The following is a 57,671-nucleotide window of genomic DNA, read 5'->3' as shown; positions in this document are numbered from 1 at the left end:
TTTATACTAATTTACTAAAATTCAAATTCAATACGATCATTACCTAGCAAGGTTTTAAGCTCTACAATCAAAGCATCCTCAGGAATAACTCGCCAAGTTGTACCGAATTGTATTCTAACGATCGAGTCATCCCTATGATAGTAAAGATTTACAGGTACACTACCATGTCGATAGGATTCAAATAATTGTTGTAGACGCTGCAACATTGCTCTATCAGCTTCACTGTCAGTTAATGTCACCGCCAAACCTTTAACATACTTCGCTCGGGCATCCTTCAAGTCAACCATATCGCGTACCGTCATTTTGAATCCACCATTAAAATCATCATGACTGACTTGACCGGTGACTATCAAAATTTTATCTTTAACCAATAAATGCTCAAATTTTTCCAGTGCATCAGTAAAAAGCATACCGTCAATACGACCTGAGCGATCATCCAACGTAAATAAACCGATTTTGTTTCCTTTTTTAGTAATGCGAACTCTAGCATCAACAACAATACCAGCAAAAGTGGCCATTTTTCCCCAACCCGTTGGAGAAGCTTCACTTATCCGTAAACCTCCAGAATAACGATTTAGCTCCTTCAGGTATTGTGTAACCGGATGCCCCGTTAAATAAAGCCCTAAAGTATCACGTTCACCATCAAGCAAAACTTGTTCTGGCAATTCTGGAACAGCTGCATAAGCATGTTCAACTTGTTCTGGTTCTTCAGCTAATACACCAAACATATCTTCTTGACCAATATCTTGTGCTTTAGCATATTGATCCGCCGCTTGCATAGCGTCGTTAATACTATTTAAAATCGCTGCTCGATGTGGACCTAATTTATCAAAAGCGCCAGCCATGGTGAGTTTTTCTAAAACACGACGGTTAATTTTTTTCATATCTGTTCGTGCACATAATTCAAAAATATTTTTGAAATATCCACCACTATTGCGCGCTTCAACTATCGCCTCAATCGGACCTTCGCCCACACCTTTTATTGCACCAATACCGTAAACAATTTCACCTTTTTCATTCACATGAAAATGATACAACCCACTGTTAATATCGGGCGGATTAATTTTGAGTCCCATACGTAGGCATTCATCGACCAGACCAACGATTTTATCGGTATTGTCCATATCAGCTGTCATAACTGCCGCCATAAACTCTGCAGGATAGTGTGTTTTTAGCCAGAGAGTTTGATAAGAAACAAGTGCATAAGCAGCCGAATGCGATTTGTTAAAACCATAACCTGCGAATTTTTCAACTAAATCAAAAATCCGCATAGCCAGTTCTCCATCTACGCCTTGCTTTTCAGCGCCTTCTTTAAATACAGAACGTTGCTTAGCCATTTCTTCTGGCTTTTTCTTACCCATAGCTCGACGTAATAAATCCGCACCACCTAAGGTATAACCAGATAACGTTTGTGCTATTTGCATGACCTGTTCTTGATAGAGAATAATGCCATAAGTTGGTTCTAATATAGGCTTCAAGGATTCGTGCTGATGATTAATATCGGGATAAGACACCTCTTCACGACCATGTTTACGATCGATAAAATTATCCACCATTCCTGATTGTAGAGGTCCTGGTCGAAATAATGCGACTAATGCAATCATATCTTCAAAGCAGTCGGGCTTTAAACGTCTTATGAGATCTTTCATACCACGCGATTCAAGCTGGAAAACAGCAGTCGTTTCTGCATTTAACAGTAAATCAAACGATTTCTGATCATCAAGCGGAATGCGTGTAATATCAACCGCTTCCAGACCTTCTCTTGCCTGACGTTCATTAATCATTTTGATTGCCCAATCAATAATGGTTAATGTACGTAATCCTAAAAAGTCGAATTTGACCAGTCCTGCATATTCAACATCATTTTTATCAAATTGTGTAACGGGATGATGACCTTCAGAATCACAATAGATAGGCGAAAAATCTGTAATTTTAGTTGGTGAAATCACGACCCCTCCGGCGTGTTTACCGGCGTTTCGAGTCACCCCTTCTAATTGTCTGGCAATATCAATTAATGATTTTACATCTTCATTATTGTCATAAATTTCTTGCAATTGAGGCTCGAGTTCAAACGCTTTTGCAAGGGTCATTCCGGGGTCAAGAGGTATGAGCTTTGCGATGCGATCAACAAATCCATAAGGGTGTCCCAGCACTCGTCCCACATCGCGTATAACGGCTTTAGCAGCCATTGTACCAAATGTAATAATTTGTGAAACTGCATCTCGACCGTACATGTCAGCAACATGATCAATCACTAAATCACGTTTTTCCATACAGAAATCAACATCAAAATCTGGCATTGATACCCGTTCAGGATTTAAAAAACGTTCAAAAAGTAAATCAAAGGCTAACGGATCTAAATCCGTTATTTTCAGAGCATAAGCAACAAGAGAACCAGCCCCTGAACCACGACCCGGACCGACAGGAATATCATTATCTTTAGACCATTGAATAAATTCCATAACGATCAGGAAATAGCCAGGAAACCCCATTTGGTTGATTACGTTTAATTCGGTTTCTAAACGTTCATCATATTCTGGTCGTTTTTGTTGTCTAACGTTAGGATCAGGAAATAAAAGTTCTAATCTTTCTTCCAAACCTTCACGTGATTTGTGAACTAAAAAATCTTCTGTAGACATATTCCCTGTTGGGAACTTAGGTAAAAAATACTCCCCTAATCGAATCGACACATTACAACGTTTGGCTATTTCAACACTATTTTCTAATGCTTCTGGAATGTCAGAAAACAGTTCGCACATTTCTTGTTCTGAACGTAAATATTGTTCAGCTGAGTAGTGTTTGGGTCTATTAGGATCTTCAAGGGTATTACCATCGTGAATAGCAACCCGAATTTCGTGAGCTTCAAAATCAGAAGGAACCAAAAATCTTACATCATTAGTTGCCACAACAGGTAATGCATATTGTTCTGCAAGTTTAACCGCACTATGAATAAATAGTTCTTCATTAACACGTTTGGTACGTACTAATTCAAAGTAAAAATGATCTGGAAAGTTTTCACAATAAAATTGAATAGCATTATCAATAATTGATTGATTATTGCGAATGATTCCGATACCAATATCACTTTCACGACCTGCTAAAACAATTAATCCAGATCGATACTCTGTTAACCATTCTTGATCAACAACCGGAATATCACCGATGTAACCTCTTTCATAAGCTTTGGAAATCAGTAAGGTAAGATTTTTATATCCATCATTATTGGTTGCAAGTAAAGTTAACCGAAAAATATCATCTGGCATTTGTGGATTTTTTATAGCAAGATCAGCACCAATAATAGGTTTGATGCCTTTTGACATTGCTGTGCCATAAAATTTTACAAGACCACATAAATTAGTAAAATCGGTAATCGCAAAGGCTGGCATCTGTAACTTGCTCACCTCATTTACTAATGTGCCTACTTTCGCAATTCCGTCAACCATAGAAAAATCGCTATGCAAATGGAGATGAATAAATTGAGGTTCTGCCATAATTTCCAGTAATGATAATGCTTTAAAATTTATATCAGATTATAACACAAGCTATATAAATATTCTTATTCTCTTTGTCGATAAGATTTAACACATCTAAAATAATTTTCAGGAAGGCTTTCGTCGATAATAAAAATTACCGACGAATAATTTAGAATAAGAAATTAGATTTTTTTGAATAACACTGAACCATTCGTTCCACCGAAACCAAACGAGTTACACAGTGCATACTCTAAATTCTTAACTTGACGAGCTGTATGAGGAACATAATCGAGATCACATCCTTCATCAGGATTATCTAAATTAATTGTTGGCGGTACAGCTTGATCACGTAATGCAAGTACAGTAAAGATTGATTCAACAGCACCAGCTGCACCGAGTAAATGACCAATCATTGATTTTGTTGAACTGACCATAACTTTGCTTGAATTTTCTTTAAAAATACTTTTTACTGCTTGAGTTTCAGCTTTATCACCTGCAGGAGTCGATGTCCCATGCGCATTGATATAACCAACTTGATTAGGTGTAATACCTGCATCACGAATTGCACATTTCATCGCTAAAGCTGCACCACTACCATCTTCTGGAGGTGAAGTCATATGGTAAGCATCGCCGCTCATTCCAAAACCGACAACTTCAGCATAAATTTTAGCACCACGTTTTTTAGCATGCTCATACTCTTCTAAAAACATGATTCCTGCACCGTCGCCAAGTACAAAACCATCACGGTCTTTATCCCAAGGTCGACTCGCCGCTTTAGGATTGTCATTATTGGTTGATAATGCACGTGCTGCACCAAAACCACCAATACCAAGCGGTGTACTCGCTTTTTCGCCACCACCGGCAAGCATGCCGTCTGCATCACCATAAGCAATCATTCTTGCTGCATGTCCGATATTATGAACGCCAGAAGAACAAGCGGTAGCTATAGTAATACTCGGTCCTTTTAATCCATAAATAATAGATAAATGACCAGCAATCATATTAACGATGGTTGATGGAACAAAAAATGGGCTAATTTTACGTGGTCCGCCATTAATTAGCGCACTGTGATTTTCCTCAATTAATCCAAGTCCACCAATACCTGAACCAATAGCGCAGCCAATACGTTCTGAATTTTCTTCCGTAATTTCGATGCCAGCATCTTGCATTGCTTGAATACCAGCGGCTATGCCATATTGGATAAAATAATCCATTTTACGTGCATCTTTACGTGAAATATTATAATCTTCGCCATTAAAGTTTTTAACCATCGCTGCGAAGCGCGTTGCAAAAGGGGCTGTATCAAAATGTTCGATGAGTTCAACACCACTTTGACCTGCTAATAAAGCTTGCCATGTGGATTCAACTGTATTACCAACTGGAGATATCATGCCCATTCCAGTAACAACAACTCTGCGTTTAGACACATTGTCCTCCAGAAAAGGATTGAGATGAAATTTGAATCAATGAAATTTTTACTTTGAGTTTTCTAATAATAAACATCAAGTTGATATACTTTAACAAGTTAAAGACATAAATATAAACTAGGCGATCAGTTGACCGCCTATTATGAAAACTCAGCTAAAATTATTGATTTGCAGTAATATAATCAATTGCTGATTGAACAGTTGTGATTTTTTCAGCTTCTTCGTCAGGAATTTCTGTATCGAATTCTTCTTCTAAAGCCATAACTAGTTCAACAGTATCAAGAGAGTCAGCGCCAAGATCTTCTACAAAAGAAGATTCATTTTTTACTTCGTCTTCTTTCACACCAAGTTGCTCAACAATAATACTTTTAACTCGCTCTTCAATAGTGCTCATACTCTTTTTTTTCCTATAAAAATCGCCGAAAGTGGCGGTGAATGTAAGTTTATAAAATGTTGAAAAAGATGCAAATCATTTTTCAACCCAATTGCTTAATTTTTGTTCGAATCGTCAAAATATTAACTTATTTTACACTATTCCAATCAATTACACCATATACATGCCACCATTGACATGCAAAGTTTCACCCGTGATGTAAGAAGCTTCATCAGATGCCAAAAATGCCACAGCACTTGCAATTTCAGCGGGTTCACCTAAACGCCCTGTAGGGACTTGTGCTAATGTTAACGCTTTCTGATCATCAGTAAGTGCTTCTGTCATATCTGTTGCGATAAAGCCTGGCGCAACAACATTGACTGTAATTCCTCGTGATGCGACTTCACGAGCTAATGATTTACTAAAACCAATTAAACCTGCTTTTGCTGCCGCATAATTCGCTTGACCGGCGTTACCCATCGTTCCCACAACTGAACCGATAGTAATAATTCTGCCATAACGCTTTTTCATCATAGTTCGCATTAAGGCTTTTGAGAGACGAAACACAGAAGTTAAATTGGTATTCAAAATATCTTGCCATTCATCTTCTTTCATTCTCATTAATAAATTATCACGGGTAATACCTGCATTATTAACCAAAATATCAATATCACCAAATTCCGTTTTAATTGCACCAATAACCGATTCAATTGATGCTTCATCTGTCACATTCAAAGCATAACCTTTACCGTGTGAGCCTAAATATTGGCTTATTGCTTCAGCACCTTTTTCCGTTGTTGCTGTACCAATAACTGTTGCACCACATGCAACTAATTTTTCTGCAATCGCTTTACCTATTCCGCGGCTGGCACCTGTAACTAAAGCAATTTTTCCTGATAGGTTCATAACTACCTCTTTTAAATTTTTATTTAGTATTTTCTAACGCAACATCTAATGAAGCTTTATCATTGACTGCACAAGCAGACAATGAATCAACAATTCGTTTAGTCAATCCTGTTAATACTTTACCTGGTCCCATTTCAACTAAAAGGGTTATACCTTGTTTTGCCATTTCTTCAACTGTTTCAGTCCATCGAACAGGACTATAAAGCTGAGCAATAAGCGCTGCTTTAATTTGATCTGCAGATGATTCAACTTTAACATCGACATTATTAATTACTGCAAATTTTGGCCTATTAAAAGTAATGTTTTCTAATGCTATTGCTAATTTATCTGCTGCCGGTTTCATCAATGCACAATGTGAAGGAACACTCACGGCAAGAGGTAATGCGCGTTTAGCACCTGCTTCTTTACATAAAGCACCAGCACGTTCAACCGCTTCTTTATTACCAGCAATAACAACTTGACCCGGTGAGTTGAAATTAACAGGTGCAACAATTTGACCTTGAGCGGCTTGTTCACATGCTTTACGAATTGATTCATTATCAAGTCCAATGATTGCATACATTGCGCCTGTACCTGTTGGTACGGCTTCTTGCATAAGTTGTCCGCGTAGTTCGACTAATTTGATAGCATCTTTAAAATCAATAACACCTGCACAAACTAATGCTGAATATTCACCTAAACTATGGCCTGCCATAAAATCTGGTTGTGCACCATTTACACTCTGCCATACCCGATAAATTGCTACAGATGCAGCAAGTAACGCAGGTTGTGTTTGCCAAGTTTTATTTAATTCTTCTACTGGACCATCTTGTACAAGTGTCCATAAGTCATAGCCTAATACCTGTGAAGCTTCATCAAAAGTTGATTTCACAATTGGATAAATATCAGCAAGATCTTTTAGCATACCTACCGCTTGTGAACCTTGTCCTGGAAATACCATTGCAAATTTGGTCATTTTAAAATCCTTGATCACATAAAAATAATTGATTAGTTAAAATCTAATGAGCGCAGAGCCCCATACAAAACCGCCACCAAATGCCTCTAATAGAATTAATTGGCCACGTTGAATGCGTCCATCTCGGACACCTGCATCTAATGCACAAGGTACCGATGCAGCTGAAGTATTTCCTTGTTTATCCAACGTTACAATGACTTTACTCATATCCATATCTAATCGTTTAGCTGTCGCTGAAATAATTCTTAAATTTGCTTGGTGAGGCACCAACCAATCTAAATCGGTTTTATTAAAAGCATTTTCAGTTAAAAGCTCATCAACTAAATTTGAGAGTTCTTTAACTGCTATTTTAAACACTTCATTACCATGCATCGTCATATAAACAGGATCATTCATATCACGGCGATCAACATAAGGATATTTTAATAGATCCCCGTAACGTCCATCGGCATGTAAATGTGAAGCAATAATACCAGGCTCTTCAGATGCGCCTACAACAACAGCACCTGCTCCATCACCAAAAATAATAATAGTGCCACGATCATCCGGATCAACACCACGTGTTAACATGTCAGACCCCACTACTAAAGCATATTTGATCGCACCACTTTTTACATATTTATCCGCAATATCTAACGCATAAACAAATCCTGAACATGCAGCCGAAACATCAAAGGCAATCACATCAGCTATTTCAAGTTTAGCTTGTAGTTCAGTTGCAGAACTTGGAAAAGCATTCACTGAAGTTGCTGTTGCAACAATGATCAAACCAATATCATTTTTATCGATACCTGCCATGTCAATAGCATTAATTGCCGCTTCATAGGCCATTGTTGTTACAGTTTCATCTGGAGCGGCAATACGCCTTTCTTTGATGCCAGTGCGTGTCGTAATCCATTCATCACTAGTATCAACCATTTTTTCAAGATCTGCGTTGGTTCGTATCTGTTTTGGAAGATAACTTCCTGTTCCTAATATCTTTGTATACATCTAATTATTCGCTCTTAGGTAGTGCGGAAGAAAGACTGGTTGCAATCTTCTCTGGTATATTTGTTTGTATAGCCAAAATAGCTTGTTCTATTGCTGCAAAAAAAGATTTTTGATTGGCACTACCGTGACTTTTAATCACAATACTTTGAAGTCCAAGTAAACAGGCTCCATTATATCGCCCAGGATCCAAATAACAAAAATTTTTTGCAATCTTTCTTTGTATCCATTTGCTCAGTAATTTCATTAAAAATGAATTATGATTTAAGGATAATTTGAGCGAAGACATAAAAATTTTGATTAAGCCTTCTACCGTTTTTAATGTTACATTACCCACAAATCCATCACAGACTAATACATCGGTTTTACCAGTTAAAAGATCATTGCCTTCTAAATAACCGATATAATTAATTTGTTCATTCGATTTTAAAACTGCCGCTGCTGCACGAATTTTATCTAATCCTTTAATATCCTCTTCACCAATGTTAAGTAATGCAACTCGTGGAGTTTCGATCTTAAGTACGGTTTTGGCAAGAATCTCACCCATTATCGCAAATTGTACTAACATATCACTATCACATTCAGCATTAGCGCCAAGATCCAAAACGACTGTATCATGATTATTTAATGCTGGTATAGTCGCAACCAGAGCGGGACGGTCAATACCAGTTAGAGAATGTAATAATAGTTTAGACAACCCCATCAAAGCGCCCGTATTACCCGCACTAACACATGCCTGAGCAGAGTTATCTTTGACAAGTTCCAATGCAATTCTCATTGAAGAGCCTTGACTATGACGAATTGCGTAAGAGGGTTTCATGTCATTCGTAATCACAGTGGTTGATTCTATCAATACCAATCGACTATCGTTTTGATACTGTGCAATAAGTTTGGTGTTTTCTTTAGACAAAAAGGAGCTTATTTCTGTTAGATTACCTACCAGAAAAATAGAAAGATTTGGATAACGATTTAATGCTTGTATTGCAGCAGGAACAACAATACGAGGACCGAAGTCCCCGCTCATAGCATCTAACGCGATGGTTAGATTATCCAAAATGTCACCTGAGGATTTCTAAATTCGCAGTAATTATTTAGAAATCACTTTACGACCACGATAATAACCATCAGCGGTTACGTGATGACGTAAATGTGTTTTACCTGATTCATCAACTGAGATATTAGCAACAGTTAATGCATCATGTGAACGACGCATACCACGTTTTGCACGAGTTTTACGATTCTGTTGAACAGCCATGGATTTACCCCTTATTCTTTAAACTAACTAAAATTGCAAATGGATTTGGCTTTTCATTCTCTTTTGGAATATCACCAAATACCATATCTGCCTCTGACACTTCGCAGTGTTTACTATCATGTACCGGCGCAATTGGTAACGAGAGAATAATTTCGTCCTCAAGTAACGCTAATATATCCACTTCACCGAACTCGTTCATCAGAACAGGTTCATAATGTTCCGGTAGTGTCTCTGCTTGAGCATCGCTCTTTACAGGACTAAATTTATTCATCACATGAATTTCAGTGATAAAAGGTTTAAAACAACGTTGGCAAATCAGTTCCAACGTTATCTTCGCATCAATGTTGATAACACAGAGTTTTTGCTCATCATAATCAAAAGATAAGCGGCACTCGATATCACTTTTTGGACTTTCAACCCTTGTTGCACTTTTTGCTGGATAATATCCAACATAATCAAGTCGTTTCTGTGCGGCTTTAATAGGGTCGATCGTTAATGGCAATTTATTTTGCATAAAATATGCACATCTACCTTAAAAAATTATTCAGTGTAGCTAAAAACTACACGATGCCGTAAGGCGCGCATATTACCTTTAAATCAAGGTTTCGTCAATGGGATCGTAGAAGATAATTTGTTTTAGTCGTTGATTATTGGCTTGATATTTTTATTACTCCATTATTTCAATAATATAAAAAACATCAAATTTGAGATTTTTATTTGATAATTATAAGCCAATTTTAACAAACAAATTAAAACGATTTCTAATCAATTTACCAGCTACCAGAAGCGCCACCACCACCACTACGACCACCTCCGCCACCGCTAAATCCTCCTGAGCCGCCTCCAAACCCACCACCGCCAAAACCTCCTCCACGGAATCCGCCACCACCTGAACCACTGCTACCATTTATTCGTAAAAATCCACTCGCAATCGTACTCATGACAAACGCCAAGAATAGTAAGATAAAAGCAATGGATATAGAATGACCATTCCATAAGGTAAACCCACCTACTGATAATCCATTAAGTAGCCCAGTACCCAAATTTCGACTGGCAGAGCGTTTTGACGATCCTAGCGGAATAATACTATTGATAACAAAGCAAATGAAAAAAGAGACCAAACCATAATTAAATAATTTAGCACCAAATTCACCAGCAAGAAGCGTACCAATATCGGATTCATTGCTATTTTCATTACCTAGGGGTTCTGAGTTATCTATTTTTTGTTTCAAGACGGATATAGCATTTTTGATACCTTGATAATAGTTATTTTGTTTGAATTCCGGTGTTAATTGTTCACGTATAATATGGCTAGCAATTAAATCGGTTATGGTTCCCTCTAACCCATAACCAACTTCAATATGCATACGTCTATCGTCTTTAGCGATTAATAATAAAATACCATTATCTTGTCCTTTTTTTCCTATTCCCCATTGAGCAAAAACTCGAGTTGCAAATTGTTCAATGGTTTCATCTTCAAGCTTTGCAATCATTAATATGATAATTTGTGCACCGTCAGTTCTTGGTTTTTCAAATTTAATTAGGCTTGATTCTAAATCATCAATTTGTGAAGGCGTCAGTGTATTTGTCGTATCAATCACCCGCTGGGTAAATTGTGGAATTTCAGTCAGCCCAAAACAAAACCAACTGAATATTAACAATAAGCTAACTGGAAAGTATCTCTTCATTATATTCACTACCCAAAATTAACTGCAGGTGCATTAGAAATCTGTTTTTCATTTTCAACATTGAACTGTTGTTTTGGTTTCACTCCTAAAACATCTGCTACCCATTTTGTGGGTAATTTACGGATATAAATATTGAAATTTTGCACTGCTTCAATGTAGCGTCCTCGAGCAACAGCAATACGGTTCTCAGTACCTTCAAGTTGGCTCATTAAATCTTGATATAGTGTATTAGCTTTAAGCTCTGGATAATTTTCACTAACTGCTATCAAACGACTTAATGCAGAACTCAATTCAGATTGTGCTTGTTGAAATTTAGAAAATAAAGTAGGATCGGTAAGTTGATCTGCGTTTAATTGTATTGAACCAACTTTGGCTCGGGCGTCAGTGACTTGTGTAAACACCTCTTTCTCGTGTGTCGCATACCCTTTAACAGTATTAACCAAATTAGGGACTAAATCTGCTCGACGTTTATACTGGTTAATAACTTCTGACCATGAAGCTGCCACTTTTTCATCTTGGGTTTGGATACTATTGTAGTTTTTAAAAAAAATGAATCCAGCAACAATAAGTAACGCAATAATGAGTAACACAATTTTTGATTTCATCGTAAACCCCTTATAAAATTGTCTAATTAATAGGTAATGTAGAAAACACAACTAATTGAAACCATTAACAATTAAACTAAGGACATCAAAATATAGATCAATATATGAAATGAGCACTGAATATCATTAATACATAAACATGATTTGAATCAGAACTAAAAAGAACACTATAAGTAATAAAGAAAAGATAGTCAGGAAAAAAGTAATTCAATGTGGATTAGCTTAATTTTTCGTTGGTTTTGTATTTTTTAGAATAAATAACGCTAATCACACCAATATTTTTATAATAGTTAGATTGTATTATAGCCATTTTTATAAACTTTGCGAAGTATAATCATAACTTATTATTTAATTCCTTATGTCACTATTAGATTATTGCTCACATAACCTTAATGAATTAATGATGAATCGGAATATTAGATTTTTGTTTGTTTCATCAAATTTATTATTTTAGTAAAACATCAAAACATTCTAATTGTGCCGGTTCAAAATAGATATCACTATTATTCGGTCGATTATTCGTATTACGATGAGTGTGTTTGAAGTGATCTGAGTTTACCCAAGCTTCAAAATCAGCCTTAGATTCCCACTCGGCAAATGAAGAAAATAAAGTATAATCCTGCTCAGTTTTTCCTTGTAGAAAGTAAAAGCGATTAAATCCTTTCATCTCTTTCAAATGACTATCACGATTACGCCATATGTCAATAAAAGTCTCTTCACTACCTCGTTTTATTTTAAAACGGTTCATAACAATATACATATAAAACTCCTTTCATTTCATTTGAGATAAAAAAATAGCACGTGCAATCACGTGCTATTTTAATAACTCGTCCTACTGACTATTGGTTTTCTTCTGCAGAATTAAGTAACTCAGCTAAGTTAGCTGTTGCTTCTTCAGCAGAAATTGTTGTTTGAATATCATCACTTGATGGCATTGCACGTTTACGTAAACGCTCTTTATGGTAAGCATAACCAGTACCAGCCGGAATCAATCGACCAACAATGACGTTTTCTTTTAAGCCACGTAATTCGTCGTTTTTACCAGCAACTGCTGCTTCGGTTAATACGCGAGTCGTTTCTTGGAACGATGCCGCAGAAATAAACGATTCAGTTGTTAATGATGCTTTAGTAATACCAAGTAGATCATGTAAATAAACAATTGGTTCTTTACCTTGTGCTTCAAGTTCACGATTAATAATCTTCAAGCGTGAAACTTCAAGTTGTTCACCGTCAAGTAGACGAGAACCACCTGGATGAATAACCGTTGCTTTACGCAGCATCTGACGAACGATAACTTCAATGTGCTTATCATTGATTTTTACACCTTGCAGGCGATAAACTTCTTGAACTTCGTTAACAATGTAACGTGTTACCGCATTTACACCACGTAGACGTAAGATATCATGTGCTGATTCAGGACCATCCGAAATCACATCACCACGTCCAACTTGTTCGCCTTCAAATACGTTAAGTTGACGCCATTTAGGAATCATCTCTTCATATGGTTCACTGCCATCTAATGGCGTGATGATCAAGCGACGTTTACCTTTGGTCTCTTTACCAAACGAAATAATACCATCAATTTCAGCAAGAATAGCTGATTCTTTCGGTTTACGAGCTTCAAATAGGTCAGCTACGCGTGGTAAACCACCGGTAATATCTTTAGTCCCTACAGAGGCTTGTGGAATACGTGCAAGCGTATCACCCACATTGATTTCTGCACCATCTTCTAATTGAACTAATGCTTTACCTGGTAAGAAGTATTGTGCAAGCATTTCAGTACCTGCAACATAGATATCTTTACCTTTAGCATCAACAATTTTGATTGCAGGACGTAAATCTTTACCTACACCTGTTCGCTCCGCGACATCTAAAATAACAATCGATGATAAACCTGTTAATTCGTCGGTTTGACGGGTAATAGTTTGACCATCAACCATATCAACAAATTTAACAAAGCCTTTCGCTTCAGAGATAACTGGCATTGTATGCGGATCCCAGTTAGCAACTGTTTCACCAGCATCGACTGCTGCACCATTACCTTTTGTTAAAATCGAACCATAAGGAACTTTGTAAGTCTCTTTCATTCGACCTAAATCATCGATAATCGTTAACTCAGCATTACGTGATGTAATAACCAATTTCTTGTCTGGGTTAGTCACAAATTTAGCATTAGTTAATTTAATACTACCTTTGTTTTTAACTTGAACACTTGATTCTGCTGCCGCTCTTGATGCCGCACCACCGATATGGAACGTACGCATGGTTAACTGTGTACCCGGCTCACCGATTGATTGAGCTGCGATAACACCGATTGCTTCACCTTTATTCACCAAGTGACCACGTGCTAAGTCACGACCATAACATTTCGCACAAACACCAAAATCAGTATCACACGAAACGACAGAACGGACTTTAACACTATCAACCGATTCAGCTTCTAGTAAATCACAATAGCTTTCATCAAGTAATGTGTTACGTGGAATCAAGATATCGGCACTGCCTGGTTTTAACACATCTTCAGCCGTTACACGACCTAATACACGTTCACGAAGTGGCTCTTTAACATCTCCACCTTCGATAACCGGTGTCATCACTACGCCTTCTAATGTGCCACAATCGTCTTCAATAACAACTAAATCTTGTGCAACATCAACTAAACGACGAGTCAAATAACCAGAGTTCGCCGTTTTTAACGCTGTATCAGCAAGACCTTTACGAGCACCATGGGTAGAAATAAAGTACTGAAGTACGTTTAATCCTTCACGGAAGTTTGCTGTAATTGGTGTTTCGATAATAGAGCCGTCCGGTTTTGCCATCAAACCACGCATCCCTGCTAACTGACGAATCTGTGCTGCAGAACCCCGCGCACCTGAGTCGGCCATCATATAAATGCTGTTGAAAGAAGATTGTACTTCTTCTTTACCTTCACGATTAATCACTTTTTCAGTTGATAAGTTATCCATCATGGCTTTTGCAACACGTTCATTGGCTGCTGCCCAGATATCGATAACTTTATTATAACGTTCACCTGCTGTGACTAAACCTGATTGGAATTGCTCTTGAATTTCAGCAACTTCAATTTCAGCTTCGTTGATGATTTGTAATTTCTTAGCCGGAATTTCCATATCATCAATACCAACTGAAACACCAGAACGTGCAGCATAAGCAAAACCGGTATACATCACTTGGTCAGCCAAAATAACGGTTTCTTTCATACCTAGTTGACGATAGCAAATATTCAAAATACGTGAAATTGCTTTTTTGCCAAGTGGTTGGTTAATCACTGAGTAACTCATCCCTTTTGGCATAATCAACCATAAAATAGCACGCCCAACAGTAGTATCAATAACTGAAGTTGTTTCTTCCCACTCACCAACACTATTACGTTGGCTTTCAGTGATACGCACTTTAACTTTAGCATGTAGCTCAACAAGACCTAAACGATACAGTTTTTCTGCTTCTTTAGGACCGGTTAAAATCATGCCTTCACCTTTCGCATTGACTTTATCACGAGTCATATAGTAAAGACCTAATACCACGTCCTGTGAAGGAACAATAATAGGCTCACCACTCGCAGGCGAAAGAATGTTGTTGGTTGACATCATTAACGCACGCGCTTCTAATTGCGCTTCTAACGTTAATGGTACGTGAACCGCCATTTGGTCACCATCGAAGTCAGCATTGAATGCCGCACAAACTAATGGATGTAACTGAATCGCTTTACCTTCAATTAAGATAGGTTCAAATGCTTGAATACCCAATCTGTGAAGTGTTGGTGCACGGTTTAGTAATACGGGATGTTCACGGATAACTTCATCTAAGATATCCCAAACAATCGCATCTTCACGTTCAACCATTTTCTTCGCAGCTTTGATGGTTGTTGCATAGCCACGACGCTCTAATTTACCGTAGATAAATGGTTTGAAAAGCTCAAGTGCCATTTTTTTCGGTAAACCACATTGATGTAAACGCAAGTATGGTCCCACTGTAATTACAGAACGACCTGAGTAGTCAACACGTTTACCTAATAGGTTTTGACGGAAACGACCTTGCTTACCTTTAATCATATCGGCAAGTGATTTTAATGGACGTTTGTTTGAACCGGTAATAGCACGACCACGGCGACCATTATCTAATAATGCGTCGACAGATTCTTGTAACATACGTTTTTCATTACGTACAATAATATCTGGCGCAGCTAAGTCTAATAAACGTTTTAAACGGTTATTACGGTTGATCACTCGACGATAAAGATCATTCAAATCTGATGTTGCAAAACGTCCACCATCAAGTGGTACTAATGGACGTAAATCTGGTGGCAACACAGGCAATACATTTAAGATCATCCATTCAGGTTTATTTTCTGATTGAATGAATGCTTCAATAATCTTAATGCGTTTAGTGATTTTCTTCCGTTTTGTTTCAGAGTTTGTTGTTGAAAGTTCGTCACGTAGTGCTTCACATTCCGCTTGTACATCAATATTACGCAACAACTCTTGGATAGCTTCGGCACCCATGCGAGCATCGAATTCATCACCAAACTCTTCTAACGCATCTAAATATTGCTCTTCTGTTAAGATTTGACCACGCTCTAAGTTGGTCATACCACCATCAAGAACCATAAATGATTCAAAATAAAGAACACGTTCGATATCACGAAGTGGCATATCTAACAATAAACCAATACGAGATGGTAATGATTTTAAAAACCAGATGTGTGCAGTTGGCGATGCAAGTTCAATATGCCCCATACGTTCACGACGTACTTTCGCTTGTGTTACTTCAACGCCACATTTTTCACAGATCACACCACGGTGTTTTAAACGTTTATATTTTCCACATAAACATTCATAGTCTTTAACTGGTCCAAAAATACGCGCACAAAACAATCCATCACGCTCTGGTTTGAACGTTCGATAGTTGATTGTTTCAGGTTTTTTAACTTCACCAAAAGACCATGAGCGAATCATATCAGGAGAGGCAAGACCTATCTTGATAGCATCAAAATCTTCTGTTTTTGTCTGTGCTTTTAGAAACTTTAGTAAGTCTTTCACAATTGGCTCCTATGGAGTTAAACCAATTAGATAACTTATTATTGCTAATAAGTTATCCCTATAAATAGAAATCATTTTTAATTAGTGAAGATTACTCTTCATCTAACTCGATATTAATACCTAGCGAACGAATCTCTTTTAACAATACATTAAATGATTCTGGAATCGCAGGTTCCATACGATGATCACCATCTACAATATTTTTATACATCTTAGTACGGCCGTTTACGTCATCTGATTTAACCGTTAGCATTTCTTGTAGTGTGTAAGCAGCACCATAAGCTTCAAGTGCCCATACTTCCATCTCACCGAAACGCTGACCACCAAATTGAGCTTTACCACCCAATGGCTGTTGAGTAACCAGACTATATGAACCTGTAGAACGTGCATGCATCTTATCATCAACTAAGTGATTTAATTTCAGCATGTACATATAACCTACCGTCACCGGACGTTCAAACTGTTCACCTGTACGACCATCATACAATGTAATTTGGCCTGAAGTCGGCAAATCACCCAATTCTAGTAATGACTTGATTTCTTGCTCTTTTGCACCATCAAACACTGGTGTAGCAAGTGGCATACCATTACGTAAATTTTGTGCCAATGTCATGACTTCTTGATCGGTAAATTCTGCAACATTTACTTTTTGTGCAGCACCTAAACCAAGATCGTATGCTTTTTGGATAAACTCACGTAATTTAGCAAGTTCTTGCTGTTCTTTAAGCATTGTATCAATTTTTTGACCAATACCTTTAGCCGCCATACCTAAGTGGGTTTCTAGGATCTGTCCAATGTTCATACGAGACGGAACCCCTAGTGGGTTTAACACGATATCGACTGGACGACCTTTGTCATCATATGGCATATCTTCAATTGGATTTATCTTAGAGATAACCCCTTTGTTACCATGACGACCCGCCATTTTATCACCAGGCTGAATTTGACGTTTAACCGCTAAGTAAACTTTAACAATTTTGAGCACACCAGGTTGTAAATCATCACCTTGTGTAATCTTCATGCGTTTAGCTTCAAGCTTTTTGTTAAACTCAAGTTTAATTTCTTCGTGCTGTTCAGCAAGTTGCTCTAACTGTGCTTGTTTGCTTTCGTTTGAAATACCGATTGTTAACCATTTTTCTCGTGGTAATGCATCTAATTTATCAGCTTTAATACCACCTGAAATCAACACATCACGAATACGCGCAAATAAAGCTGCTTCTAAGATTTTAAGCTCTTCAGTTAAATCTTTTCTTGCTTGTTTAAGTTGCATCTCTTCAATTTCAAGTGCACGTTTATCTTTTTGTACACCATCACGAGTGAAGACTTGGACATCAATAACCGTACCAGAAACACCATTTGGTACACGTAAAGACGTATCTTTAACATCAGATGCTTTTTCACCAAAAATTGCACGTAATAATTTTTCTTCTGGTGTTAATTGTGTTTCACCTTTAGGCGTCACTTTACCAACAAGAATATCACCACCTTTAACTTCAGCACCAATATAAACAATACCTGATTCATCTAATTTAGAAAGCGCAGCTTCACCCACATTTGGAATATCAGCTGTGATTTCTTCAGCACCTAATTTAGTATCACGAGATACACAAGATAACTCTTGAATATGGATCGAAGTGAAACGATCATCTTGCACCACTTTTTCAGAAACTAAAATAGAATCCTCAAAGTTATAACCATTCCATGGCATAAATGCCACGCGCATGTTTTGACCTAATGCAAGTTCACCTAAATCAGTTGATGGACCATCTGCAAGTACATCACCACGTTCAACTTTTTCGCCTAATTCCACACATGGAATTTGATTGATACAGGTATTTTGGTTAGAACGGGTATATTTAGTTAAGTTATAAATATCAATCCCTGTTTCACCCGCATACATTTCATCGGCATTGACATTGACTACGATACGTGACGCATCAACATATTGAACAGTACCACCACGACGAGCAACGGCTGTTACACCTGAGTCAACAGCTACCGCACGTTCCATACCGGTACCAACAAATGGTTTTTCCGCTTTTAATGTCGGAACTGCTTGACGTTGCATGTTTGCACCCATCAAAGCACGGTTCGCATCGTCATGTTCCAAGAATGGAATTAATGACGCACCAACCGACACGATTTGTTGTGTTGAAACGTCCATATAATGAACTTGTTCAGGACTATATAAGCCCGACTCACCATTTAAACGACAAGTCACTAAATCTTCTTTAAAGCGACCTTCTTCATCAAGGTTTGAGTTTGCCTGTGCAATAACAAATTCACTTTCGTCAATCGCTGATAAATAATTAATTTCATCAGTCACAACACCGTCAATCACTCGACGATATGGTGTTTCTAAGAAACCATACTCATTAGTACGAGAATAGACCGCTAACGAGTTAATCAAACCGATGTTTGGACCTTCAGGCGTTTCAATCGGACATACACGACCATAATGAGTTGGATGTACGTCACGGACTTCAAAGCCTGCTCGCTCACGAGTTAAACCACCTGGACCTAATGCAGAAATACGACGTTTATGCGTAATTTCAGATAATGGATTGTTTTGATCCATAAACTGAGATAACTGGCTAGAACCAAAGAACTCACGGATTGCCGCTGAAATTGGTTTAGCATTAATCATATCTTGTGGCATTAATGAATCAAGATCACCTAAAGATAAACGCTCTTTTACGGCTCTTTCAACACGTACTAAACCAATACGGAATTGGTTTTCTGCCATTTCACCAACGCTACGAATACGACGATTACCTAAGTGGTCGATATCATCAACATCGCCATGACCATTACGAATACTGATTAATTTCTTCATAACGTCAACGATATCATCTTTAGTTAAGACGCTTTGACCTTCAATATCATCACGACCTAAAGAACGATTAAATTTCATTCGACCAACCGCTGATAAATCATAACGTTCATCAGAGAAAAATAAGTTGTCAAATAACGCTTCTGCAGCTTCTTTTGTTGGTGGCTCACCTGGTCGCATCATGCGATAAATTTCAACTAATGCACCTAAACGATCGCGTGTTGAATCAACATTTAATGTTTCAGAGATAAACGCCCCATGATCAAGATCATTGGTGAATAATGTTTCAATTTTTTTGTAGCCTGCATTCGTTAATTCTAATAACAATTCTAATGAAATTGGTGTATTAGCAAATGCAATGACTTCACCTGTCGCGTCATTGACATAGTTTTTAGCAAGCACTTTATTAACGATGTATTCAACAGGTACATCAATTTTGCTTACTTTATCTTTTTCTAATTCACGAATATGACGTGCAGTAATACGGCGACCTTTTTCAGCGTACACTTTACCTTTTGATTCAATATCAAATAAGGCTGTTTCACCACGTAAACGCTCTGGGACTAAATCCATTTTTAATTTAGATTTGCCAACTTCAAAAATGGTCTTCTCAAAGAAGATATTTAAAATTTCTTCTGTTTCATAACCTAATGCGCGCAAAATAATTGTTGCTGGAAGTTTACGACGACGGTCAATACGAGCAAAAAGATTGTCTTTTGGATCAAATTCGAAATCAAGCCAAGAGCCACGATAAGGAATAATCCGAGCATTATATAAAACTTTACCAGAAGAGTGTGTTTTACCTTTATCACTATCAAAGAACACACCTGGACTACGATGTAATTGTGAAACGATTACCCGTTCGGTACCATTGATTACAAATGTTCCATTGTCCGTCATTAAAGGAATTTCGCCCATGTAGACGTCTTGCTCTTTAATATCTTTTACAGTTCCTTCTGGTGCATCTTTATCATAAATAACTAAACGTAATTTTACGCGCAACGGTGCTGAGTAAGTGATCCCTCTAATTTGACATTCTTTTACATCAAACACAGGTTCGCCCATCTTAAAGCTCACGTATTGTAACTCAGCATTACCACTATAACTTTTTATCGGAAATATTGAACGAAAAGCGGCTTCTAAACCATACTGACCTTCTGGATCTTGCTCAATAAATTTCTGGAACGAATCAAGTTGAATAGAAAGAAGATACGGTATATCCAAGACTTGTGGACGCTTACCAAAATTCTTACGAATTCGTTTTTTCTCGGTATAAGAGTAAACCATTAGTTCCTCAACTTGCTTATCTGCTATTTTAGCATGATTAAATATTCATCAGGAGCACTTCAATCGAATAATAACGCCTGACACCTCATCGAAAATATCTATAAATATCAATTGATTAGGCTTAATAAATATACTATTTCTTTATTGCTTTTTATTGATAGTCTTCAAATAAAATTCTTCGACTTTTTACAGCGCAAAAAGGCTGGAGGTAAAACCCCCAGCCATTTAGCTTGCTATCGATTAACTTATTTAAGTTCGACAGCTGCACCAGATTCTTCAAGTGCCTTTTTAAGTTCTTCAGCATCAGCTTTGCTAACACCTTCTTTAACTGTTGCAGGAGCTGATTCAACAAGATCTTTAGCTTCTTTTAAGCCTAAACCAGTTGCACCACGAACTGCTTTGATAACAGCTACTTTATTTGCACCAACATCTTTTAAGATTACATCAAATTCAGTTTTCTCTTCAGCTGCTTCAGCTGGACCTGCTGCTGCAACTGCAACTGCTGCTGCTGCAGAAACACCGAATTTTTCTTCCATCATAGATACTAGTTCAACAACGTCCATTACAGACATTTCAGCAACTGCATCTAAAATTTGTTCTTTAGTGATAGACATAATATAGTTTCCCAAATTTACAATTTTTAATTAATAAAATTCGTCATCATACTGCTAATTAAGCAGCTTCTTTTTGATCACGAACAGCTGCAAGAGTACGAACCAATTTGCCTGCTGCGGCTTCTTTCATGGTTGACATCAAGCGAGCTAATGCTTCTTCATAAGTAGGTAATGTTGCTAAGCGATCAATGTTCGCTGCAGTAATTAACTCACCTTCAAAGGCTGCGGCTTTAATCTCAAATTTATCGTTTTCTTTTGCAAACGCTTTAAAAATACGCGCAGCAGCACCTGGGTGCTCGTTTGAAAACGCAATTAGAGTAGGACCAACAAACGTATCTTTTAAACACTCATATTGAGTGCCCTCTACAACACGGCGTAATAGCGTATTACGAACAACACGCATATAAACACCCGCTTCACGAGCAGATTTACGTAATGCAGTCATTTTTTCTACAGTTACGCCACGAGAATCGGCAACAACTGCAGATAGCGCACCTTTGGCGATTTCATTAACTTCAGCAACAATTTCTTGTTTATTTTGAAGATTTAGTGCCATTGGTTTTGCTCCTGGATTAAAACTAGGCAAAGCCTAGACTTATTTAAACTAACTATAACAATATAGTTAGCACAACCACGATGAGCAGAATTCCTGTATTATATCTTATCAGGTTCTGTCACCGTCTACGTAGGAAAATTAAGTAATTAAACGTCAATTACACCTACGGTCTTGGACGGGGTCTGGTTAAGGCCAGACACCAACCGATTTTTTTGTTTAATTAATAATGATTAATTAAACAGATGCATTCAATGTTGTTTGATCGATAGCAACACCAGCGCCCATAGTAGTAGAAAGACTTACTTTCTTCACAAAGACACCTTTAGAAGATGCTGGTTTTGCACGTTTTAACGCAACAAGTAATGCTTCTAAATTTTCTTTAAGTTTAGCTGCATCAAAATCAGCTTTACCGATAGTAGTATGGATAATACCATTTTTATCGTTACGGTAACGGATTTGACCTGCTTTCGCATTTTTTACTGCTTCAGCAACGTTAGGCGTTACGGTACCTACTTTAGGGTTTGGCATTAAACCACGTGGTCCTAAAATTTGACCTAATTGACCAACTACACGCATAGCGTCTGGCGATGCGATAACAACATCAAAATTCATTTCGCCTTTTTTGATTTGATCCGCAAGATCGTCCATACCAACTAATTCAGCACCCGCTTCTTTAGCTGCTTCTGCATTTGCACCTTGTGTAAACACAGCTACACGAACGCTACGACCAGTACCATGTGGCAATACAATTGCACCACGAACATTTTGGTCTGATTTACGTGAATCAATACCTAAATTTACAGCAACATCAACGCTTTCAGTAAATTTAGCAGTCGCAAGCTCTTTTAATAAAGCAATTGCTTCGTTGATTTCATATTGTTTAGTTGCATTCACTTTTTCGCGGATAAGTTTAGCTTTCTTAGATAATTTAGCCATCGATTAACCCTCCACTTCCAAGCCCATTGAACGAGCGGTTCCTTCAATAGAACGCATCATTGATTCAATGGTAGCACCATTCATATCTGCAGCTTTTAATTCAGCGATTTCGCGAATTTGAGCACTCGTTACTTTACCTACTTTTTTCTTGTTAGGCTCACCTGAACCAGACTTGATTTTAGCAGCTTTCTTCAATAATACTGCCGCAGGAGGAGTCTTAGTAACAAAGGTGAATGAACGGTCTGAATAGACTGAAATAACAACTGGAATAGGTAGACCTTTTTCCATGCTTTCTGTTTTCGCATTAAATGCTTTACAGAATTCCATGATATTAACACCATGTTGACCAAGTGCTGGACCAACTGGTGGACTAGGATTTGCTGCACCAGCTGCAACTTGCAACTTGATGTAAGCCTGTACTTTTTTTGCCATTTTTTGGTTTCCTTCTCTCGGGTGCAAACGCTTCTATTATATAAATAGACAGCTCCCCTAAGTTAAATGAGGGCAGAATTATCCTACAATTGATATACAAATGCAAGATTTATTTTATGAACAATTAATACAAAGTAGGAGATTCCCCACTTTGTATTAAAAATGAAAACGTTAATTAAAGTACGTTAACAGCGTTAAGTTCTTTAAATGCAAGTTCTAAACGAGCAACTAAAGAATCTTGACCTTTACGTAACCAAACACGTGGATCATAGTATTTTTTGTTTGGCGCATCAGGTCCTTCAGGATTACCTAATTGACCTTGTAAATAAGCTTCATTAGCTTTGTAGTAATCTAAAATACCCGCCCAGTTAGCCCATTGAGTATCGGTATCGATATTCATTTTGATAACACCATAACTAACTGCTTCTGCAATTTCTTCAGGTGTTGAGCCTGAACCACCATGGAATACAAAATTCAGTGATTTTTCAGGTAAGTTAAATTTTTCTGATACGTATTTCTGTGAGTTATCTAAAATTTTTGGTGTTAATTTAACATTACCTGGTTTGTAAACACCATGCACGTTACCAAATGATGCAGCGATAGTGAAACGAGGACTAATTTCGCTTAAACGCTCATAAGCATAAGCTACATCTTCAGGTTGAGTATAAAGTGCTGAACTATCCATATGGCTGTTATCCACACCATCTTCTTCACCACCAGTACAACCTAATTCTAACTCTAATGTCATTTTCATTGCAGACATACGAGCAAGATACTGACAACAAATATCAATGTTATCTTTTAATGTTTCTTCTGACAGGTCGATCATATGTGAAGAAAATAGTGGTTTACCAGTTTTAGCAAAGTGAGTTTCACCAGCATCAAGTAAGCCATCAACCCATGGAAGTAATTTTCTTGCACAGTGGTCAGTGTGAACAATCACTGGTACACCATATTTTTCAGCCATTAAATGAACATGTTTTGCACCAGAAATAGCACCTAGTACTGCACATTCTTGTCCTTCTAATTTAAGACCTTTACCAGCGATGAACTGTGCACCACCATTTGAGAATTGAACAATAACAGGAGAACCTACTTTTGCCGCTGTTTCAATTACCGCATTAATTGTGTTGGTATCAACACAGTTAACTGCTGGTAAAGCAAAGTTATTTTCACGAGCGATTTGAAATACTTTTTGAACATCATCACCAGTTACAACACCGGGTTTAACGACATCAGAAATCTTTGTAGCCATTTTATTACCTATGATTTAATTATTATAAAAAATAAAGGATGAGTAATCATCTCATCCTTTTTACTGAATCTATATTATGCTTTTGCTCTCGCTTCTAACATTGCAACAGCAGGAAGTTTTTTACCTTCAACAAACTCAAGGAAGGCACCTCCACCAGTTGAGATGTAAGAAATTTTATCTTCAATTCCAAATAAGTCAATTGCAGCTAACGTATCACCACCACCGGCAATTGAAAAACCTTCACTATCAGCAATTGCTTTAGCAACAATTTCAGTTCCACGACGGAAATTAGGGAATTCAAATACACCAACTGGACCATTCCATAATATGGTTTTCGCTTTTTTAATAATATCAGCTAATGCTTCAGCTGATTTATCACCTAAATCAAGAATTTGTTCATTTTCTTTAACATCAGAAACTGATTTTTCTGTAGCCGTTGCTGTTTCACTAAATTCAGTCGCAACACGTACATCAGTTGGAACAGGAATATGGCAGTTAGCCATCAATTTTTTCGCTTCCGGGATTAAATCCGCTTCATATAGCGATTTACCTACATTATAACCTTCAGCCGCAATGAAGGTATTAGCAATACCACCACCGACAATAATTTGATCAGCGATTTTTGAAAGCGAATCAAGTACAGTAAGTTTAGTTGATACTTTAGAACCTGCAACAATCGCAACCATTGGACGAGCCGGATTATCAAGTGCTTTACCTAACGCATCAAGTTCCGCAGCTAATAAAGGACCAGCACATGCGATAGGTGCAAATTTACCCACACCATGCGTTGAAGCTTGAGCACGGTGAGCTGTTCCAAATGCATCCATTACATAGATATCACAAAGTGCGGCATACTTTTTAGATAACGTTTCATCATCTTTACCTTCACCCACATTGAAACGTACATTTTCAAGAACAACTAACTCGCCTTCTTTAACATCTACGCCATCAAGGTAATCTTTAACAAGACGGACAGGAAATGAAACATGTTCTTTTAAGTAATCAACGACTGGTTGCAATGAGAATTCAGGGTTATATTCTCCCTCTGTTGGACGACCAATGTGAGAAGTCACCATCACTTTAGCGCCTTTTTTGATTGCTTCTTCAATTGTCGGTAATGATGCCTTGATACGTGCATCAGAAGTGACTTTACCATTTTTGACTGGTACATTAAGATCTGAACGAATAAATAAACGTTTCCCTTTTAGATCAAGATCTTGCATTCTAATAACAGACATGAGACTTCCTCTTAATAAAAAAATATAAATAAAAATAAACTTCATGTATTCTAACATAAAAATTCTTTTTAGGTTATAGCGATTATTGTTCAAATAGTAAACGTTTGTCATCAATGTGTAATTTATAAATTGCAAATTTTTTATGTAACGGCATTGACAACTGGCAGAAAATCAGGCATATTTTGCCGCCTTATTAATATGTAATTTTATTTAAACTTGGGAGTTGACTTTGGCTAATATCAAATCAGCTAAAAAACGTGCGGTTCAATCCGAAAAACGCCGTAAACATAATGCTAGTAACCGTTCAATGATGCGTACTTATATCAAGAAAGTTTACGCAGCTGTTGCAGCTGGTGATAAACAAACAGCTGAAGTAGCATTCAAAGACATGCAAGCAGTTGTTGACCGTCAAGCGGCTCGTGGCTTAATCCACAAAAATAAAGCTGCACGTCATAAAGCAAATTTAATTAAACAGATTAAAGCATTGGCTTAATGCCCGAATCTGTTAACTATTGTAGTTAAAGAAAATGCTAAAAAGTGGTGTAAGCCACTTTTTTTATTTGTATAATAATCAGTTATTCCATATCAATAAAAAAAGAATAAGAGAGTATATTGTGGTTCAGCGTGATTATGTGAGAAGAAAAAGTCGACCGAAAAAAAACAAATCAAGCTTTATGCCAAAATTTATGATATTTATGGCAATTGTTCTTATTGTCTTATTTTCCACCATTCTCTATTTAATTACCAATAATAAACCTAACAAACCCGTTGAACAACCAAAAGTCAAAACGCCTCCACCTGCCGTTACCTTACCAGAGCAACCTCAGGAACGTTGGACATACCTTAAAGCGCTAGAAACACCCAATGCCAGTTCAAACGCAACATCGAATTCAGTTGCAAGCGAACGGCAACAAATTTTAGATAGTTTTGCGAATAACACCAATACACGATCGAATACCAATCAAACCTCATCGACAACAACGAAATGGACATTACAATGTGGTGCTTTTAAGGAAAAAGCCAATGCGGACACCCTAAAAGCTCAACTTGCTATGACAGGTATAAATGGTAATATTTCTTCTGGTCAGTTATATCGCGTTACAGCTGGGCCCTATACTAGCAAAAGCGAAGCTGATAAGGCGTTGAACTCATTAAAAAATAGTGGGATCAATAATTGTATTCTTTCTAACAAATAGAAAAAACCATGAAAACATTTCAGCAGATAACGTTGTTCTTAAAAATGTTGTGGGCTAAAATCAATCAGGATCAGTTGACCACATCCTCTGCCAGCCTTGCCTATACCACAATACTGGCACTTGTTCCGCTTATCACTGTTATTTTTTCATTATTATCCGCTTTTCCAATGTTTGATGAAATTAGCCTATCGCTAAAACAGCTCATTTACAGTAATCTCGTGCCTACAGCAAGTGATACCATTCAAAATTACTTAGAACAATTTATCACCAATACTAAAAAGATGACGGTAGTGGGTATAGTTGGATTAATCGTTACCTCATTATTGCTTATTAACTCAATTAATAGTGCGCTTAATCATATTTGGAGAACGAAACGCAAACGCTCATTTATGTATAATCTAACTATGTACTGGACAATATTGACTTTGGGGCCTATTTTAGCGGGCTCAAGTGTAGCGGTCAGTTCGTATATATTTTCGTTAAACTGGTTATCAACTGGAGCAACGGGGAATATTATGCTGAGTAGTTTACCGTTTATTATTTCTGTCGTTGGATTTTGGTTACTTTACAGTATTATCCCTACTGAATCCGTTCCTTTTAAAGAGTCATTCATTGGTGCGATTGTTGCAGCAATATTATTTGAAATAGGTAAACGTGCCTTTGCGTTTTATGTAAGTTCATTTCCAACTTATCAGTTAATCTATGGCGTAGTATCTTCTATTCCAATCATGCTTGTTTGGATTTACTGTTCTTGGTGTATTGTCTTATTTGGCGCTGAATTTGCAGCAACCTTAACCGAATTTAACCGTCCTAAAAAACGAATATCGGATAACCAAACTCAACCGGAGTAATATTTTTATGATCGCCTTAATCCAACGTGTTAAACAAGCTTCTGTCACTGTTGAAGATCAGATTATTGGAAAAATTAATCATGGGTTGTTGATATTACTCGGCGTCGAGCAAGATGATGATGAACAAAAAGCAATTCGATTATGTGAAAAAGTCCTTGGCTACCGTATTTTTAGTGACAGTGACGGCAAGATGAACCTTAATGTTAATCAAGCTCAAGGGGAAGTTCTTGTTGTATCCCAATTTACTTTAGTTGCAGATACCCAAAAAGGAATGCGTCCAAGCTTTACCAAAGGGGCTAAACCAGAAGATGCCAATAAACTGTATCAATTCTTTGTTGAGCAATGCCAAAAGAATATTAAGACGCAAACTGGTCAGTTTGCAGCAGATATGCAAGTATCATTAATTAATGATGGTCCGGTAACCTTCTGGCTTCAGGTTTAGTCATTTGACGGATCATAGGCTTATGCAGAAATAGTTTCTACTTTACCTAATTCAGTAAAACAGTCATTTACCATATGCTCAATCTAGAATCATTTTAATTTTTTAAGCATATCGATATCGGATTGATTTTCATTTAAGCCTAATTGATTTAATTTATTGGTATAATACTGTTTAACATCCTGCCAACGATAATAAGGATATTGTTGGGTACTAATTGGCAGATGGACTTCTTGTTCATTTAATAAGATTTTAACCAGTATCGGATGATGTGGTTGTTCACTTTTATAAAAAATCCATTGTATATTGGCGCCCATAGGAATAATTTTTTCTGCATGCCAGACAGTCGGATAATCAAATAGCGTCTTGGCAACTTTTGTTGTACCCTCAATTTCCATTAGCGTTGCAAACGGAGAAAGCGTCTCTGCATGGGCAAAACGCAAATTAGCATCAACATTATTATTGGTAATTGCGTTATCGGCTGTCATTAGCATATTCCTTAATAAAGGTGCAGCAATTTTAATTTGAATACCATTGGCATCAAATGCCGGACCAATTTGTAAATAATTTTTGGCAGTGACAACCGTATTAAACCACGCATTTGCTTCCTCTGAAAAATAATCATCAAAATTAAGTTGATGATTAACTAATACCTCTGTGGGTAATGCCTGTAACTCTTGATAGAGTTGATAAACGGCCAGACTAAAATCTTCGGTTTTAATCGAATTATATTCACCAATATCCATTCCAACATTTAATTTTTCAATAAAATCAAGGGTAAAAAATTTCATAGCAACTGTTTGACTCAGTGCGATAGTTTTAGGTGAAAATTTAATTTCTTTTAAAGCATTTTTAACCGCTTTACTCTGTTTATATTTATCATAAGCAGGCGAATAGTTAAAAAAGCGTAACAACGTTTGTTCATTTTCGGGCTGGGTCGTGACTTGAACATGAGGATACTTTTCTTTAAACGGTTGAACAAAAATTTCAGCCGTCTCTTTAGCTCTAGGCGACGTAGATGAAATCACCGCAATGTTATGTCCTTTAAAGACAGTTGGATTGTTTTTTAACATCCGTTGACTGATGAGACCAATATCTTGACGCCCTAAATCGGTTAGCTCTCCATAGTGATTATTATTCAACTGTTTAATATACAAAACTTGCTTGAGTAGCAATTTTCCACTATCAGTAAGTTGATTATCTTTGTCGGCTAATAATAATGTGTGATAAGCAATCTCTTCATATTTTGATTTACTAATATAGCGAGAACCATGGCGACCGATGTGATTAATATAAAATGCTTGATAGCCTTTTGGAACAGGGGTAATGGTTTGTTTAGTATCATAATGATAGGCCGTCTTTGAGCCTGCTAGTTGTGGTAATGCAAAACAAAATGAAGAGAAAGCAAGTAACATAATTGCACCTATTCCCCTAGAAGAATGAAAAAACACGTTTTGATTAATTACTACCATACATTGCTCCTGCTAATCATACCATATCAAGAAAAGCGAATGGGTCTACGACATTATTTTTAAACGATACTGGTATCAAATCAATAGAAAAAAGCATCTTAGAAACAATTTACAAAATCATTCCTAATAAACTTATTTATACCTCAATTGAAAAAGCCTAACGCAATTAAATGACAATATAAATTATTTTAATAACACTCTTTTAATTTTTGTAAAAAAGATTATCTTAGTAAGCATTTCAAAAAACTTCTATTAGTCGAATAAAAATAATGAAATTATATGGCATAACTGGCACCAAAATTTGTTGCGCTTTTATCGCAGCGTGCATAAAAGATCGTTACACATCTACCCGTTTTTTTAAGGATTTAATTGCTGGTATTACGGTTGGTATTATTGCTATACCATTAGCCATGGCTTTAGCAATAGCGAGTGGTGTTCCACCACAACATGGGCTTTACACCGCAATAATTGCAGGTGTTGTCATTGCATTAACCGGAGGTTCACGCTTCAGCGTATCGGGCCCAACAGCGGCATTTGTCGTGATTTTATATCCCGTTTCATTACAATTTGGTTTGTCTGGATTACTTGTTGCGACCTTATTATCCGGTGTCTTTCTAATAATCATGGGAGTAATTCGACTTGGTCGATTAATTGAATATATTCCTTTACCTGTTGTTTTAGGCTTTACCTCTGGCATTGCGATAACTATCGCCACCATGCAAATCAAAGATTTTTTTGGTTTAACACTTGAACACATGCCGGAAAGTTATATCAGCAAAGTAACCGCTTTAGTTAAAACCTTTCCAACTATTAATTTTGCCGATACTTTAGTGGGGATTGTAACACTGATAGTACTGATTGTATGGCCGAAACTTCGAATAAAAATATCTGGGCATTTACCTGCATTAATAACGGGTATTTTGGTCATGTTTATTTTGAATCAATTTGGCTATGAAATTGAAACTATCGGTTCTCGATTTACCTATATTTTACCTGATAATAGCATCGGTCATGGTATCCCGTCCGTTTTACCCGAATTTATCTTACCTTGGCAGCACGCTGATTTTGAATGGGATTGGTCAATGTTATCCGCTCTGCTTCCAATTTCGCTTACAATGGCAATGCTATGCGCGATTGAATCATTATTATGTGCCGTCGTATTAGATGAAATGACCCATACAAAACATCACTCAAATAGTGAACTTATCGGACAAGGATTAGGCAATATTATTGCGCCGTTTTTTGGAGGGATTTCAGCAACAGCCGCTATAGCCCGTTCCGCTGCTAATGTCAAAGCAGGCGCAACATCACCTATTGCTGCCGTGCTGCATTCGATTGTAGTATTGCTTGCCCTCATTTGTTTTGCACCATTATTATCCTATATACCTTTATCAGCAATGGCTGCCTTGTTATTAATTGTGGCATGGAATATGAGCGCTGTGCAACGAGTGATATATATAATTAAATGCGCACCTAAAGATGATATTTTAATCATGCTTATTTGCATGTCTTTAACCGTATTATTTGATATGGTTATTGCTATAACACTTGGCATAGTGTTAGCTTCAATCCTATTTATGCGTCGTATTGCACACATGACACGATTGGTTGAACTCAATCGAAGCAGTGAAAAAACATTAGTACTTCGCATTAATGGACCACTATTTTTTGCCGCCGCTGAACGTACCTTTTCCGAAATCTATCAGAAGATAAATGGCTATGAGCACATCGTATTACAGTGGGATGCGGTGCCTATTCTTGATGCGGGTGGGCTTAATGCATTACGCCATTTTGTTGATGAATTGCCAGCACAAGTAGATTTATCTATTTGTGAATTACAATTCCAACCATTGAAAACATTAGCCAGAGCCAAGTTTATACCGATTTCGAATAAATTAATGTTTTATTCAACATTAGATGAAGCACTGAAAGATAAAAATTAAAAGGACAATTAGTTTTATTATATTGATTAATTATTATACGTAAAGAAAATAGTACGCATTTTCTTTGCATATTTAGCATTACCTCCGTCATGCTTTCTTTTCGCTCGCTAAAAACGTCTGGCAAGTTTGAATTGAAAGGCTATGTTGATTACAACCGAAAGTTAACCATATAAAATAGGAATTTAATATGATATCTACTGAAAATAACACTCAAGATCTTAAACAAAAAACAGGCTGGTTTATTTTTATCGGTGTGATTTTAATTATTTTGGGATGCTTAGCATTAGGCTACCAGTTTATTGCAACTGTCTTTTCTGTTTACTTTATCGGTTCATTACTTTTAATTGCAGGTATTGCACAAATAATACATGCCTTTAATATTAAAGGATTTGGTCAAACAGCCTTATGGGCGGTAATGGGCATTTTGTATATCTTTATCGGATTAATGGCGTATTTCCAACCTATTGCCGTTTCTTCTGCATTTACATTACTGATTTCACTCTTACTGGTTATCAGTGGGTTTACACAAATATTTGCTTCATTAAATAACCGAGAAATACCACGTTGGGGATGGATTTTAGCATCGGGGATTATTACGCTAATTTTAGGTTTAATGATTATTGCCGGCTGGCCATACGATAGTCTTTGGGTATTGGGCATGTTTTTAGGAATTGACCTTATTTTCCAAGGTTGGGCGTATGTTGCTATCGGTTTTGCACTTAAAAAGCGCCAATAGTTAAAATAGCTAATCTGATTGCTCATAATCATGTGTTTTGAGATTATGAGCAATGTTTTCTAACTCATTCAAGCTCACTGTCATTTTCTGAACGTATTGAAAAGCAGGCTATTTATAGCTTTTATTTGTTTTAGCCTTCACATCCTTCATGGATAGTAAAATACGATGATAATTATCAAGCCTCGATGGTGCTATTTTTCCTTCTTGTACCGCTTTTTGTAACAAACATCCTGGTGTATTTGAGTGATTACAATCACGGAATTGACACCCGCCTAAATAATCATCAAACTCTATAAAGCCATGAATAACTTGTTCAGGTTCAAGATGCCACAATCCAAATTCACGAATCCCCGGCGAATCAATAATATCGCCACCATTGGGTAGATGATAAAGCCGTGTAGAGGTTGTAGTATGTTGACCAAGACCCGATAATTCAGAGATATCGCCTGTTAAAGCTGATTGTGCCTGTTCAGGCAATAACAGATTAATAATGCTTGATTTACCTACGCCAGACTGACCAACCAAAATAGACACTTTTCCTTGCAACGCATCTTGCAAAGGGGCTAACCCTTGCTGATTTTGACAAGAGACAAACAATAACGGATAACCAATATCCCGATAAATTGATAACTGCTTTTCAATCTCCGTACGCTGTTCAGGGGTAAGTAAATCAATTTTATTTAACACAATTATGGGCTGAATATTGGTTGCTTCACAAGCCACTAAATAACGATCAATAATGTTCAAGGATAATTCCGGTAAAACTGCCGATATAATGACAATCTGATCGACATTGGCTGCGACAGGTTTTACACCGTCATAAAAATCCGGACGCACCAATTCTGAGTGTCGAGGATGTACTGCCTCAATAATACCATTAGTATTGGGTTCCAAACTCTCTCGCCATATTACTTTATCACCGGTAACCAACGACGGTAAGGTACGGCGAATACTGCAACGATAAATTAGTCCAGTATCATCTTCGACGTCAGCGGATTTACCATAACGACTCACAACGACACCTTCACGCGGCAACGAAAAACTCGACAAGTTGTCATCTTGTCTTGTCTCTAATCGTTGCTGATGTTTAGCAGCTACACGCCTTTTTTGATTTTTTGATAATTGATTTTTTGCCACAGTTACGAATTTTTTACTAAACAGTTTGACAGATATGCTACACTACTCGGCATTAAAAAGAAAATTTCCACAGCAAATTATGATCAAACACTCTCAAATTAATAGTAGTAATCTAATTTGGATTGATCTTGAAATGACGGGACTTGATCCAAAAACTGATCGTATTATTGAAATTGCCACTATTGTAACTGATTCTGACCTTAATATTCTTGCAGAAGGTCCGGTTATTGCTGTTCATCAATCAGATGAACAATTAGCGCTCATGGATGAATGGAATCAAAACACTCATGGCAATTCGGGATTAATCGACCGTGTACGCAATAGTACTATTTCAGAACAGCAAGCCGAACAACAAACCATCGCATTTTTACAACAATGGGTACCAGAAAACTGCTCACCAATATGTGGTAATACGATTGGTCAAGATCGACGTTTTTTATTTAACTATATGCCGAAGTTAGAAAAATATTTTCATTATCGTTATTTAGATGTCAGTACTATTAAAGAATTAGCAAAACGTTGGAAACCCGAAATTTTGAAAGGCATTACAAAACAAGGTACCCATCAAGCACTTGACGATATTCGTGATTCCATTTCAGAACTTGTCTATTATCGTCAGCATTTTTTTAATCTAGATCATTAACGTGCATGCAAATTATCTATACCCTTTTATTATATCTAATTCAGCCATTTGTTTGGCTAAAACTATTATGGCGCAGTCGTAAAGCGCCAGCCTACCGTCAGCGCTGGTTAGAACGATATGGTTTTTGCAAAAATAAAGTCAAACCAAATGGTATTTTAGTGCATGCCGTATCCGTAGGTGAAACAATAGCGGCGATTCCGCTAATTAAAGCATTGCAACAAAAATATCCACAGTTACCAATCACTGTTACCACCATGACGCCGACAGGTTCTGAGCGAGTAAAATCGTTATTAAAAGACAGTGTCAGTCATGTTTATCTACCCTATGATCTGCCCGGAGCCATAAAACGATTCTTAAAAACCACAAAGCCTAAAATTGTTATAATTATGGAAACTGAACTTTGGCCTAATTTAATTAGCCAATGTTATAAACAAAAAATTCCTTTAATTATTGCAAATGCCAGATTATCAGAACGATCTGCTGCTCGCTATGGCAAATTAGGCAAAGCAGTCAAACAATTATTTTCGAAAATCAGTATGGTGGCAGCTCAAAATCAGCAAGATGGTGAACGATTTGTTTCACTTGGTTTACCTGCTGATCATTTAGCAATAACAGGCAGCATAAAGTTTGATATTAACTTATCCAATGAGCAGCGCCAAAACATAAACCAGTTAAAACAACAATGGCAATTAAAAAGGCCAGTGTTAATTGCAGCAAGTACCCATAGTGGCGAAGATGAAATTATTTTAACTGCATTTAAAAAATTACTGCTTAAACATGCCAATTTATTGTTAATTCTGGTTCCACGTCATCCTGAACGTTTTAAAACGGTTGAAAAACTCATTAGTGATAATGGTTTTAATTATTTAAAGCGTAGTACAAATCAAATACCTACAGAACAAACTCAAATAGTTTTGGGCGATACAATGGGCGAACTAGTAGAGCTTTACGCAATGGCAGATATCGCTTTTGTGGGTGGTAGCCTAGTAAAACAGGGTGGACATAATCCTTTAGAGCCTGCACTGCACCATATTGCTATTATTACCGGTGAATATTTTTTTAATTTCCAAGTGATTTGTGAACAGTTGATTGAAGCGCAAGGAATGATTGTTTGCACAAACTCAGCGGATGATTTATATTCAACAATAGATCGCCTATTAAATGATAATAGTCGCCGAGTACAACTGGGCGAAAATGCCTATCTCGTTTTGAAGCAAAATCAAGGAGCACTCAGTAGACTTTTAGCAGTTATTAACCATTATCTTAATATCAAATGAGGCTAAGCTGTGGATAAAAAAAACGGTTTATTATTGGTTAATTTAGGTACACCTAGCGCGACAACGCCAGATGCTATAAAACAGTATTTAACAGAATTTTTGCTTGATCGACATGTTGTTGATCTGCCCAGCTTTATTTGGTATCCAATTTTAAAATATATTATATTACCTAAACGTATCCCCTACATTCTCAAGCATTACCAAAAAATCTGGATAAAGGGTAGTTCACCTTTGTTACATTACAGTAAATTGTTACACGAAAAATTGCAGCAACACTTACCCAATATAAAATGTGAACTTGCCATGACGTATGGTGAGCCGAGTCTTCAAGCTGCCTTAAATAACTTAAAATCCTGTAAAAAAATTACGTTGTTACCCCTATTCCCGCAATATTCTACAACCACAACACTTGCCGTTCTGGATAAAATCAAACAATTAAATGATACCAATATTATAAGAAGTAATATTCACTATATTCGAGACTATGCTGATCACCCAAGTTACATTAATGCACTCTATTTACAGATAAAACAGGCTTTTTTAGAACAAGGGCAACCCGATGTTTTACTCCTTTCTTATCATGGTATGCCTGAGCGCTATATTATTAAACGCCATGATGATTATATCGAGCGATGTGAACTCACCACCTTATTATTAATTGAAAAGTGTTTAGCGAACGGCATCACGCTGCCAATACAAATGGCCTATCAATCAAAATTTGGAAAAGGAAAATGGGTTGAACCAAACACGAGTGACATACTTAGAAATTTAGCTTTAAATGGCGTGACTCGTGTTCATGTGATGTGCCCAGGATTTTCTGCGGATTGTATTGAAACTTGTTATGAAATAGATCATGAAAATCGAGAAATATTCCTTAATTCAGGAGGAAAACACTTTCATTACATCCCTGCATTAAATGATTCACAACAACATATTAATACTATCATCGATCTCATACATCAGACGGAATCTTAAAAACCGATCCGACTTTTTTTTCGATTAATTTGATTTAAAATAAGATTAAAACTATATTTGCAAGTGAAATGTTAAATTTAACACATCATTGTACATTTATTACAATTAAAATGGACAATTATGAATACTTATCGATATGCTTTGTTACTTTACCTTGATCAATGAGCAGATAAGTGTTCAAAATAGGCGCACAAAGGAGAATAATAGATGAAAATAATCATTATTGGAGCTCAAGCAGCTGGGGCGAGTGCTGCAGCTAAAGCCAAAAGAATAAACCCTAATGCAACAATTCGTATCTATGAAAAATCGGATATTGTTTCATTCGGTGCGTGTGGCTTACCTTATTATATTGGCAATCATTTTACTGATGCTAATGAAATGATATCCCGAACACCTGAACAATTTCAAAAAGATGGTATTGAAATAAAAACACGACATGAAGTGATATCTGTTGATGTTAAACAAAAAAAATTACTTATTAAAGATTTAAATAACGGTGAAAACATTGAAGATAGCTTTGACAAATTGCTATTTGCTGTAGGTGCAAGTCCAATTATTCCAACACTGGCGAATGATCAGCTGGACAATATTTTTACGTTACGCAATCTTTATGATGGATTAGCAATCAAAGAAGCGCTGTCAAAACCGGAATGCAAAAATATTATTATTGTTGGAGCTGGTTATATTGGATTGGAGATAGCCGAATCATTGGTTGCATTAAAAAAGAAAGTAAAATTAATTCAATTAGATAATCGAGTATTAGTCGAAGCATTCGATGAGCAACTTACTGACATTATTCAGGAAAATATTGAGCAACATTGTGACTTACATTTACAAGAAAGTGTCCAAGGTTTTGTTGGTCAAGATAAAGTGACGCAGGTTATAACAAATAAAGGACAATATCCTGCTGATCTGGTTATTATCGCTACCGGTGTTAGACCAAATAGTCAAATCTACAAAAACATTGGCATTAATACCCTAAATAATGGTGCCATTATTACCGATGATTTAGGTAGAACAAATATCACTGATATTTATGCCGCTGGAGATTGTGCCACGCTGTTCCATAAAGTCAGCCAAACTAAAGTCTATATTCCATTAGCAACTGGCGCAAACAAATTAGGGAAAATTGTAGGTGAAAACATTGCAGGTGGCAATTGTCAATTTCCTGGTACGTTAGGCACATCAGCGCTCCGAGTATTTAATATTGAAGCAGGACGAACAGGAATAACTGAAAATGAAGCCATCAAATTAGGTATCCCCTATAAAACGGTTTTAGTAAACGATAAAAACCACAGTAATTATGTCGAAGGTCAATCACCCGTTACGGCTAAACTTATTTATCATGCTGAAACACGCAAGATTTTGGGGGGACAATTAGTCGGCGGCACTGGTTCTGCATTGAGAATAAATGTATTAGCAACAGCAATATGGTCACAAATGAAGATTGACGAACTTACAATGTTAGATTTTCTGTATGCACCACCTTTTTCACGGCCTTGGGATATTTTAAATATAGCAGGTTCCATTGCCAAATAGAGATGATGAAAAGAGTGTTTACTAATCACTCAAAAATAGTCAATAAAAAATTAAATTTGTTAATCAATTGCTTCAGTATTAAAACAAACCTTTAAAGCACTTAACAAATTGATTAATAAATAAAATTAAAGAATTATTGATAATTATTTAATTATATACCCCCTAAAAGGGCGAGGATCGATTATGTCAGATGCCATTTTTCACGGGATTTTTTTTGAAAAATTCCTATCCATTACTCATTACCAAACATTAATTGGTCTTGGGCTATTACTTATTTGTTTTTTTGTCATAATGAAACCATTACAAGACAAAAAAATTAATTTTTCAGTTCGCATGTTAGTTGGCTTGATACTTGGGGCAGTTCTTGGTCTGGGAATCCAATGGTCGGCAGGTTTTCCTAAAAGTTCAACAGTTTGGATGCAAGAGATTGCAACATGGTATGGTCTTTTTGGGCGTGCCTTTATTGCCTTTATACGTATGCTAGTGATTCCACTGGTATTTGTCTCAATTGTTAAAGTTATTATTGATTTTTCGGGAAAAAAGAATTTACCCCAAATAGCATTCCGTGGCATTTTTTGGTTACTTTTCACCACGGCAATCGCTTGTATAGTCGGCATTGTTTTAGCTAACGTTTTTGAACTCGGTGAAATAAGCTCAACATCAGTACATCATGCTCAAGCTAAACATTATACCAATATTATTGATACCTTCGTTAATCTGATCCCTAGCAATATTATCGGAGCCATGGCAAAAGAAAATATTGTAGGATTAGTTATCTTTTCAGCATTAATGGGGCTTGCCGCCAATAGAATGGAAAAGAAAAACCCTCAACCGATTGCCTTGTTTAAAACATTTATTGAAGCGCTATACAAAATTGTTATGTCAATTGCAATGACCATTATTAAATATATGCCGTATGCTGTCATTGCGTTACTCGCCCGTACAATCATATCTAATGGTATTCCTGCAATTGTTGAAGTATCAAGTTTTGTTGCAGCGGTTTATATTGCAACTCTCGTTATGCTTATCGTACATGTATTAATTGTCTTAATTCATGGTATTTCACCAGTAATGTTTATCAAAAAAGCATTAGGAACATGGCTATTAGCATTCACTAGCCGCTCGTCAGTAGGCACCTTACCAATGACTATTTCAACATTAACCGTCAGAATGGGGGTCAACACCGGTACAGCAAACTTAGTTGGCTCACTTGGCAGCACCATGGGTATGAATGGTTGTGCTGGATTTTTTCCTGCATTATTAGCGGTAATGGTCGCCCATATGGTTGGGATAGATACCAATATTCAATTTTACATTATGCTTGTAATAGTCGTTGTCATTGGATCAATAGGAATTGCAGGCATTCCAGGAACAGCAACCGTTGCAGCAACAGTGGTTTTATCTGGGATGGGAATGGTCGAATACTTCCCGTTAATTGGTATGGTACTCGCTGTCGATCCAATTATTGATATGGCTCGAACTTTAGCTAACGTATCGGGTGCAATGACCGCAGCGGTTGCCACAGATCGTGAAGTAGGATTAATGAATATGAATGTCTTTAACGATCCGAATGTCACTCTGGATAATGACAACGCCGAAGCTTAAGTAACAACAATATATATTCAATGATAAAAAGGACGCGATTAAGCGTCCTTTTTTAGGTTAATAAAACCATTCAAACCAATTAAAGTGATTTCAACCAATCAGAAACATCTTTACCTAATGTTTTGTGACGCATGGCATATTGAACAAACGTTTGTATATAACCAAGTTTATTACCACAATCATGACTTTGTCCTTTAATACAGTACGCATCGACAGGCTCTTCTTCAAGTAACATTGCAATGCCATCTGTTAATTGAATTTCACCGCCAGCACCTAATGGCGTTTTAGCAAGTAATGGCCAAATTTTCTCAGATAATACATAACGCCCAACCACAGACTGATTTGATGGCGCATCCTCAACCGACGGTTTTTCAACCACACTATACATCTGTGCCACATTCCCTGCGGCAAGTTCTTCACCACGACAATCGACAATACCATATGAAGACACTAATTCCTTAGGCACAGGTTCAACCATGATTTGACTATGTTTAGTTTCGTGATAATTATGAATCATGGCAGCTAAATTGTCACAAGTGAGATCGCTTTCATATTCATCAATAATCACATCCGGTAATACTACTGCAAAAGGTTCATCGCCCACTAAAGGATAGGCACATAAAACAGCGTGACCAAGCCCTTTAGCTAAACCTTGACGTACACTTGTTATCGTTACATGTTTAGGAAGTATACTTTGCACTTCTTGCAACAACTGACGCTTCACCCGTGCTTCTAACATGGCTTCTAATTCAAAACTGGTGTCGAAATGGTTTTCTATTGAATTTTTGGATGAATGCGTAACAAAAATGATTTCGGTAATACCGGCTGCAATACATTCATTAACCACATATTGAATAAGTGGTTTATCCACAACAGGTAACATTTCTTTAGGAATTGCTTTAGTTGCGGGTAACATGCGTGTTCCTAGACCAGCAACAGGGATAACCGCTTTTTTTACTTTACCCTTTAGGGAATTTTCAAAATTAAATGACATAATCATTCCTCAAAAAAATTAACGGCTAATACTATCATAATTTGCTTCCGTTGGACGACCATTTATAAATGGTATTTTTAACGCTCACAGACTTTAACATAAAAGGTATCAAAATAAGTGTATGAATAAATGCTCTCTACATCTTTTTTCGATCAAACTGGTCTAAAAAATTGAACCAATAGATTTTGGTATAGACCATGATCGCCTACGATAAAAATAGTATTGATAATCTGTAAAAAAACGAATACGTTAGCAAATTTATATTGTTTTAGAAAATAAGTAAGTTAAATAGATGTTTATAACAATTATCAGCGAATTCCCAATTAGTTCAAATAAAAACAACTTATCAATATATGGAATAAAATGATGTGAATTACTATAAACAAATTCTTCCTAAAAACAGTGAAAACATCATATGTAATCAATCATAAAGTTAATAACCAATAAAAAATAAGTTAAAAAATACCAATGTCGACTACAATGAATTAACCCTCTAATCCTTACAATTTTTTTGTATTAGTATTAGCTTGTCTCAATTTAATAAATTATCAAAAATCATTTTATGTAAATATTCATTTCAAAAAAAAAATAAGATCTGACGCAATATGAATTAATATATATTATTAAATATCTAACAGTTACTTGATTAAAAGCACAGTTCGTCAACTTGACGAACTGTGCTTTTATGAGAAAAATAGATTTATTATAGAAGTAAATGTGAATGATAAATTATGTATATTTCGACTCACTGCTCCATTTATAATCTATCGCTCACTTCATCAGCCGTATGGGTAATTGCTTTACCACCAGATTGAACATCTTTACCGACACCACTTACCGTATTACAACCCACGACAAACGTTGCCATAACTAACCCTAGCATTAACATTAACATTTTTCGGAACATATTAAATACTCCTCTAATTAATTACATGGTTATTTTAATGTAGCAAACGCTTCTGCTACTCGATGAATATTATGGTGATTTAAACCCGCCACACACATCCGTCCACTGCCCACCAAATAAACAGCAAAGTTATTTTTTAAATATGTGACTTGTTCTTCAGAAAATCCAGTATAACTAAACATACCTCGCTGTTTGATCAGATAATCAAAATTGTTTTCGGGTACTAACTTATTTAGTAATTCAACAAGCTTTATTCGCATTGAGATAATACGTTCACGCATTGCAGTAACTTCATTAATCCATTGGGTTTTCAGTTCGACATTATTCAAAATATAACTAACAAGATGAGCACCATAGGCCGCAGGACTTGAATAATTTCGACGTACGGTTGCTTGAAGTTGACCAAGTACACGATTAGCGACTTCGCTGTTATCACATAAAACGGATAAACCACCCACTCTTTCACCATATAACGAAAATGTTTTTGAAAAAGAGTTACACACAAAACCACATATCCCTAACTCTGCCACTCGTCTAATTGCATATGCATCATCTTCGATACTCTTACCAAATCCTTGATAGGCAATATCCATAAAGGGAATAAGATCGCGTGTTTTTAATATATCAATAACCTGATCCCACTGTGCATGTGTTAAATCGGCACCGGTTGGATTATGACAACAAGGGTGTAGCAAAACAACGCTTTTAGCCGTTAATTGATGTAAAGTTTCAAGCATTGCATCAAAATTAACGCCACAAGTTTGTGAATCAAAATACGGATATTTATTTACCTTAAATCCAGCACCATGAAAAATGTCTATATGATTTTCCCATGTTGGATCACTGACCCAAACTTCTGATTTCGGAAAATAGCGAAACAAAAAATCAGCACCTATTTTTAATGCCCCTGAACCACCTAAAGTTTGAATGGTTGCAATGCGTTTATCTTTAAGAGCGCTGTGTGCTTCACCAAATAGCAAACATTGAATAGCTCGACAATAATCAGGTAATCCACTCATCGGTAAATAAAGTGATGCAGTTTTATCGTTTTGATAGATAAAATCCCGTGCAGCTTTTACACATGCTAATTGAGGTACAACACTGTTTTCATCATAATAATAACCGATACTTAAATTTGTTTTATTCATTCGGTTATCCTGATTAAACTCAGCAACTAATGATAAAATAGGATCCCCTGCGTACGACTCAACTTTTTCAAACATATTTGCAACCTAATTACACGGCAACTAATGATAAATAATTGTAGATTATTGCATCAACTCAATCGGCAATCAATCATTAAATAGAAGTTTACACGTTCTGGGTATGATTAATCATTCACTTGAATGATTAATGTAAAAAAAGATAAATATGGCAAGGCTTAAACGATAAAATTTCTTTAGATATTGCTAATCATAAAAGATGTTTGTCACCCTAAACGAGTATACTGACTACCTTATAGGATTATCTAAAAAAAGCGGAAATGAAGGGCGAAAATTCATGCAATTAAAAAGTAGTCACCAAGTGACTACACCAATTCGATTTGGGCACTAGGTATAAGTCCAAAATTTTTCAGAGTAAAGGATGTATTGCGTTTATTTTACAGCAATGACTTCAATTTCAACCTTAGCATCTTTGGGTATTCTGGCGACTTGTACGCAAGAACGAGCAGGAAACGCAGCATGATGTTCTGTAAAAAAGGCTTCATAAATTGCATTAACGGCCGCAAAATCATTCATATCAGCTAAAAAAATGGTGGTTTTAACGATATCACTAACTTGATAACCCGCTGCCGTAATAATAGCTTTTACATTTGCTAAACTTTGTTTAGCTTGTTCTTTGACACAATCTGACATTTTACCGGTAACTGGATCTAACGGTATTTGTCCTGATGCAAATAACATATTGCCCAAATCAACGCCTTGTACATAAGGTCCTATTGCTGCGGGTGCGTTATCTGTATTAATGATTTTTTTCATATCAATATCTCCTGTAATCATCTGCCCTTGCTAAAAAAATAAAGGGGAATATTATGCTAAGTTAATTTTCAACATTTGAACAGGAACACTATTTAGTGTCAAGTAAGAACAAAATTATGATCATGGGACTTCTTAAGATTTTCTGTTATGATAATCACAATTTTTTTGTTTATTGAGAGTTAACATGTTTGAGAATTTAACCGACCGTTTATCGCAGACATTCCGTAATATCAGTGGTCGAGGACGACTGTCTGAAGATAATATAAAAGAAGCACTACGTGATGTACGTATGGCATTACTTGAAGCCGACGTAGCACTTCCTGTTGTACGTGAATTTATTAATCAAGTAAAAGAAAAAGCCGTTGGTCTGGACGTTTCTAAAAGCTTAACACCAGGTCAAGAATTTATCAAAATAGTGCAAGCTGAACTCACATCGGCTATGGGTGAAGTTAATAGCACCCTCAATTTGGCAACACAGCCCCCCGCTGTTATTTTGATGGCTGGTTTGCAAGGGGCAGGTAAAACCACCAGCGTCGCTAAATTAGCTAAATTTTTAAAAGAAAAGCAAAAAAAGAAAGTGCTGGTTGTGTCTGCTGACGTCTATCGTCCGGCTGCAATTAAACAATTAGAAACGCTTGCAAAAGCCATTGATGTGGAATTTTTCCCATCGGATATTCACGAAAAACCAGTGAATATTGTTAATAAAGCCATTTCTCACGCTAAACTTCAGTTCTTCGATGTGTTAATTGTCGATACAGCGGGACGCTTACATATTGATAGCAACATGATGGATGAAATCAAAGAACTGCATCAGGCTATCAACCCAATCGAAACGTTATTTGTTGTTGATGCAATGACAGGGCAAGATGCCGCCAATACCGCAAAAGCCTTCAATGATGCTTTGCCACTTACCGGTGTGATTTTAACCAAAGTTGATGGTGATGCCCGTGGTGGTGCGGCGTTATCGATTCGTCATATTACGGACAAACCGATTAAATTCTTAGGAATGGGAGAAAAAACAGATGCTTTAGAGCCATTCTTCCCAGATCGTATTGCTTCACGAATTTTAGGTATGGGAGATGTCATCTCCTTAATCGAAGAGTTGCAACAGAATGTTGATCGTGAAAAAGCAGAAAAAATTGCCAAGAAGTTAAAAAAAGGCGACAAGTTCGATTTTAACGATTTCCAAGATCAACTTAAACAGATGCGAAATATGGGTGGAATGGGAGCTATGTTGGCAAAACTTCCCGGTGCGGGGCAACTACCTGAACACATTAAAGCGCAAATGGACGATAAAATTACCATTAAAATGGAGGCGATTATTAGTTCAATGACGTTAAAAGAAAGAGCCAATCCTGAAATCATCAAAGGATCTCGAAAACGTCGAATTGCTAATGGATCAGGTACTCAAGTACAAGACGTCAACAAACTACTTAAACAGTTTGAAGATATGCAAAAAATGATGAAAAAAATGAAAGGCGGCGGCATGATGAAAATGATGCGCCAAATGAAAGGACTTATGGGTGGCGGAATGGGCTTCCCCCACCGCTAATAAGCTGATATCAACTCGCTTGTTATGCTTTAAACAAAGTATAACAAGCGATATTTACACGAGCATTGCGTATTAATCTGCGTAATGCTGGTAAAAACATTATGGATTAACCGATTTAATTTTAGTTGGTCGGCTCATTGTCAATACCGTCCCGATTGATGAAACAATAATAAATGTAATGGCTAACCATTGATAGCGCGTTAATTGCTCTTGCAAAACAATGAAGCCTGACAAAGCAGCAAAAACTGGCGACAAACTCATTAATGTACTAAATGTTTGAGCGGGTAATCTTGGCAACGCTATCATATCTAATCCATAAGGAATGGCCGACGCCAATAATGAAACCACAAACACTAAAGGAAGAAGTTCCAAAGAAAACATAGCACTCCCACTATCCCACACACCAATAGGAAATACAAATAACGACGCTATCAAAGACCCTATCGCAACACTTGATGAACCATATAATGCCCCAGCTTTACGCCCAAAGACAATATAACATGCCCAACCTGAACCTGCTAATAATGCCATTAAAATGCCAACGGGATCTAAATCACCAGAAGCTTGATGAATCGGTAAAAGTATCGCAAGCCCGATAACTGCAACGCCTAACCAAATAAAATCAACTAACCGACGCGAATAACACATTGCGACAACTATCGGTCCAGTAAGTTCTATCGCAACGGTAATACCAAGCGGAATTCTGGCAATGGCACTATAAAAAGCCAAATTCATGCAACCGGTTGCTACACCATATAAAAACACATACTTAAAAGCTTGTTTAGTAATGGGTTTACGCCATGGTTTAAAAATAATGATAAGCATCAAGGATGAAAAAGTTAATCGCCAAGCAGTCATCCCTTCAGGGCCTAATACCGGAAAAAGATATTTGGCCATAGATGCACTTGATTGTAACGAAATCATAGAGATAAAAATAATAAAGACCGGCCAAGATCGTTTAAACATGCCTAATTACCTTGTTAATATAATCAGAAAAAATTGCTCGTCATTTCACAACATACGATGAAATCTAAAGAAATCAATTTTTGATCATTGCTAATGATGATTTAATATAAAATGTCCATATAAGTACGAGTAGGAATGTTTTCAATCCATACTTCGATTTAACTCCTGTCAATTTTCTCTTTTTACTGAGAGCAATGCGAGATCTTGCAATGCTTTTTTATAGGGAGAGTCTGGCAGGATAGCAATCACATCAAAAGCCTTTTGGGCTTCTTGCTGTGCTATTTGTAATGTATATTCAAGTGAACCACACTCATTCATGATCTGCAGAATACGATCCAACAAATGTCGCCCATTTCCTTGCTCGATGGCTTGACGAATCAATTTGGCTTCCTCAGCATTTTGACAATGACGCATCGCATGTAACAATGGTAAAGTTGGTTTGCCTTCATTAAGATCATCACCCAAATTCTTACCTAAGGTTTGATTACTATCAGCACTATAATCTAATAAATCATCAATAATTTGGAAGGCCGTACCTAAATATTTTCCATATTCTTGTAAGGCAAATTCTTGTTCTGCATTGGCGCCAGCTAATACCGCTGCCGAATGCGAAGTTGCTTCAAACAAACGAGCGGTTTTACGATAAATGACTTCTAAATATTGTTCTTTAGTAATATCGGGATCATTACAATTGATTAATTGTTGCACTTCACCTTCAGCAATCACATTTGTTGCTGCCGACATAATAGTTAAAACTTTGAAAGATTCAGTCCGTACCATCATTTGGAAAGAACGCGTATAAATATAATCACCAACTAAAACACTGGCTGCATTACCAAATAATGCATTCGCGGTTGACTTTCCACGCCTGAGATCGGACTCATCAACGACATCGTCATGTAATAATGTAGCAGTATGAATAAATTCAATGAACGCAGCGGCAACGATGTGCTTGTCACCTTGATAATTAAGTGCTTTGGCAACTAACAACGCAATAATAGGGCGAATACGCTTACCGCCACTACTAATAATATAATTACCTAATTGATTAATAAGCACAACATCCGAACTAAGCTCCGCCTGAATTGCCTCATTAACTTTAACTAAGTCATCTTTTACAAGATCGAGTATTTGACTCATTGAAGGATTATTCATCACCCAAACCACTAAAAAAATAGATATTTAATTGCTATTATCTGATAAATATTGCCGAGCAACAAGGTGTTGGATTAGCATATTTTAAAAAAGACTACAAATGATAAGCATTTTCATTTAGAATGATTACCTTAAGTTAAACATGATAATTGTTATGAAAATCAATTTTGATATAGACATTAGCAACGAAAAAGCGCCTCAATCGCCAACACATATCAAACCCAAGAGTGTTTATTTATTCACGTCACTTTCGATTGTGTCACATCTATTTTTACTGGCGTTGCTGTTCAGCCCTATGCTTTTTGCCAAAAATATCATCGTTGATGAAGGTGACAACTCAATTAAAGCGATCATGATTGATATATCGCAAATGGCAGCGCCTGAACAATCATTAGTTGAAAATACACCTGATATCAAAGGGGTAAAAGAAAGTGACATTATCGATAATAAACCAATACCAGAACCGATAGTTGAGCCAGTTATTGAAACCCAAATGACTAATGAAGAAAAACCGGAACCTATCGTTGAAAAAAAACCGGAAGTCATGCCCGAAAATAACATTGTCATCGAGCAAAAACCGAAACCGAAGCCAAAACCCAAACCAAGAACGGAATCCAAACCGATTCAAAAAGAGTCTCGTCAGCAAGTCAGACAAGAAGTGATCACGGATAACTTTGCCAAAACAGCCGTCGCATCTTCCATTTCTGATAGCCGTCAACATTCGGGTAATCCCTCGCCAATTAGTCGTAATCAGCCAGAATATCCTCGTCGGGCACTTGATATGCGCATAGAAGGCTATGTCGTTGTACTCTTTGATATCAATAGTAATGGGCGGGTCGAAAATATTCGAATTATCGAAACCAAACCGAACAATATTTTTAATCGTTCAGTTATCACAGCGATGAAAACGTGGAAATACGAAGGTAAAATAGCAAAAGATTTAAAAATAAAAATAATTTTTAATCGGGATAAATCAATCAGATTAGATAATTAATCGTCTGAACAGTTTCTTAAAATAATAAAATACGATTTTATTATCTATAATCAAAACAAAAGCAATAATCACAGTTTGAAGATTATTGCTTTAGCGATAAGATTATTGATCCGATAACATCAATTTTTCGATTTGCTCTGGTTCTTTTGGCACATCACTGGTCAATACTTCATTACCCGATGTTGTGATTAAAATATTATCTTCTATACGAATACCAATACCTTTATAACACTCCGGCACATCTGCATCGTGATTGATGTAAAGCCCCGGCTCAACAGTCAACACCATACCCGGCTCTAAAATACGATCCCTTCCACTACCGACATCATGTACATCAATGCCGAGCCAATGCCCTAAACCATGCATATAAAATGCGGTATAAGCTTTATCAGCAATGAGCGAATCGACATCCCCTTGCATAATGCCTAATTTAACTAAGCCCGTCACCATAGTTTTCACAACATGATCATTTACTTCCATAATCGATGTTCCAGGTTTTAACAGATCAATTGCTTGATATTGAGCAGCTAAAACAATATGATAAATATCCCGTTGCGCTTGGCTAAATTGACCATTAACAGGAAAAGTCCGTGTTATATCCCCTGCATAATATTGATATTCACAGCCGGCATCGATTAACACTAAATCACCCTCGTTTAAAAGCGCACTGTTATTTTCATAATGCAATATACAACCATTGTTTCCGGCTCCTACAATCGTATTATAGGAAGGAGAACGCGCACCATGCCAGGCAAATTCATGTAAAATTTCTGCCTCTAACTGATATTCATACATCGAAGGTTTACAGCTACGCATGGCTCGACAGTGGGCTTGGGCACTAATTTTGCACGCTTGACGTAAAAGGTCTATTTCAAAATTAGATTTAAACATCCGCATTTCATGCACAATAGGACGCCAATCAATCACACTACTGGGTGCTGAAAGCTTAAATCTTGCACCTTGTTTTAAAATCGTAAGGGCTTTTTTGACAATCGTGTCAGCATAATCATATTGCAGATCAGCATGATAAATTGCCTGCTTACCATTCAACAACTCAGGCAAAATAGTATCAATTTTATCAAAAGGATGCGCTTCATCAACGCCAAGGGTTTCTAACGCAGCTTGCTGCCCTAAACGATAGCCTGTCCATGTTTCAGCCAGAGGGTCTTTTTTACGATTAAACAGCACATATCGAGCATGATTATCTTGTTGTTTAATCATCACTAATACGGCTTCGGGTTCATCAAAACAGGTAAAATACCAAAAATCACTATTTTGCCGATAAGGATAATGCGTGTCATTGCTTCTGACGACTTCGGGTGAGGCAAAAAAAAGTGCGACGCTGTTAGGTTGCATCTGCGAAAGAAGCTTTTCTCGACGAGAAAAAAGCTCTTTTTTGGTATCGATATTTAGCATAGTGATAACCTTTTAAAAACAAGTTAATATTAATGAATGGTTGGTGCGATATCAGCCTCATTAAATTCATCAAAACAGAGAATCGAAGTCATGCGAACATACTCTTTGATTTCTTCAAATGCAAAGCCTAACTCTTGCTGATCTTCGTTTTCATCGTAACCTAGCTTCACAATTTGCCTTAAATCATAAATTGCTTCACCTACATCACCTTGAATACGATTTAATTTTGGTTGAACTAATCCAATCCCTAATAAAAAATGGTTAACCCAACCGACTAAATCATCTATTTGTGAAAAAAGATCATGTTCGTTAAGTAGCAATTGAAATTCAAAATCATCATCCAAAAATTGTTGCTTGGTAATACAATAAAGTTCCACCATTTTCTTATTTAAAGATTCTGGTATTTTTTGCCCATTATTGAGCATATCTTCAACTAAAGGGCGCCAACTTTCATCATGATTGCCTCCGGCTAAAATACCCGAAATAAAACCATGTAATTCAGCAGCAGTAATACCCATTTTATTTAAGTTTAATTCATGATTAAGTTCATCATAATTTACAGTTTTGGTCATTAATGTCACCCTGATTTTGTCATATCAATAAAAAGCACTCTGCACTTTCATTAATTATTAGTATATAATCCACAACTAGCTATAAATAATAAACAGGTTACTAAGCTTTATAAAGGAATTATTTTGAATATTGTAAGATTTGTGATGAAATTTTCCCTTCTCCTTCTGGCGTTTGCTATATCATTAACTGCTTGTAGTTCATGGTTATCTAACAAAGGCACTATCATCCTTGACGTGCAGAACAAAACCCAAACATTCATAACAAGTCACGATTTACCTCATAATTACCAATTAGGTAATGGTGAAGAAGAACTTCAACGATTTGAAACATTTTGCAGTAAAGAAATAAAAGAGTCACAACTTGATGGAAGTGAAGAAATTGTTTTTGAAAATATAAAGCGTGGTATACATGGAGAAGTAGAATTTAAAAAATGTAGTGATAGAATCACTCGAATTTACCGTTATTGAGAAATATGGATATAACAACTATATTTTGATTTGAATAAGATTAACTAAATTTCCAAAGATCGATTAAATGTTACTAGCCATTAAGGCGGTTTTTATTTATATTGGTCGCGTAAATGAAAATATTTTTAGGAGTAGAATTATTATGTATAAACAAGATGTAACCATTACCGCACCAAATGGTCTCCATACCCGCCCTGCTGCACAATTTGTAAAAGAAGCAAAAAACTTTAATGCTGAAATTACCGTCACATCAAATGGTAAAAGTGCTAGTGCTAAAAGTCTATTCAAACTACAAACACTTGGTCTAACACAAGGTACTACCATCACCATTTCAGCAGAAGGCGAAGATGAAAAAGAAGCGGTAAATCATCTAGTTAAATTAATTCCTGAATTGGAATAATTAGCTCCAAAATGCGATAAAGAACAGATTTAAAATTGAATAAGGATTAAATGTTATGGTATCAGGTATACTTGTTTCCCCCGGTATCGCTTTTGCAAAAGCGCTATTATTAAAAGAAGAACCTATTGTTGTTAATAATAGGGCAATTCCAGATAACAAAATTGATGCTGAAATTGCGCGTTTTAAAGATGCTCGTCAAAAATCCAGCGAGCAATTAAATGCGATAATGGAACGAGCAAAATCCACATTAGGCGAAGATAAAGCTGCTATCTTTGAAGGGCATATTATGCTTTTAGAAGATGAGGATTTGGAGCAAGAAGTTATTTCTCGTATACAAAGCAAGCATTCAACCGCTGATGCCGCTGTCCAATCAGTATTTGAAACTCAAGCTAAAGAGCTTGAAAACTTAGACGATGAATACTTAAAAGAGCGTGCTGCTGATATTCGTGATATTGGCAAACGTTTACTCAAAAATATTTTAGGGATTGAAATTGTCGATTTAAGTGCTATTAGCCAACCTTGTATTTTAGTTGCAACAGATCTTACTCCATCTGAAACTGCACAACTAAATCTAGATATGGTACTTGGTTTTATTACTGATGCAGGTGGACGTACATCCCATACTTCAATTATGGCTCGTTCATTAGAAATTCCGGCAATTGTTGGTACATCAAATGCAACACAAACAATTAAACAAGGTGATTTTGTTATACTTGATGCTATAAATAACGCCATTTATATCAATCCTGATCATACTACCCAAGAAAAACTCAAACAAGTTCAAGCAAAATATATTGCCGACAAAGAAGAGTTAGCAAAATTAAAAGACTTACCTGCCGTCACGCTTGATGGTCACCAAGTTGAAATTTGTGCGAATATTGGTACGGTGCGTGATATCGCTGGTGCGGATCGCAACGGTTATGAAGGTGTTGGTCTTTATCGTACTGAATTTTTATTTATGGATCGTGATGCCTATCCTAACGAAGACGAACAATTCAAAGCTTACAAAGAAGTAGCCGAATCAACGAATGGTTTATCTGTTATTGTCAGAACAATGGATATTGGTGGCGATAAAGATGTACCTTACATGCATTTACCAAAAGAAGAAAACCCATTCTTAGGTTGGCGTGCAATTCGTATCTGTTTAGATCGTAAAGAAATACTCCATGCACAGTTACGCGCAATATTACGCGCATCAGCATTTGGTAAATTACGTATCATGTTCCCGATGATCATATCGGTTGAAGAAATTCGTATCTTAAAATCTGAAATTAATATCCTCAAAGAACAACTAACTACCGAAGGTAAAGCATTTGATAAAAATATCGAAGTTGGTGTAATGATTGAAACGCCTGCGGCTGCTGTCATTGCTCATCATTTAGCGAAAGAAGTTGATTTCTTCAGTATTGGAACCAATGATTTAACACAATACACATTAGCGGTTGATCGGGGTAACGAATTAATTTCACATCTTTATAATCCACTTTCACCATCTGTCTTAACACTGATTAAGAAAGTCATTGATGCTTCGCACAAAGAAGGTAAATGGACTGGCATGTGTGGTGAGCTTGCTGGTGATGAACGAGCAACGATTTTATTACTTGGTATGGGACTTGATGAATTTAGCATGAGTGCAGTATCAATTCCTAAAATCAAAAAATTAATTCGTAATACACATTTTGAAGAAGCGAAAAAACTTGCAGACAATGTGCTTGAAAAAGCAACTTCTAAAGAAATTATGGATTTAATCGAAAAATATAACGCTGAAAAGCAAATTTGTTAGGAGAAAATAATGGGGTTATTCGATAAATTGAAGCAATTCATCAAATCTGATGATAGCAATGATAGCATCGAAATTATTGCACCTCTGAGTGGCGAAATCGTTAAAATCGAAGATGTACCAGATGTCGTTTTTGCAGAGAAAGTCGTTGGTGATGGTATTGCAATTAAACCTGCTGGTAATAAAATTGTTGCACCACTAAACGGTAGAATTGGCAAAATTTTTGAAACTAATCATGCGTTTGCTATTGAATCAGATGAAGGTATTGAGCTATTTGTACACTTTGGCATTGACACTGTTGAATTAAAAGGCGAAGGTTTTACCCGTATCGCTGAAGAAGGTCAACAAGTAAAAGTTGGTGACACCATTATCGAATTTGATTTACCACTACTTGAAAGTAAAGCAAAATCAGTGTTAACACCTGTTGTCATTTCTAATATGGATAGTATTGTCGAACTGACAAAACTTTCTGGTACCGTAGAAGCAGGTAAAACACCTGTTATGCGCGTGAAAAAATAAGCTAAAAAAAAACCTTCAGTTTTACTGAAGGTTTTTCTGCTCAATTCATTAACTGTCTAAAGTTAAATCAGTTTAACGCCACTTTTTATATTGATTAATCAAATTATTTGTTGAATCGTCATGTGAAGTTACTGGCGTATCACTTGCTAATTCGGGTAAAATTCGGCCGGCTAATTGCTTACCTAACTCAACACCCCATTGGTCGAAACTAAATATATTCAGAATAATACCTTGAGTAAAAATTTTATGCTCATACATCGCAACTAATGCACCCAAGCTATACGGAGTAATTTTCTTAACTAAAATTGAATTAGTCGGTTTATTTCCTTCAAACACTTTAAACGGAACAATTGCTTTAACCTCATCAAGCGTTTTTCCAGCAGCCATAAATTCTTGTTCAACTTGTTCTTTGGTTTTACCAAATGCTAATGCCTCAGTTTGAGCAAAAAAGTTAGATAATAATTTAGGATGATGATCACCAACTGGATTATGGCTAATTGCTGGCGCAATAAAATCACACGGAATAAGTTTAGTACCCTGATGAATTAATTGATAAAATGCATGTTGACCATTGGTCCCTGGTTCACCCCAAATGATTGGGCCAGTAGTATAAGTTGTTTTATGACCATTACGATCGACACTTTTACCGTTTGATTCCATATTGCCTTGTTGAAAATAGGCAGCAAATCGATGCATATACTGGTCATAAGGTAAAATGGCTTCTGTCTCAGCACCATAAAAATTATTATACCAAATCCCAATTAAGGCTAATAATGCAGGAATATTTTTATCAATTGGTGTATTTTGGAAGTGTTTATCCATGGCATGGCCACCAGCCAAAAATTGTTTAAAATTATCAAATCCAATAGATAAAACGATCGATAAACCTATCGCAGACCAAGAAGAGTAACGACCGCCTACCCAATCCCAAAATTCAAACATATTCGCTGTATCAATACCAAATTTTTCAACTTCTTTGGCATTAGTGGATAACGCAACAAAATGCAAAGCAACAGCTTTATCATCTTTAGCCGCATCAAGTAACCAAGAACGAGCTGTTTGTGCATTAGTCATGGTTTCTTGTGTGGTAAATGTTTTTGATGCTACTAAAAACAAGGTTGTTTCAGGATTTAAGCCTTTTAATGCTTCAACAATATGAGTACCGTCAACATTTGAAACAAAATGCATGTTTAAATGATTTTTATAAGGACGCAATGCTTCAGTAATCATGACAGGCCCAAGATCTGAACCTCCAATTCCGATATTTACCACATCAGTTATCGCTTTACCGGTATACCCTTTCCACTCACCGCTAATAACTTTATTACTGAATGATTCCATTTTTTCTAATACCGCATTGACATCATCCATCACATTTTTGCCATCAACATAAATAGGGGTATTCGATACATTACGTAAAGCAACATGTAAAACTGCACGATCTTCGGTGCGATTAATTTTTTCACCACTATACATAGCTGAAATTGCACCTTTAAGATCACATTCATCAGCAAGCTTATGAAGTATTGCTAAAGTCTCTTGCGTAATACGATTTTTAGAAAGATCAACCAAAAACTCATCCTCAAACGGAATACTGAGTTTTTCAACTCGTTTTGGCTCTTCTTTTAAAATCTGCGCAATGGTCTTATTTTGATGCTTTTGATAACTTGCTTGAAGGGATTTCCAAGATGAAGTGGTAGTTGGATCAATTGATTTTAACATAACTCATTCCTTAAATAATAAAGCACTCTATCCATAATATAACTATGCCTAAAATGATGCAAGATAAGGATCTTTTATCTTTTATTTTTGAATTAAGTACACTGACCAATTGACTAAAGCACCGATTCATAATCGTTTTAAACGACTTTTTATTTGATTAATGTAACCTTAATCATCTTCTATTTTAGGAATACATGGAGACAAAAACTGATCTTTTTCTTTTTTTATTTTCCCTCTAGCTAAGACATATACTTCAAATTCATTAAATTTATCCGAAGATTCATCGTTTTTAACATACAATAAACCATATGAGCCTTGAGAAATTTTTGCTACATATTGATATAACTCAAAAATTTCTGCTACATCCTGAGAATAATGATTAGTATTCCCACTAAACAAAAGCTGACAACAACCATTAACTTTATGAATTTTAATAAATCCTGTACTATTTTCAAATTCATGTTCTGATATGAATAAAGTAAGTTTATTTAGAATTGAATTCATCTCATTTTCATTGTTTTCGTATGTAGAATTTCTTAATGATATCCACCCATAATATTCGATCATTTTATTACCTTATTTTTAGTTAAGAGGTTTAGTATCGATAATGACTTTTACATCATAACGATTACTATATTCATATAATTTATTTATTACTGATTTTGCTGGTTCACCCTCAAAATGATAGTATACAGAACGGTTAGTTTCTTTAGCTGCTTCAAATGTTGCTTTCATTTGAGATCTTACACTTTGATTTAATTGCTTTAGGGGTGGTTTTGTTTGAGCTATATATAAATCACTAATCACATCAAACTCTCTTGTATCATTAGCAAATCTTACCCTTGACACTCCATTTAATCTCATCGCTAAAGCATCAGCTGCTGCATCTGGCTTGTTTACTTTTATCAAGTCACCAGAGTATCGGCTCAATTCTTTTAGATCTTTTATTTCATTTAAAACATTATTCCAATTAACCTCATCTAATTCAACCTCTACCGCTTCAATTTTATGATGTACTTTCGCTCTGACTTCAGTGCCGGTTATTTTGATGCGGGCGTATTTTAATAAGCGTAGTGAACGGGTTAAGGGTTTGGCTTTCTAACATCATTCACTTTTTATCGTTTTTACTCACTTCACTTACTATGCAGCTATAAGAACGTAAAAGCACTCTAATAAATTAGAGTGCTTTTACGTTGTGACTACTCCAATTCAGTTATACTTACTGAAGCAGATTTTACTTCTTTTGGTAAAGTATAGATTATTTCTTTTATATTTTTCGGTAGGTCTTTTAAAGATAATGGACTCAGGGGTTTTACAACTAAAAAATAGCTATTATCTTCATAGTTAACATCATAACTAAATAATCCCTTTAAAGCCGAATCAACATAGCTTTTTAAATATTGTTCTCTTTTAAGTTGATCGGGAAATTCAGGCAAATTATCTTCAATGATTTCAATATCAGATCGTTTTTCTAATTCAAAAAAATAATCACATAGTTCTTCATAATTCTTAACCGAATCAGCTACTTTCTTCGGTACAGCTCTTGTGCCACCTGAAGCAAAGTGTGCTAGATTACCATTATAAAATGCAGCATACCAGTCAAGATCGTTAGTACTTATAAACTCATCAGTCATTTTCATTATTTTTCAACTCCAAATATATTTGTGCAATTTTCACAACGGGACACTGGTTTACCATTGCGAGGGCGTACGGCTTGAGTAAATTGTATATCTTTTAATTTAAGATTAGGATTATTTAATAACAATTCGTTGGCTGCTCTAAATTCAGCACAAGCTCCTAATACATTACCACATGAAGTTTTAACACCTAAACCTCCTAATTTATCAGCATAAACTTGTAGTTCTGGTGCTATTTTAGTGGGAACTGTTCCACTTGATGCAGTAACAACTTTCTCCGTTAATGGATCAACAGCCCCAACTGCTGTAGCTGGTTTATATTTGCTGTTAGCTAAAGATGCTATGTATTGATCTAATTCTTTATTTGCATTAGCCAGTAAAGAATTATTCCTTATTGTTTCTTTTTCAACAACATTATTCCAATTAATCTCATCTAATTCAACCTCTAACGCTTCAATTTTATGATGTACCTTGGTTCTGACTTCAGTGCCGGTTATTTTAATTCGGGAGTATTTTAATAAGCGTAGTGAACGGGTTAAGGGTTCGGCTAAGCCGCCGGCTATTATTCCTTCTAAGCTGTTTTTTAATCGTCCTTCTGCAAAACTATCGTCCGGTTTGGCTTGTAAATATTCGGTTATTGGGTTAGCCAGTTCGGGAAATTCTTGTACTAAGTTTGACAGGCGTTCTTCATGGGGACTAAATACCGTAAAATCTGTGACACTGCCTGCTATCATCCCTTTTACCCACGAGCCTACATTTTTCAAGGGTTTAATAAATTTGGTTGCCCTTACCGCCGGTATAAACCCGACAATAAATTGACTGACACCATGTGTTATCCCACCAGAGATAGTCTGTGGTGGTGATACCTCAGGCATTTGTATAGGATTAGGTGCCTGACCAATCGGTTTATCACTGATAAT

General features: G+C 36.4%; 51 protein-coding genes and 1 pseudogene. 17 read left to right on the top strand and 35 right to left on the bottom strand.

All coding sequences use genetic code 11. The annotated features are described in order from the left end of the window. Positions 1-14: 14 nt before the first annotated feature. From dnaE to pgk, 20 genes are all read right to left on the bottom strand, one after another. Positions 15-3,491 carry a DNA polymerase III subunit alpha gene (gene dnaE, locus ACGH47_RS10730; RefSeq protein ID WP_411623390.1) on the bottom strand — a complete coding sequence of 1,159 codons (3,477 nt, stop codon included), beginning with the start codon at positions 3,489-3,491 and terminating at the stop codon, positions 15-17. A 164-nt stretch (positions 3,492-3,655) separates the two neighbouring features. Then, on the bottom strand, positions 3,656-4,900 hold the full coding sequence (gene fabF / locus ACGH47_RS10725; RefSeq protein WP_267352156.1) for a beta-ketoacyl-ACP synthase II: 1,245 nt from the start codon (positions 4,898-4,900) through the stop codon (positions 3,656-3,658). A 160-nt stretch (positions 4,901-5,060) separates the two neighbouring features. Continuing rightward, positions 5,061-5,294, bottom strand: a complete 234-nt coding sequence (gene acpP, locus ACGH47_RS10720; protein ID WP_065559736.1) for an acyl carrier protein — start codon at positions 5,292-5,294, stop codon at positions 5,061-5,063. 150 nt (positions 5,295-5,444) lie between these two features. Further along, positions 5,445-6,179: a 3-oxoacyl-ACP reductase FabG gene (gene fabG, locus ACGH47_RS10715; RefSeq protein ID WP_267352155.1), complete on the bottom strand. Its 735-nt coding sequence runs from the start codon at positions 6,177-6,179 to the stop codon at positions 5,445-5,447. Between the two features lie 19 nt (positions 6,180-6,198). Next, positions 6,199-7,134 (bottom strand): ACP S-malonyltransferase, encoded by a 936-nt coding sequence (gene fabD, locus ACGH47_RS10710; protein ID WP_411623389.1) that lies wholly within the window; start codon positions 7,132-7,134, stop codon positions 6,199-6,201. Between the two features lie 36 nt (positions 7,135-7,170). Next, entirely contained in the window at positions 7,171-8,124 is a 954-nt protein-coding gene (locus tag ACGH47_RS10705; protein WP_411623388.1) for a beta-ketoacyl-ACP synthase III, read from the bottom strand. Between the two features lie 4 nt (positions 8,125-8,128). Next, a complete protein-coding gene (plsX, locus tag ACGH47_RS10700) occupies positions 8,129-9,175 on the bottom strand; it encodes a phosphate acyltransferase PlsX (protein WP_411623387.1) in 1,047 nt (348 codons plus the stop codon). A 33-nt stretch (positions 9,176-9,208) separates the two neighbouring features. Beyond that, positions 9,209-9,376 (bottom strand): 50S ribosomal protein L32, encoded by a 168-nt coding sequence (rpmF, locus tag ACGH47_RS10695; protein ID WP_025316508.1) that lies wholly within the window; start codon positions 9,374-9,376, stop codon positions 9,209-9,211. Between the two features lie 4 nt (positions 9,377-9,380). Continuing rightward, positions 9,381-9,890 (bottom strand): 23S rRNA accumulation protein YceD, encoded by a 510-nt coding sequence (gene yceD / locus ACGH47_RS10690; protein WP_411605524.1) that lies wholly within the window; start codon positions 9,888-9,890, stop codon positions 9,381-9,383. A gap of 256 nt (positions 9,891-10,146) precedes the next feature. Continuing rightward, positions 10,147-11,064, bottom strand: coding sequence for a TPM domain-containing protein (locus ACGH47_RS10685; protein ID WP_411623386.1), 918 nt, complete (start codon positions 11,062-11,064; stop codon positions 10,147-10,149). Positions 11,065-11,072: 8 nt separating this feature from the next. Continuing rightward, positions 11,073-11,669, bottom strand: a complete 597-nt coding sequence (locus ACGH47_RS10680; RefSeq protein WP_411623385.1) for a LemA family protein — start codon at positions 11,667-11,669, stop codon at positions 11,073-11,075. Between the two features lie 445 nt (positions 11,670-12,114). Then, the gene (locus tag ACGH47_RS10675; RefSeq protein ID WP_065559744.1) at positions 12,115-12,429 is read right to left on the bottom strand and encodes an antibiotic biosynthesis monooxygenase family protein; all 315 of its coding nucleotides are present in this window, start codon (positions 12,427-12,429) and stop codon (positions 12,115-12,117) included. Positions 12,430-12,508: 79 nt separating this feature from the next. Then, positions 12,509-16,726: a DNA-directed RNA polymerase subunit beta' gene (gene rpoC, locus ACGH47_RS10670; RefSeq protein WP_065559745.1), complete on the bottom strand. Its 4,218-nt coding sequence runs from the start codon at positions 16,724-16,726 to the stop codon at positions 12,509-12,511. A 91-nt stretch (positions 16,727-16,817) separates the two neighbouring features. Further along, positions 16,818-20,846: a DNA-directed RNA polymerase subunit beta gene (rpoB, locus tag ACGH47_RS10665; RefSeq protein ID WP_065559746.1), complete on the bottom strand. Its 4,029-nt coding sequence runs from the start codon at positions 20,844-20,846 to the stop codon at positions 16,818-16,820. A gap of 245 nt (positions 20,847-21,091) precedes the next feature. Further along, complete coding sequence (gene rplL, locus ACGH47_RS10660; RefSeq protein WP_065559747.1) at positions 21,092-21,460, bottom strand: 50S ribosomal protein L7/L12; 369 nt, start codon at positions 21,458-21,460, stop codon at positions 21,092-21,094. A 58-nt stretch (positions 21,461-21,518) separates the two neighbouring features. Beyond that, positions 21,519-22,016 (bottom strand): 50S ribosomal protein L10, encoded by a 498-nt coding sequence (gene rplJ / locus ACGH47_RS10655; RefSeq protein WP_025316516.1) that lies wholly within the window; start codon positions 22,014-22,016, stop codon positions 21,519-21,521. A 234-nt stretch (positions 22,017-22,250) separates the two neighbouring features. Beyond that, entirely contained in the window at positions 22,251-22,952 is a 702-nt protein-coding gene (gene rplA, locus ACGH47_RS10650) for a 50S ribosomal protein L1 (RefSeq protein WP_065559748.1), read from the bottom strand. Positions 22,953-22,955: 3 nt separating this feature from the next. Beyond that, complete coding sequence (rplK, locus tag ACGH47_RS10645; protein WP_065559749.1) at positions 22,956-23,384, bottom strand: 50S ribosomal protein L11; 429 nt, start codon at positions 23,382-23,384, stop codon at positions 22,956-22,958. 175 nt (positions 23,385-23,559) lie between these two features. Then, positions 23,560-24,639 (bottom strand): class II fructose-bisphosphate aldolase, encoded by a 1,080-nt coding sequence (gene fbaA, locus ACGH47_RS10640; RefSeq protein WP_065559750.1) that lies wholly within the window; start codon positions 24,637-24,639, stop codon positions 23,560-23,562. A gap of 74 nt (positions 24,640-24,713) precedes the next feature. Continuing rightward, positions 24,714-25,877 carry a phosphoglycerate kinase gene (gene pgk, locus ACGH47_RS10635; RefSeq protein ID WP_065559751.1) on the bottom strand — a complete coding sequence of 388 codons (1,164 nt, stop codon included), beginning with the start codon at positions 25,875-25,877 and terminating at the stop codon, positions 24,714-24,716. A gap of 229 nt (positions 25,878-26,106) precedes the next feature. Here pgk and rpsT point away from each other — a divergent pair, with 229 nt between their 5' ends. The 4 genes from rpsT to dtd are packed head-to-tail and all read left to right on the top strand — an operon-like array spanning position 26,107 to position 28,366. Continuing rightward, positions 26,107-26,370 carry a 30S ribosomal protein S20 gene (rpsT, locus tag ACGH47_RS10630; protein WP_025316521.1) on the top strand — a complete coding sequence of 88 codons (264 nt, stop codon included), beginning with the start codon at positions 26,107-26,109 and terminating at the stop codon, positions 26,368-26,370. Between the two features lie 34 nt (positions 26,371-26,404). Continuing rightward, a complete protein-coding gene (locus ACGH47_RS10625; protein WP_411623384.1) occupies positions 26,405-27,073 on the top strand; it encodes an SPOR domain-containing protein in 669 nt (222 codons plus the stop codon). Positions 27,074-27,081: 8 nt separating this feature from the next. Continuing rightward, complete coding sequence (locus tag ACGH47_RS10620; protein WP_411623383.1) at positions 27,082-27,924, top strand: virulence factor BrkB family protein; 843 nt, start codon at positions 27,082-27,084, stop codon at positions 27,922-27,924. Between the two features lie 7 nt (positions 27,925-27,931). After that, the gene (gene dtd / locus ACGH47_RS10615; RefSeq protein ID WP_411623382.1) at positions 27,932-28,366 is read left to right on the top strand and encodes a D-aminoacyl-tRNA deacylase; all 435 of its coding nucleotides are present in this window, start codon (positions 27,932-27,934) and stop codon (positions 28,364-28,366) included. Positions 28,367-28,455: 89 nt separating this feature from the next. Here dtd and ACGH47_RS10610 read toward each other — a convergent pair whose 3' ends face one another. Next, positions 28,456-29,835: a histidine-type phosphatase gene (locus ACGH47_RS10610; RefSeq protein WP_411623381.1), complete on the bottom strand. Its 1,380-nt coding sequence runs from the start codon at positions 29,833-29,835 to the stop codon at positions 28,456-28,458. 269 nt (positions 29,836-30,104) lie between these two features. On the opposite strand from ACGH47_RS10610, the gene dauA reads away from it, so the two are divergent. Together dauA and ACGH47_RS10600 are read left to right on the top strand one after the other, a co-directional pair. Then, positions 30,105-31,778 carry a C4-dicarboxylic acid transporter DauA gene (gene dauA / locus ACGH47_RS10605; RefSeq protein WP_411623380.1) on the top strand — a complete coding sequence of 558 codons (1,674 nt, stop codon included), beginning with the start codon at positions 30,105-30,107 and terminating at the stop codon, positions 31,776-31,778. 187 nt (positions 31,779-31,965) lie between these two features. Continuing rightward, entirely contained in the window at positions 31,966-32,514 is a 549-nt protein-coding gene (locus ACGH47_RS10600) for an HdeD family acid-resistance protein (protein ID WP_220215987.1), read from the top strand. A gap of 108 nt (positions 32,515-32,622) precedes the next feature. On the opposite strand, the gene rsgA is transcribed toward ACGH47_RS10600, so the two are convergent. Further along, positions 32,623-33,651, bottom strand: coding sequence for a small ribosomal subunit biogenesis GTPase RsgA (rsgA, locus tag ACGH47_RS10595; protein ID WP_411623379.1), 1,029 nt, complete (start codon positions 33,649-33,651; stop codon positions 32,623-32,625). Between the two features lie 79 nt (positions 33,652-33,730). Here rsgA and orn point away from each other — a divergent pair, with 79 nt between their 5' ends. The 5 genes from orn to ACGH47_RS10570 all read left to right on the top strand — a co-directional run bounded on the left by orn (position 33,731) and on the right by ACGH47_RS10570 (position 39,690). After that, on the top strand, positions 33,731-34,294 hold the full coding sequence (gene orn / locus ACGH47_RS10590; protein ID WP_267380171.1) for an oligoribonuclease: 564 nt from the start codon (positions 33,731-33,733) through the stop codon (positions 34,292-34,294). Positions 34,295-34,299: 5 nt separating this feature from the next. Then, the gene (gene waaA, locus ACGH47_RS10585; RefSeq protein WP_267380173.1) at positions 34,300-35,571 is read left to right on the top strand and encodes a lipid IV(A) 3-deoxy-D-manno-octulosonic acid transferase; all 1,272 of its coding nucleotides are present in this window, start codon (positions 34,300-34,302) and stop codon (positions 35,569-35,571) included. Between the two features lie 9 nt (positions 35,572-35,580). Continuing rightward, positions 35,581-36,546 carry a ferrochelatase gene (gene hemH, locus ACGH47_RS10580; RefSeq protein WP_267380175.1) on the top strand — a complete coding sequence of 322 codons (966 nt, stop codon included), beginning with the start codon at positions 35,581-35,583 and terminating at the stop codon, positions 36,544-36,546. A 207-nt stretch (positions 36,547-36,753) separates the two neighbouring features. Continuing rightward, a complete protein-coding gene (locus ACGH47_RS10575) occupies positions 36,754-38,085 on the top strand; it encodes a CoA-disulfide reductase (RefSeq protein WP_267380177.1) in 1,332 nt (443 codons plus the stop codon). Between the two features lie 183 nt (positions 38,086-38,268). After that, the gene (locus ACGH47_RS10570) at positions 38,269-39,690 is read left to right on the top strand and encodes a cation:dicarboxylate symporter family transporter (protein WP_267380179.1); all 1,422 of its coding nucleotides are present in this window, start codon (positions 38,269-38,271) and stop codon (positions 39,688-39,690) included. Positions 39,691-39,769: 79 nt separating this feature from the next. Here ACGH47_RS10570 and galU read toward each other — a convergent pair whose 3' ends face one another. From galU to ACGH47_RS10550, 4 genes are all read right to left on the bottom strand, one after another. Next, positions 39,770-40,684, bottom strand: coding sequence for a UTP--glucose-1-phosphate uridylyltransferase GalU (galU, locus tag ACGH47_RS10565; RefSeq protein WP_267352139.1), 915 nt, complete (start codon positions 40,682-40,684; stop codon positions 39,770-39,772). 757 nt (positions 40,685-41,441) lie between these two features. Then, entirely contained in the window at positions 41,442-41,591 is a 150-nt protein-coding gene (locus ACGH47_RS10560) for an entericidin A/B family lipoprotein (protein ID WP_081299206.1), read from the bottom strand. A gap of 29 nt (positions 41,592-41,620) precedes the next feature. Continuing rightward, positions 41,621-42,814 carry an aromatic amino acid transaminase gene (locus tag ACGH47_RS10555; protein WP_411623378.1) on the bottom strand — a complete coding sequence of 398 codons (1,194 nt, stop codon included), beginning with the start codon at positions 42,812-42,814 and terminating at the stop codon, positions 41,621-41,623. A 372-nt stretch (positions 42,815-43,186) separates the two neighbouring features. Next, the gene (locus tag ACGH47_RS10550; RefSeq protein WP_267380183.1) at positions 43,187-43,570 is read right to left on the bottom strand and encodes a RidA family protein; all 384 of its coding nucleotides are present in this window, start codon (positions 43,568-43,570) and stop codon (positions 43,187-43,189) included. 184 nt (positions 43,571-43,754) lie between these two features. Here ACGH47_RS10550 and ffh point away from each other — a divergent pair, with 184 nt between their 5' ends. Beyond that, complete coding sequence (gene ffh, locus ACGH47_RS10545; RefSeq protein WP_411623377.1) at positions 43,755-45,122, top strand: signal recognition particle protein; 1,368 nt, start codon at positions 43,755-43,757, stop codon at positions 45,120-45,122. Between the two features lie 99 nt (positions 45,123-45,221). Here ffh and ACGH47_RS10540 read toward each other — a convergent pair whose 3' ends face one another. Together ACGH47_RS10540 and ispB are read right to left on the bottom strand one after the other, a co-directional pair. Continuing rightward, positions 45,222-46,088 (bottom strand): EamA family transporter, encoded by an 867-nt coding sequence (locus ACGH47_RS10540; protein ID WP_220215998.1) that lies wholly within the window; start codon positions 46,086-46,088, stop codon positions 45,222-45,224. A gap of 168 nt (positions 46,089-46,256) precedes the next feature. Next, entirely contained in the window at positions 46,257-47,243 is a 987-nt protein-coding gene (ispB, locus tag ACGH47_RS10535; protein WP_267352134.1) for an octaprenyl diphosphate synthase, read from the bottom strand. A 154-nt stretch (positions 47,244-47,397) separates the two neighbouring features. Between ispB and ACGH47_RS10530 the strand changes: the two genes are divergently transcribed. After that, complete coding sequence (locus tag ACGH47_RS10530; RefSeq protein WP_267352132.1) at positions 47,398-48,237, top strand: TonB family protein; 840 nt, start codon at positions 47,398-47,400, stop codon at positions 48,235-48,237. Positions 48,238-48,339: 102 nt separating this feature from the next. Here ACGH47_RS10530 and pepP read toward each other — a convergent pair whose 3' ends face one another. After that, complete coding sequence (pepP, locus tag ACGH47_RS10525; protein WP_411623376.1) at positions 48,340-49,653, bottom strand: Xaa-Pro aminopeptidase; 1,314 nt, start codon at positions 49,651-49,653, stop codon at positions 48,340-48,342. A gap of 29 nt (positions 49,654-49,682) precedes the next feature. After that, positions 49,683-50,225 (bottom strand): UPF0149 family protein, encoded by a 543-nt coding sequence (locus tag ACGH47_RS10520; RefSeq protein WP_267352129.1) that lies wholly within the window; start codon positions 50,223-50,225, stop codon positions 49,683-49,685. Positions 50,226-50,348: 123 nt separating this feature from the next. Here ACGH47_RS10520 and ACGH47_RS10515 point away from each other — a divergent pair, with 123 nt between their 5' ends. From ACGH47_RS10515 to crr, 4 genes are all read left to right on the top strand, one after another. Further along, the gene (locus tag ACGH47_RS10515; RefSeq protein ID WP_267352127.1) at positions 50,349-50,693 is read left to right on the top strand and encodes a hypothetical protein; all 345 of its coding nucleotides are present in this window, start codon (positions 50,349-50,351) and stop codon (positions 50,691-50,693) included. 142 nt (positions 50,694-50,835) lie between these two features. Continuing rightward, positions 50,836-51,093, top strand: a complete 258-nt coding sequence (gene ptsH, locus ACGH47_RS10510; RefSeq protein ID WP_065559773.1) for a phosphocarrier protein Hpr — start codon at positions 50,836-50,838, stop codon at positions 51,091-51,093. A 55-nt stretch (positions 51,094-51,148) separates the two neighbouring features. Next, complete coding sequence (ptsI, locus tag ACGH47_RS10505; RefSeq protein WP_411623375.1) at positions 51,149-52,876, top strand: phosphoenolpyruvate-protein phosphotransferase PtsI; 1,728 nt, start codon at positions 51,149-51,151, stop codon at positions 52,874-52,876. A gap of 9 nt (positions 52,877-52,885) precedes the next feature. Beyond that, on the top strand, positions 52,886-53,392 hold the full coding sequence (crr, locus tag ACGH47_RS10500) for a PTS glucose transporter subunit IIA (RefSeq protein ID WP_267352124.1): 507 nt from the start codon (positions 52,886-52,888) through the stop codon (positions 53,390-53,392). A 72-nt stretch (positions 53,393-53,464) separates the two neighbouring features. On the opposite strand, the gene pgi is transcribed toward crr, so the two are convergent. The 5 genes and pseudogenes from pgi to ACGH47_RS10475 form a co-directional block, all read right to left on the bottom strand. Continuing rightward, positions 53,465-55,114, bottom strand: coding sequence for a glucose-6-phosphate isomerase (gene pgi, locus ACGH47_RS10495; RefSeq protein WP_411623374.1), 1,650 nt, complete (start codon positions 55,112-55,114; stop codon positions 53,465-53,467). Positions 55,115-55,282: 168 nt separating this feature from the next. Then, the gene (locus ACGH47_RS10490) at positions 55,283-55,681 is read right to left on the bottom strand and encodes an Imm7 family immunity protein (RefSeq protein WP_411590829.1); all 399 of its coding nucleotides are present in this window, start codon (positions 55,679-55,681) and stop codon (positions 55,283-55,285) included. Between the two features lie 15 nt (positions 55,682-55,696). Continuing rightward, a complete protein-coding gene (locus tag ACGH47_RS10485) occupies positions 55,697-56,044 on the bottom strand; it encodes a restriction endonuclease fold toxin (protein ID WP_411623373.1) in 348 nt (115 codons plus the stop codon). A 269-nt stretch (positions 56,045-56,313) separates the two neighbouring features. After that, complete coding sequence (locus ACGH47_RS10480) at positions 56,314-56,754, bottom strand: hypothetical protein (RefSeq protein WP_411623372.1); 441 nt, start codon at positions 56,752-56,754, stop codon at positions 56,314-56,316. Continuing rightward, positions 56,754-57,671, bottom strand: a pseudogene (locus tag ACGH47_RS10475) (hypothetical protein); the annotation flags it as partial. The pseudogene ACGH47_RS10475 and the gene ACGH47_RS10480, both read right to left, overlap by 1 nt.

This window comes from Gilliamella sp. CG16, assembly GCF_046635785.1.
Classification (GTDB): domain Bacteria; phylum Pseudomonadota; class Gammaproteobacteria; order Enterobacterales; family Orbaceae; genus Gilliamella; species Gilliamella apicola_I.
The sequence above is the reverse complement of the archived record's forward strand: the minus strand, read 5'-3'. Positions and strand labels throughout refer to the sequence as shown.

Coding starts and splice junctions, on each gene's coding strand:
- dnaE (WP_411623390.1), bottom strand. CDS start 3,491: ATGGCAGAACCTCAATTTATTCATCTCCATTTGCATAGCGATTTTTCT.
- acpP (WP_065559736.1), bottom strand. CDS start 5,294: ATGAGCACTATTGAAGAGCGAGTTAAAAGTATTATTGTTGAGCAACTT.
- fabG (WP_267352155.1), bottom strand. CDS start 6,179: ATGAACCTATCAGGAAAAATTGCTTTAGTTACAGGTGCCAGCCGCGGA.
- fabD (WP_411623389.1), bottom strand. CDS start 7,134: ATGACCAAATTTGCAATGGTATTTCCAGGACAAGGTTCACAAGCGGTA.
- ACGH47_RS10705 (WP_411623388.1), bottom strand. CDS start 8,124: ATGTATACAAAGATATTAGGAACAGGAAGTTATCTTCCAAAACAGATA.
- rpmF (WP_025316508.1), bottom strand. CDS start 9,376: ATGGCTGTTCAACAGAATCGTAAAACTCGTGCAAAACGTGGTATGCGT.
- yceD (WP_411605524.1), bottom strand. CDS start 9,890: ATGCAAAATAAATTGCCATTAACGATCGACCCTATTAAAGCCGCACAG.
- ACGH47_RS10685 (WP_411623386.1), bottom strand. CDS start 11,064: ATGAAGAGATACTTTCCAGTTAGCTTATTGTTAATATTCAGTTGGTTT.
- ACGH47_RS10680 (WP_411623385.1), bottom strand. CDS start 11,669: ATGAAATCAAAAATTGTGTTACTCATTATTGCGTTACTTATTGTTGCT.
- ACGH47_RS10675 (WP_065559744.1), bottom strand. CDS start 12,429: ATGTATATTGTTATGAACCGTTTTAAAATAAAACGAGGTAGTGAAGAG.
- rpoB (WP_065559746.1), bottom strand. CDS start 20,846: ATGGTTTACTCTTATACCGAGAAAAAACGAATTCGTAAGAATTTTGGT.
- rplL (WP_065559747.1), bottom strand. CDS start 21,460: ATGTCTATCACTAAAGAACAAATTTTAGATGCAGTTGCTGAAATGTCT.
- rplJ (WP_025316516.1), bottom strand. CDS start 22,016: ATGGCACTAAATCTTCAAAATAAACAAGAAATTGTTGCTGAAGTTAAT.
- rplA (WP_065559748.1), bottom strand. CDS start 22,952: ATGGCTAAATTATCTAAGAAAGCTAAACTTATCCGCGAAAAAGTGAAT.
- rplK (WP_065559749.1), bottom strand. CDS start 23,384: ATGGCAAAAAAAGTACAGGCTTACATCAAGTTGCAAGTTGCAGCTGGT.
- fbaA (WP_065559750.1), bottom strand. CDS start 24,639: ATGGCTACAAAGATTTCTGATGTCGTTAAACCCGGTGTTGTAACTGGT.
- pgk (WP_065559751.1), bottom strand. CDS start 25,877: ATGTCTGTTATTAGAATGCAAGATCTTGATCTAAAAGGGAAACGTTTA.
- ACGH47_RS10625 (WP_411623384.1), top strand. CDS start 26,405: ATGCTAAAAAGTGGTGTAAGCCACTTTTTTTATTTGTATAATAATCAG.
- ACGH47_RS10620 (WP_411623383.1), top strand. CDS start 27,082: ATGAAAACATTTCAGCAGATAACGTTGTTCTTAAAAATGTTGTGGGCT.
- dtd (WP_411623382.1), top strand. CDS start 27,932: ATGATCGCCTTAATCCAACGTGTTAAACAAGCTTCTGTCACTGTTGAA.
- ACGH47_RS10610 (WP_411623381.1), bottom strand. CDS start 29,835: ATGGTAGTAATTAATCAAAACGTGTTTTTTCATTCTTCTAGGGGAATA.
- dauA (WP_411623380.1), top strand. CDS start 30,105: ATGAAATTATATGGCATAACTGGCACCAAAATTTGTTGCGCTTTTATC.
- ACGH47_RS10600 (WP_220215987.1), top strand. CDS start 31,966: ATGATATCTACTGAAAATAACACTCAAGATCTTAAACAAAAAACAGGC.
- orn (WP_267380171.1), top strand. CDS start 33,731: ATGATCAAACACTCTCAAATTAATAGTAGTAATCTAATTTGGATTGAT.
- waaA (WP_267380173.1), top strand. CDS start 34,300: ATGCAAATTATCTATACCCTTTTATTATATCTAATTCAGCCATTTGTT.
- ACGH47_RS10575 (WP_267380177.1), top strand. CDS start 36,754: ATGAAAATAATCATTATTGGAGCTCAAGCAGCTGGGGCGAGTGCTGCA.
- ACGH47_RS10570 (WP_267380179.1), top strand. CDS start 38,269: ATGTCAGATGCCATTTTTCACGGGATTTTTTTTGAAAAATTCCTATCC.
- galU (WP_267352139.1), bottom strand. CDS start 40,684: ATGTCATTTAATTTTGAAAATTCCCTAAAGGGTAAAGTAAAAAAAGCG.
- ACGH47_RS10560 (WP_081299206.1), bottom strand. CDS start 41,591: ATGTTCCGAAAAATGTTAATGTTAATGCTAGGGTTAGTTATGGCAACG.
- ACGH47_RS10555 (WP_411623378.1), bottom strand. CDS start 42,814: ATGTTTGAAAAAGTTGAGTCGTACGCAGGGGATCCTATTTTATCATTA.
- ACGH47_RS10550 (WP_267380183.1), bottom strand. CDS start 43,570: ATGAAAAAAATCATTAATACAGATAACGCACCCGCAGCAATAGGACCT.
- ffh (WP_411623377.1), top strand. CDS start 43,755: ATGTTTGAGAATTTAACCGACCGTTTATCGCAGACATTCCGTAATATC.
- ACGH47_RS10540 (WP_220215998.1), bottom strand. CDS start 46,088: ATGTTTAAACGATCTTGGCCGGTCTTTATTATTTTTATCTCTATGATT.
- ispB (WP_267352134.1), bottom strand. CDS start 47,243: ATGAATAATCCTTCAATGAGTCAAATACTCGATCTTGTAAAAGATGAC.
- ACGH47_RS10530 (WP_267352132.1), top strand. CDS start 47,398: ATGAAAATCAATTTTGATATAGACATTAGCAACGAAAAAGCGCCTCAA.
- pepP (WP_411623376.1), bottom strand. CDS start 49,653: ATGCTAAATATCGATACCAAAAAAGAGCTTTTTTCTCGTCGAGAAAAG.
- ACGH47_RS10520 (WP_267352129.1), bottom strand. CDS start 50,225: ATGACCAAAACTGTAAATTATGATGAACTTAATCATGAATTAAACTTA.
- ptsH (WP_065559773.1), top strand. CDS start 50,836: ATGTATAAACAAGATGTAACCATTACCGCACCAAATGGTCTCCATACC.
- ptsI (WP_411623375.1), top strand. CDS start 51,149: ATGGTATCAGGTATACTTGTTTCCCCCGGTATCGCTTTTGCAAAAGCG.
- crr (WP_267352124.1), top strand. CDS start 52,886: ATGGGGTTATTCGATAAATTGAAGCAATTCATCAAATCTGATGATAGC.
- pgi (WP_411623374.1), bottom strand. CDS start 55,114: ATGTTAAAATCAATTGATCCAACTACCACTTCATCTTGGAAATCCCTT.
- ACGH47_RS10490 (WP_411590829.1), bottom strand. CDS start 55,681: ATGATCGAATATTATGGGTGGATATCATTAAGAAATTCTACATACGAA.
- ACGH47_RS10480 (WP_411623372.1), bottom strand. CDS start 56,754: ATGAAAATGACTGATGAGTTTATAAGTACTAACGATCTTGACTGGTAT.